The 57,671-nt window shown below is 39.4% G+C and carries 60 protein-coding genes and 1 tRNA gene (2 of these 61 cut by a window edge); 37 read left to right on the plus strand and 24 right to left on the minus strand.

The window, feature by feature from the left end; genetic code table 11:
* The 10 genes from H8796_RS15675 to H8796_RS15720 form a co-directional block, all read left to right on the plus strand.
* Positions 1–1,129, plus strand: partial view of an O-antigen ligase family protein gene (locus H8796_RS15675; RefSeq protein WP_117611003.1) — the 3' portion only. It extends 74 nt beyond the left edge of the window; only the last 1,129 of its 1,203 coding nucleotides appear in the window; the start codon falls outside the window, past its left edge; the stop codon is at positions 1,127–1,129.
* 86 nt (positions 1,130–1,215) lie between these two features.
* On the plus strand, positions 1,216–1,725 hold the full coding sequence (locus tag H8796_RS15680) for a hypothetical protein (protein ID WP_147337305.1): 510 nt from the start codon (positions 1,216–1,218) through the stop codon (positions 1,723–1,725).
* A gap of 457 nt (positions 1,726–2,182) precedes the next feature.
* The gene (locus H8796_RS15685; RefSeq protein ID WP_117611001.1) at positions 2,183–2,749 is read left to right on the plus strand and encodes a glycosyltransferase; all 567 of its coding nucleotides are present in this window, start codon (positions 2,183–2,185) and stop codon (positions 2,747–2,749) included.
* 21 nt (positions 2,750–2,770) lie between these two features.
* Entirely contained in the window at positions 2,771–3,865 is a 1,095-nt protein-coding gene (locus H8796_RS15690; protein WP_117611000.1) for a glycosyltransferase, read from the plus strand.
* A gap of 16 nt (positions 3,866–3,881) precedes the next feature.
* The gene (locus H8796_RS15695; protein WP_117611021.1) at positions 3,882–4,859 is read left to right on the plus strand and encodes an acyltransferase; all 978 of its coding nucleotides are present in this window, start codon (positions 3,882–3,884) and stop codon (positions 4,857–4,859) included.
* 7 nt (positions 4,860–4,866) lie between these two features.
* Positions 4,867–5,430, plus strand: a complete 564-nt coding sequence (locus tag H8796_RS15700; RefSeq protein ID WP_117610999.1) for a WcaF family extracellular polysaccharide biosynthesis acetyltransferase — start codon at positions 4,867–4,869, stop codon at positions 5,428–5,430.
* 246 nt (positions 5,431–5,676) lie between these two features.
* Positions 5,677–6,432 carry a glycosyltransferase family 2 protein gene (locus H8796_RS15705; RefSeq protein ID WP_117610998.1) on the plus strand — a complete coding sequence of 252 codons (756 nt, stop codon included), beginning with the start codon at positions 5,677–5,679 and terminating at the stop codon, positions 6,430–6,432.
* Positions 6,433–6,575: 143 nt separating this feature from the next.
* Entirely contained in the window at positions 6,576–7,694 is a 1,119-nt protein-coding gene (gene rfbB / locus H8796_RS15710; RefSeq protein WP_117610997.1) for a dTDP-glucose 4,6-dehydratase, read from the plus strand.
* 394 nt (positions 7,695–8,088) lie between these two features.
* A complete protein-coding gene (locus tag H8796_RS15715; protein ID WP_117610996.1) occupies positions 8,089–9,642 on the plus strand; it encodes an ATP-binding protein in 1,554 nt (517 codons plus the stop codon).
* 117 nt (positions 9,643–9,759) lie between these two features.
* The gene (locus H8796_RS15720) at positions 9,760–11,313 is read left to right on the plus strand and encodes an ATP-binding protein (protein WP_117971830.1); all 1,554 of its coding nucleotides are present in this window, start codon (positions 9,760–9,762) and stop codon (positions 11,311–11,313) included.
* 6 nt (positions 11,314–11,319) lie between these two features.
* Here H8796_RS15720 and H8796_RS15725 read toward each other — a convergent pair whose 3' ends face one another.
* Genes H8796_RS15725 through H8796_RS15735 form a run of 3 tightly spaced genes read right to left on the minus strand, consistent with a single transcriptional unit; the run spans position 11,320 to position 12,185 of the window.
* Positions 11,320–11,577, minus strand: coding sequence for a hypothetical protein (locus H8796_RS15725; protein ID WP_004297510.1), 258 nt, complete (start codon positions 11,575–11,577; stop codon positions 11,320–11,322).
* Between the two features lie 3 nt (positions 11,578–11,580).
* Positions 11,581–11,943: a phage holin family protein gene (locus H8796_RS15730; protein WP_004297511.1), complete on the minus strand. Its 363-nt coding sequence runs from the start codon at positions 11,941–11,943 to the stop codon at positions 11,581–11,583.
* Between the two features lie 32 nt (positions 11,944–11,975).
* The gene (locus H8796_RS15735; protein ID WP_004297513.1) at positions 11,976–12,185 is read right to left on the minus strand and encodes a YtxH domain-containing protein; all 210 of its coding nucleotides are present in this window, start codon (positions 12,183–12,185) and stop codon (positions 11,976–11,978) included.
* Between the two features lie 201 nt (positions 12,186–12,386).
* Here H8796_RS15735 and H8796_RS15740 point away from each other — a divergent pair, with 201 nt between their 5' ends.
* The 18 genes from H8796_RS15740 to H8796_RS15825 all read left to right on the plus strand — a co-directional run bounded on the left by H8796_RS15740 (position 12,387) and on the right by H8796_RS15825 (position 30,896).
* Positions 12,387–13,157 carry an SDR family oxidoreductase gene (locus tag H8796_RS15740; protein WP_004307255.1) on the plus strand — a complete coding sequence of 257 codons (771 nt, stop codon included), beginning with the start codon at positions 12,387–12,389 and terminating at the stop codon, positions 13,155–13,157.
* Between the two features lie 115 nt (positions 13,158–13,272).
* The gene (locus H8796_RS15745) at positions 13,273–13,767 is read left to right on the plus strand and encodes an SPOR domain-containing protein (RefSeq protein ID WP_004311445.1); all 495 of its coding nucleotides are present in this window, start codon (positions 13,273–13,275) and stop codon (positions 13,765–13,767) included.
* 251 nt (positions 13,768–14,018) lie between these two features.
* Positions 14,019–14,843, plus strand: a complete 825-nt coding sequence (gene cysQ / locus H8796_RS15750) for a 3'(2'),5'-bisphosphate nucleotidase CysQ (protein WP_008999217.1) — start codon at positions 14,019–14,021, stop codon at positions 14,841–14,843.
* A gap of 11 nt (positions 14,844–14,854) precedes the next feature.
* Positions 14,855–16,408 carry an SLC13 family permease gene (locus H8796_RS15755; protein WP_008999218.1) on the plus strand — a complete coding sequence of 518 codons (1,554 nt, stop codon included), beginning with the start codon at positions 14,855–14,857 and terminating at the stop codon, positions 16,406–16,408.
* A gap of 12 nt (positions 16,409–16,420) precedes the next feature.
* On the plus strand, positions 16,421–17,029 hold the full coding sequence (cysC, locus tag H8796_RS15760; protein ID WP_117610993.1) for an adenylyl-sulfate kinase: 609 nt from the start codon (positions 16,421–16,423) through the stop codon (positions 17,027–17,029).
* Between the two features lie 7 nt (positions 17,030–17,036).
* Positions 17,037–17,945, plus strand: a complete 909-nt coding sequence (cysD, locus tag H8796_RS15765; protein WP_004297523.1) for a sulfate adenylyltransferase subunit CysD — start codon at positions 17,037–17,039, stop codon at positions 17,943–17,945.
* A gap of 92 nt (positions 17,946–18,037) precedes the next feature.
* The gene (gene cysN, locus H8796_RS15770; protein ID WP_117610992.1) at positions 18,038–19,498 is read left to right on the plus strand and encodes a sulfate adenylyltransferase subunit CysN; all 1,461 of its coding nucleotides are present in this window, start codon (positions 18,038–18,040) and stop codon (positions 19,496–19,498) included.
* Positions 19,499–19,580: 82 nt separating this feature from the next.
* Positions 19,581–20,687: a sulfotransferase gene (locus H8796_RS15775; protein ID WP_055235431.1), complete on the plus strand. Its 1,107-nt coding sequence runs from the start codon at positions 19,581–19,583 to the stop codon at positions 20,685–20,687.
* A gap of 25 nt (positions 20,688–20,712) precedes the next feature.
* Positions 20,713–21,681, plus strand: coding sequence for a PCMD domain-containing protein (locus H8796_RS15780; RefSeq protein WP_004319111.1), 969 nt, complete (start codon positions 20,713–20,715; stop codon positions 21,679–21,681).
* Between the two features lie 318 nt (positions 21,682–21,999).
* The gene (locus H8796_RS15785) at positions 22,000–23,139 is read left to right on the plus strand and encodes an OmpA family protein (protein WP_008644083.1); all 1,140 of its coding nucleotides are present in this window, start codon (positions 22,000–22,002) and stop codon (positions 23,137–23,139) included.
* 74 nt (positions 23,140–23,213) lie between these two features.
* Positions 23,214–23,630, plus strand: a complete 417-nt coding sequence (gene ruvX / locus H8796_RS15790; protein ID WP_004307247.1) for a Holliday junction resolvase RuvX — start codon at positions 23,214–23,216, stop codon at positions 23,628–23,630.
* Between the two features lie 45 nt (positions 23,631–23,675).
* The gene (gene def, locus H8796_RS15795; protein ID WP_004297529.1) at positions 23,676–24,230 is read left to right on the plus strand and encodes a peptide deformylase; all 555 of its coding nucleotides are present in this window, start codon (positions 23,676–23,678) and stop codon (positions 24,228–24,230) included.
* A 76-nt stretch (positions 24,231–24,306) separates the two neighbouring features.
* Positions 24,307–26,337 carry a tetratricopeptide repeat protein gene (locus H8796_RS15800; protein ID WP_117515642.1) on the plus strand — a complete coding sequence of 677 codons (2,031 nt, stop codon included), beginning with the start codon at positions 24,307–24,309 and terminating at the stop codon, positions 26,335–26,337.
* An 82-nt stretch (positions 26,338–26,419) separates the two neighbouring features.
* Positions 26,420–28,360 carry a threonine--tRNA ligase gene (gene thrS / locus H8796_RS15805; protein ID WP_004297531.1) on the plus strand — a complete coding sequence of 647 codons (1,941 nt, stop codon included), beginning with the start codon at positions 26,420–26,422 and terminating at the stop codon, positions 28,358–28,360.
* Between the two features lie 72 nt (positions 28,361–28,432).
* Complete coding sequence (gene infC, locus H8796_RS15810) at positions 28,433–29,044, plus strand: translation initiation factor IF-3 (protein ID WP_004307244.1); 612 nt, start codon at positions 28,433–28,435, stop codon at positions 29,042–29,044.
* Positions 29,045–29,113: 69 nt separating this feature from the next.
* Entirely contained in the window at positions 29,114–29,311 is a 198-nt protein-coding gene (gene rpmI, locus H8796_RS15815) for a 50S ribosomal protein L35 (RefSeq protein ID WP_004297539.1), read from the plus strand.
* 98 nt (positions 29,312–29,409) lie between these two features.
* On the plus strand, positions 29,410–29,760 hold the full coding sequence (gene rplT / locus H8796_RS15820) for a 50S ribosomal protein L20 (protein ID WP_004297540.1): 351 nt from the start codon (positions 29,410–29,412) through the stop codon (positions 29,758–29,760).
* A gap of 359 nt (positions 29,761–30,119) precedes the next feature.
* Positions 30,120–30,896 (plus strand): EFR1 family ferrodoxin, encoded by a 777-nt coding sequence (locus H8796_RS15825; protein WP_117936938.1) that lies wholly within the window; start codon positions 30,120–30,122, stop codon positions 30,894–30,896.
* Here the strand turns inward: H8796_RS15825 and xpt are convergent.
* The 7 genes from xpt to H8796_RS15860 all read right to left on the minus strand — a co-directional run bounded on the left by xpt (position 30,883) and on the right by H8796_RS15860 (position 37,954).
* Positions 30,883–31,455 (minus strand): xanthine phosphoribosyltransferase, encoded by a 573-nt coding sequence (gene xpt / locus H8796_RS15830; RefSeq protein ID WP_117936900.1) that lies wholly within the window; start codon positions 31,453–31,455, stop codon positions 30,883–30,885. The genes H8796_RS15825 and xpt overlap by 14 nt on opposite strands.
* An 89-nt stretch (positions 31,456–31,544) precedes the next feature.
* The gene (locus tag H8796_RS15835) at positions 31,545–32,852 is read right to left on the minus strand and encodes a phenylacetate--CoA ligase (RefSeq protein ID WP_004297543.1); all 1,308 of its coding nucleotides are present in this window, start codon (positions 32,850–32,852) and stop codon (positions 31,545–31,547) included.
* Between the two features lie 14 nt (positions 32,853–32,866).
* Positions 32,867–33,448 (minus strand): indolepyruvate oxidoreductase subunit beta, encoded by a 582-nt coding sequence (locus H8796_RS15840; RefSeq protein ID WP_004307241.1) that lies wholly within the window; start codon positions 33,446–33,448, stop codon positions 32,867–32,869.
* Positions 33,449–33,451: 3 nt separating this feature from the next.
* Positions 33,452–35,044, minus strand: a complete 1,593-nt coding sequence (locus H8796_RS15845; protein ID WP_004319097.1) for a thiamine pyrophosphate-dependent enzyme — start codon at positions 35,042–35,044, stop codon at positions 33,452–33,454.
* Between the two features lie 83 nt (positions 35,045–35,127).
* Positions 35,128–36,165, minus strand: a complete 1,038-nt coding sequence (mltG, locus tag H8796_RS15850; RefSeq protein ID WP_004319095.1) for an endolytic transglycosylase MltG — start codon at positions 36,163–36,165, stop codon at positions 35,128–35,130.
* A 301-nt stretch (positions 36,166–36,466) separates the two neighbouring features.
* A complete protein-coding gene (locus H8796_RS15855) occupies positions 36,467–37,345 on the minus strand; it encodes a DNA/RNA non-specific endonuclease (protein WP_008999227.1) in 879 nt (292 codons plus the stop codon).
* Between the two features lie 27 nt (positions 37,346–37,372).
* Positions 37,373–37,954, minus strand: coding sequence for an epoxyqueuosine reductase QueH (locus H8796_RS15860; RefSeq protein ID WP_004297549.1), 582 nt, complete (start codon positions 37,952–37,954; stop codon positions 37,373–37,375).
* A gap of 212 nt (positions 37,955–38,166) precedes the next feature.
* Between H8796_RS15860 and H8796_RS15865 the strand changes: the two genes are divergently transcribed.
* From H8796_RS15865 to H8796_RS15895, 7 genes are all read left to right on the plus strand, one after another.
* Positions 38,167–40,209, plus strand: a complete 2,043-nt coding sequence (locus H8796_RS15865; protein ID WP_117936898.1) for a toxin-antitoxin system YwqK family antitoxin — start codon at positions 38,167–38,169, stop codon at positions 40,207–40,209.
* Between the two features lie 108 nt (positions 40,210–40,317).
* A tRNA-Thr gene (locus H8796_RS15870) sits at positions 40,318–40,390 on the plus strand.
* A gap of 138 nt (positions 40,391–40,528) precedes the next feature.
* Positions 40,529–41,761, plus strand: coding sequence for a phage integrase SAM-like domain-containing protein (locus tag H8796_RS15875; RefSeq protein ID WP_118299811.1), 1,233 nt, complete (start codon positions 40,529–40,531; stop codon positions 41,759–41,761).
* 38 nt (positions 41,762–41,799) lie between these two features.
* On the plus strand, positions 41,800–42,087 hold the full coding sequence (locus H8796_RS15880) for a hypothetical protein (RefSeq protein WP_118299812.1): 288 nt from the start codon (positions 41,800–41,802) through the stop codon (positions 42,085–42,087).
* Between the two features lie 63 nt (positions 42,088–42,150).
* Positions 42,151–42,591 carry a LexA family transcriptional regulator gene (locus H8796_RS15885; RefSeq protein ID WP_182423832.1) on the plus strand — a complete coding sequence of 147 codons (441 nt, stop codon included), beginning with the start codon at positions 42,151–42,153 and terminating at the stop codon, positions 42,589–42,591.
* An 11-nt stretch (positions 42,592–42,602) separates the two neighbouring features.
* A complete protein-coding gene (locus H8796_RS15890; RefSeq protein WP_182423833.1) occupies positions 42,603–43,841 on the plus strand; it encodes a Y-family DNA polymerase in 1,239 nt (412 codons plus the stop codon).
* A 1-nt stretch (position 43,842) separates the two neighbouring features.
* On the plus strand, positions 43,843–44,541 hold the full coding sequence (locus tag H8796_RS15895) for an SOS response-associated peptidase (protein WP_118299815.1): 699 nt from the start codon (positions 43,843–43,845) through the stop codon (positions 44,539–44,541).
* Between the two features lie 19 nt (positions 44,542–44,560).
* Here H8796_RS15895 and H8796_RS15900 read toward each other — a convergent pair whose 3' ends face one another.
* The 12 genes from H8796_RS15900 to H8796_RS15955 all read right to left on the minus strand — a co-directional run bounded on the left by H8796_RS15900 (position 44,561) and on the right by H8796_RS15955 (position 55,537).
* Positions 44,561–45,391 carry a restriction endonuclease gene (locus H8796_RS15900; RefSeq protein ID WP_118299816.1) on the minus strand — a complete coding sequence of 277 codons (831 nt, stop codon included), beginning with the start codon at positions 45,389–45,391 and terminating at the stop codon, positions 44,561–44,563.
* A gap of 29 nt (positions 45,392–45,420) precedes the next feature.
* A complete protein-coding gene (locus tag H8796_RS15905; RefSeq protein WP_182423834.1) occupies positions 45,421–46,335 on the minus strand; it encodes a bacteriophage abortive infection AbiH family protein in 915 nt (304 codons plus the stop codon).
* Between the two features lie 390 nt (positions 46,336–46,725).
* Positions 46,726–47,055, minus strand: a complete 330-nt coding sequence (locus tag H8796_RS15910) for a hypothetical protein (RefSeq protein ID WP_118299818.1) — start codon at positions 47,053–47,055, stop codon at positions 46,726–46,728.
* A gap of 229 nt (positions 47,056–47,284) precedes the next feature.
* The gene (locus H8796_RS15915; RefSeq protein WP_055268847.1) at positions 47,285–47,548 is read right to left on the minus strand and encodes a hypothetical protein; all 264 of its coding nucleotides are present in this window, start codon (positions 47,546–47,548) and stop codon (positions 47,285–47,287) included.
* A 29-nt stretch (positions 47,549–47,577) separates the two neighbouring features.
* The gene (locus H8796_RS15920) at positions 47,578–48,639 is read right to left on the minus strand and encodes an ImmA/IrrE family metallo-endopeptidase (RefSeq protein WP_118299819.1); all 1,062 of its coding nucleotides are present in this window, start codon (positions 48,637–48,639) and stop codon (positions 47,578–47,580) included.
* 54 nt (positions 48,640–48,693) lie between these two features.
* Complete coding sequence (locus H8796_RS15925; RefSeq protein WP_118299820.1) at positions 48,694–49,308, minus strand: hypothetical protein; 615 nt, start codon at positions 49,306–49,308, stop codon at positions 48,694–48,696.
* Positions 49,309–49,464: 156 nt separating this feature from the next.
* The gene (locus H8796_RS15930) at positions 49,465–49,971 is read right to left on the minus strand and encodes a histidine kinase (RefSeq protein WP_118299821.1); all 507 of its coding nucleotides are present in this window, start codon (positions 49,969–49,971) and stop codon (positions 49,465–49,467) included.
* Positions 49,968–50,462: an N-acetylmuramoyl-L-alanine amidase gene (locus H8796_RS15935; protein ID WP_118299822.1), complete on the minus strand. Its 495-nt coding sequence runs from the start codon at positions 50,460–50,462 to the stop codon at positions 49,968–49,970. The genes H8796_RS15930 and H8796_RS15935 overlap by 4 nt, the downstream gene beginning before the upstream one ends.
* Positions 50,459–50,917: a phage holin family protein gene (locus tag H8796_RS15940; protein ID WP_049702776.1), complete on the minus strand. Its 459-nt coding sequence runs from the start codon at positions 50,915–50,917 to the stop codon at positions 50,459–50,461. The genes H8796_RS15935 and H8796_RS15940 overlap by 4 nt, the downstream gene beginning before the upstream one ends.
* Positions 50,918–50,944: 27 nt before the next feature.
* Entirely contained in the window at positions 50,945–51,142 is a 198-nt protein-coding gene (locus H8796_RS15945; protein WP_229120485.1) for a hypothetical protein, read from the minus strand.
* Positions 51,143–51,207: 65 nt separating this feature from the next.
* A complete protein-coding gene (locus tag H8796_RS15950) occupies positions 51,208–51,531 on the minus strand; it encodes a hypothetical protein (protein ID WP_118299824.1) in 324 nt (107 codons plus the stop codon).
* Positions 51,532–51,538: 7 nt separating this feature from the next.
* Positions 51,539–55,537 (minus strand): hypothetical protein, encoded by a 3,999-nt coding sequence (locus tag H8796_RS15955; RefSeq protein WP_187343828.1) that lies wholly within the window; start codon positions 55,535–55,537, stop codon positions 51,539–51,541.
* Between the two features lie 569 nt (positions 55,538–56,106).
* On the opposite strand from H8796_RS15955, the gene H8796_RS15960 reads away from it, so the two are divergent.
* Both H8796_RS15960 and H8796_RS15965 read left to right on the plus strand, forming a co-directional pair.
* Positions 56,107–56,499 (plus strand): hypothetical protein, encoded by a 393-nt coding sequence (locus H8796_RS15960; RefSeq protein ID WP_049702779.1) that lies wholly within the window; start codon positions 56,107–56,109, stop codon positions 56,497–56,499.
* Between the two features lie 16 nt (positions 56,500–56,515).
* Positions 56,516–57,046 (plus strand): DUF4376 domain-containing protein, encoded by a 531-nt coding sequence (locus tag H8796_RS15965; RefSeq protein WP_049702780.1) that lies wholly within the window; start codon positions 56,516–56,518, stop codon positions 57,044–57,046.
* Here the strand turns inward: H8796_RS15965 and H8796_RS15970 are convergent.
* The gene (locus H8796_RS15970; RefSeq protein ID WP_049702781.1) at positions 57,016–57,546 is read right to left on the minus strand and encodes a DUF4376 domain-containing protein; all 531 of its coding nucleotides are present in this window, start codon (positions 57,544–57,546) and stop codon (positions 57,016–57,018) included. The two genes, H8796_RS15965 and H8796_RS15970, sit on opposite strands and share 31 nt — an antisense overlap.
* Before the next feature lie 16 nt (positions 57,547–57,562).
* On the minus strand, positions 57,563–57,671 hold the end of the coding sequence (locus H8796_RS15975) for a hypothetical protein (protein ID WP_187343829.1). It continues 2,573 nt past the right edge of the window; the window shows 109 of its 2,682 coding nt (coding positions 2,574–2,682); its start codon lies off the right edge, out of view — the gene reads right to left on this strand; the stop codon is at positions 57,563–57,565.

A 57,671-nucleotide genomic window follows, 5' to 3' on the forward strand; every position in this document is an offset into this window, starting at 1 on the left:
TTTTTTGGCAGTGTTACTCACCGGAAATATATTCAAAATATTCCGAGGATTCAACAGAAAACATTTCCTATATTTATTATTGTTTGTGGGGATAGAGATGTTTATTATGGCTCTACTTGATTATGATATGCGTAAGTTTTTTGAGCAAGTAGGACTCGTGGTAACTACTGCTATCGGCTATCGTGCTTATTTCATCTATGTGCTCAAAAAGGATATTTCGTTCTTTGTGAAATGCTATCTGAATATGAGTGTGGTGATAGTAGTATATGCTTTGGTTGCTTATGCTTTAAACATAACCATTAGTGGAAGACTTGAAGGATGGGGCGGTGAACCTGGAGATATTGCTTTATTGATTCTTCCAGCATTGGTCTACTATTTTTATCATAAAGAAATTTCTATCCGTTGCGCCCTGACAGTACTTGCTTTTGTATTAGCTTCATCTACCGCCAGTTTTGCAGCTCTTTTCATCATTTTAGCTCTGTTTCTATTTGTATACAATAGAAAAAACTTTTTCAAGCTGATAGTGGCAGCATTGGTAGTGTTTGTGGTGAGCAGTGCTGTTTCCTCCTATCTTTCGGATAATAAATCTGATAACAATGATGCAGCTCTTAAGTTTAAAGAGACATGGGAGATGCTGCAAAGTAATCGTTTTAGCTTCTATGATCTTGAGACGTTGAATGCTAGCACCTATGCATTCTTGACAAACCTGTGTGTGGCAGAACAGGCACCTTCTCGTCTGTTGGGTACAGGGCTAGGCACACACCCCATCAATTATGAAAAGATTTACCCTAGTAGGAGTACGACCTATCGACTATATGGATTGAATGCTAATGACGCTTATTCTTTATCTATCCGTGTATTTTCGGAATTAGGTATTCTAGGATTGTTCTTGCTGTTTGTCTTTATGTATAAGAACTTCAATTCGTTATCTTTATTTAGCTTTATGGCAATGAGTTATCTGATAAATGCCTGTATTACTGGGGGACATTATACGGCAAATGGAGGAATGCTTTTTTTTGTATTCTTCTATTTTGCTGGAAGGTATGTGCAACAAGATGCTTTTTTGGGTGAGCAAAAAGTGAAAAAAGAAGGACAATATTTTAATAAAAACAATTGTAGAGTGAGATAAATAGTAATAAAAAAATCGTGTATGAATAATAGAGATTAACGATGTATAGATTTGTATTTTGGCAAAATTGTTTAAGCCCTCATCAATTGCCTTATATTGTCCACTTGCTTGATGATGCCAGGGTAAACGAAGTAGTGATTGTGACGAACGAAGTGGTATCGGACGAACGTAAGAATATGGGATGGGATGTGACAGTCTTTCCTGGTCTTGAAAGATGCGATGTGAGGCTGTCCCCATCAAATAGTGAAATCCATGAATTATTATCTAAACGACAAGAAGAGAGCATCCATTTCTTTTCTGGTATACATGGTTATCCTTTTGTTACTAAGGCCCTTGATATGAGTTTGAAATATGATGTCAAGAGAGGTGTGATTTCCGAACGTCCTGATACGTTTAAGTTTGGGTTAGCCAATGGAAAACCTCTTTGGCTACATCGGATTCGTTTTTTTATTCAAGACCGGAAGTATGCTCGACACATACAATATGTATTTGCAATGGGTGACGATGCGGTAAGCTATTTTCGCTCTGTATGGAAGTATTGGGAGGTTTTTCCATTCGCCTATTGTACAAATAGACTGAAAAATATAGATATCTAGGAGGTAGGGATATTTTGGAGATATTATATATTGTCTTTGTAGGTTTATTGAATTGGTAAAAAAACCGTAATTTATTCCTCACTTTTTCCTTCATGCCCAAAAGTTTGGCTGGGGATGGACTGGACCGCTATATTCAATTAAAAATAGCTTGGAGCAGTTGAAATGATCGGATATATGAATAAATTAGCCATTCTTATTTGTTGATAAATTGGGCATAAGTAACGTGTTTGATAATGGAAAAGTGAATCAACTTGCATCTGCTGTTTACTATTAAATTGATAATAGGGGTCTATTCGAAATAAAAGGGAAGAGTGCATTATATTAGATTAAAAATATATTTTTTTGTAGTATTACTTGTTGTACAGTCTACTACATAATGAGGCTAAAAGTGGAAAGACCTTGGTTTAGATTACCTTCTCTTTAGTTTATATATATATATTCTCACAAAAATAATTTTATGACAAAATCAAACTTATCATTCGTATTTGTAGGTAGTCTTTCTGTTCGGAAAGCTGCTTGGGATATTATTCAAGCCATCAAGGATATGCCTGATATCGATTTAACCTTGATTGGAGATGGAGAACAAAGGGAGCTAATAGAGAAAGGTATTGCAGATTATCATCTAAGAAATGTAAAACTGTTAGGTACTCGCAACAATTCGGAAATTATGCAGCTCATAGCAGATAAGGATGTTTTTGTGATGTCAAGCCATTATGATGGATGGGGTGCTGTAGTGAATGAAGCACTTACCTGCGGACTATATGTGATTTGTACTGATAGAAGTGGAGCCAGGGATTTGTTGGAAAGTACACAGAGAGGAATGATATATCATGCAGGCGATATTTCTCAATTGCACGAATGTGTTCAATGGTGTATAGCGAATGCATATAAGATTCAGCATTCAAAAGAAGAGAGAATAAAATGGGCAGCGCGTAGTATTGATGGAAAGGTATTAGCAGCTTATTTTATAGACTGTTTGCAAGGCTTAAAACCTACGAAGCCGTGGCTAGATGCTTTGGTGTAATTATGAAAAAGGATTGCTAGTATGAGAATAATACATTATATTCCTACGATAGATAGAAACTCTGGAGGTTTGGGTGCATATATACAGTTACTTTCAAAAGAATTGGGGAAGTTGGTCGATTTGCATATCGTTACGCATGAGTCAGAGAATATGTTGGAGATAGAAAATGCTACATTACATTTGATTGATGGTAGATTGACGCATTTGTTGAAAGCAAAAAGGCAATTTGTCGTTTTATTGCAAGGGATTTCTCCTGATTTGGTTCATGTGAATTGTTGTTGGACACCTCAATGTGCTTTGGTACAATTTTGTGCACAATGTTTAGGGTACAAAGTACTTCTAATGCCTCATGGGATGCTGGAACCTTGGATTTTAAAGAAAAATCGTTGGTTGAAAAAAGAACCTGCGTTATGGTTATATCAAAAGCGGGCTGTTCAAAAGGCTGATGTATTATTAGCTACGGCAGAGAGTGAAAAGCAAAACTTATTGCGTTTAGGTTGGAACGAACAAGTATACGTCATTCCCAATGGAATTGTTGTGGATGATATCGAATGTAAACAGTCTTGGAAGCAAACAAAATGTATATTTTTCTTAGCATTGTTACGCCCTAATAAAGGAGCCCATCTGCTGATAGAGGCAGTAGCGCAATTGAAAGATGAGATGAGGGGATGGAACATAGTGATTGCTGGTAAGGATGATGATCGATATGCTGCTTATTTGAATCAATTGATTGCTGAATATCGTTTGGAAGAGATGATTTCTCTCCCTGGAGCACTTTATGGAGAAGATAAATGGAATATGTATAGAAAAGCGGATTTTTTTGTGCTACCTACACTTAATGAGAACTTTGGTATTGTAATAGCGGAAGCATTATTATGTGGAACTCCTGTAATAACTTGTAAGGGTGCTCCATGGAATGTACTTGTTGATAATCATTGTGGGTGGTGGGTAGAGCGTTCTGTGGAAGATATTGCAGATGCTTTAAGTAATGCTATTGGATTGCAGGAAAATGAAATAAGAGAAATGGGCATGCGTGGTAGGGAACTTGTACTTAATAATTACGCATCAGGTCTTGTGGCAAAGCAAATAATGGGTGTATATAAATCATTATTGTAATTTTGGGGGATGTACAATGATTCAAGCTTTAATTTTATTTCTGTCTGTTATTGCTATTTGTGCGATTTCAAGTTGTATATGCTCTTCGAATAATACACAAGTGTCTTTTTATATTTGTGATAGAAAGCTAACGGAATGCTTCAGAGGTGTTGCTATTCTTCTAATCATGATTCAGCATTTGGCAGGACATTGGACAAATGTCTTTACTCCTTTTGGGGGAATTGGTGTCGCCATGTTTCTGTTGCTTTCCGGATTCGGATTGAATGAATCATGTAAGAAAAATGGGTTGGGTGGATTTCTGACAAAGAAGTTCTATCGGATATGGTTGCCTTTCTTTTTATTCTATGTGTTCCTGTATTTATTCAAAGAAAATATGGATATCCTATCGTTTCTTAGAAACGTTTTTAGTGTGGAACAATCGGGCTATTATTGGTATATTCATTATTTGATACGCTGCTATATTGTATTTTGGATAGTAAATAAATATGTAAAAAAATATAAGTGGTGGGGCTATTTTCTTCTTGTTGTTTTTAGCTTTTTTGCAACACATTCGCTTTGTGCAGAACAATGCTTGAGTTTTCCTTTAGGTGTGTTGCTTTCAGATAAAAAGGAATATCTTTTGAACTTAAAAATAAAGAAAGCAATTGTCTATTTAGCTATTTTTTCATTTTTAGGCATAACTTGTTTGCTAATTAAACAACTACCGATGGTTAGGGAATACTTTGGTACTTACTTATATTTTTTTGTTGAATTGGGAATTAAACTTCCTTTGGGGCTATCAGTGATGTTGTTTTTGTGGATGCTTCCATCAAGGTATGTTGTCGGTCCTTTTGTTGCGTTATGCGGTCTGTTAAGTTATGAGCTATATTTGGTTCATATGCAAATGCTTGAAAATGTGGGTGCGTATGCGACTTCAGCATTAATGATTATATTACTTAGTCTTTTGATTTCTTATTCCATGCATTATGTAATGCAGATTTTACAGAAACAATGATAAAAGAATGGATAAAGTAAATTTGGGCGCATTCTCTACAGGTAATTTTGATAAGGGGGCGGGTGAACTAAAAATTATAACATGGTATTTTATTAATGCTTTGTTAGTACGTGCTTCTTGGAATCCATTTATGAGCATAAAGATTATTTTACTTCGTGCTTTTGGTGCAAAGATTGGACGAGGCTTGGTAATAAAAAATAATGTAACCATTAAGTTTCCTTGGAAACTGACAATAGGAAATAATGTATGGTTAGGAGAACAGTGCTGGATAGACAATTTGGATTATGTAACCATTGGTAGTAATGTATGTATTTCACAGGGAGCTTTACTACTTACGGGAAACCATGATTATACAAATTCTTCTATGCCTTATCGGAATGCTCCTATCACATTGGAAGATGGGGTTTGGGTTGGTGCGAGAGTGGTAGTATGTCCGGGGGTAATCATGCGTAAAAATTCTATTGCTTCCGTGGGCAGTGTGGTAACAAAAAGTACGGAGGTTAATGGTATTTATCAGGGTGTACCTGCGGTAGTGATTAGAAAAAGAAAAGTGTGTGGACAAACAATTTGAGATAGAACATATATGTGTTGTTGTGTAATTTATTTAAAAAAAATAGCACTTCTTATTTATTAACAAATTGCATAAAAAAGGTGTTATGGTGACATCTGTAGTGTTCCTTGCTCATATTGACACACTGTAATGAAAGCATTTTTTTCATATGAGAGGTTAGAGGAAAGATGCACTTTATTTCATGATGAACAAAGATATACTCAAAGTGATAATTTAGATGATTAGGAATTTTCAAAGATAAATTTTATGAAAGTATCTATAATAACGTCGTGCTTTAATCGTGTGGCGACGATTCGTGGTGCCATAGAGAGTGTCTTGGCACAGGATTATAATAACATAGAGTTTATTGTTGTAGATGGGGCGAGTACAGATGGTTCGTTAGAGATCATTAGGGAATATGAAGGTTGTATCTCAACTATTATCTCGGAGCCCGATCATGGAATGTATGAAGCCATCAATAAGGGAATTCGTGTGGCTACAGGTGATGTAATAGGGTTACTGCATTCGGATGATTTTTTCTATAATAATGGGGTGGTAAGCCGTATTGTGGAGCGTATGAAAATCACTCGAGCCGACTTTTTGTATGGAGATGGACTTTTTGTGGATCCTGATAATACTGATAAGGTAGTACGCAATTGGATTGGAGGTAGTTATCGACTTTGGAAAGTACGTCACGGTTGGTTACCACTGCATCCCACCTGTTACATCCGTCGTGAGGTGGTAAATCGTTTAGGACTTTATAACGAAAGCTATAAAATAGCAGCAGATAGCGATTTGTTGTTGCGCTATCTTATTACAGGAGGACTCACGACAACTTATTTAGGGGAGTATATTGTAAAGATGCGTATGGGAGGACTTTCTACTGATAGTGCTAAGCGTAAAAAAATGTGGGATGAGGATATACGGGTGTATGCTTCACACGGTATGGCTCCTACATTGACGAAATTGGAGAAAATGGCATGGAAAGTGCCGCAGTTTGTATTAGCATTGTTGAAAAGATAATAATCACTTTGGTAGTGTAGATAACTGATAGAAAATCAATTGTTATCATGAAATTTTATGAAGAATAATAGAGTTAAATAATAATATGAAGGTATCGTTTTGAGCAGTGTAGAGGAAGTGGACGCACAGGAAAAGAGTAACTAATGAATAGAAGAAGTATTGTTATTACTGGTGGTGCCGGATTTATTGGTAGCCATGTGGTACGTTTATTTGTGAACAAGTATCCCGATTACCATATTATTAACCTGGACAAATTGACTTATGCGGGGAATTTGACTAATCTGAAAGATATAGAGAATAAACCAAACTACACTTTTGTAAAAGCGGATATTTGTGACTTTGAAATGATGCTGAAAATTTTCAAGCAATATCATGTAGATGGAGTCATTCATTTAGCTGCCGAAAGTCACGTGGACCGTAGTATCAGAGATCCGTTTACTTTTGCTCGTACGAATGTTCTTGGCACTCTCTCTTTTTTACAAGCTGCCAGGTTAACTTGGGAGTATCTTCCGGAAGGCTATGAGGGTAAGCGTTTCTATCATATTTCAACTGACGAGGTGTATGGAGCGTTGGGATTGACATACCCGGAAGGAAAGCTCTCGGATATATCAGCACACGAAGTATATGGCGATGAGTTCTTCAAAGAGACAACAAAGTATAATCCACACTCACCCTACTCGGCTTCGAAAGCGAGTAGCGATCACTTTGTACATGCTTTTCACGATACTTATGGTGTGCCGACTATTGTGACCCACTGTTCGAACAACTATGGACCTTATCAGTTTCCTGACAAACTGACTCCGCTGTTTATTAACAATATTCGTCATCGCAAACCGTTACCGGTGTATGGTAAGGGAGAGAATGTGCATGACTGGCTCTATGTGGTAGATCATGCAAGGGCGATAGACGTAATTTTTCACAATGGTAAGGTAGCGGATACATATAATATTGGTGGCTTTAACGAATGGAAGAACATAGATATTATCCATGTGATTATTAAGACTGTAGACCGATTACTGGGTAATCCTGAAGGATACAGTGAGGAGTTGATTACTTATGTAATGGATCACGTGGGATATGGCTTGCGCTACGTCATTGACTCTACGAAACTGAAGAATGAATTAGGCTGGGAGCCTAGTCTGCAGGTTGAAGAGGGTATCGAGAAGACGGTGCAGTGGTATCTGGATAATCAGGAGTGGATGGAAAATGTCACCAGTGGTGCTTACGAGAGCTATTATGAAGGTATATACAAGTCTAAATAGCATATAATAATAACGAAATATGTAGGTCCCTAACTTCATGCTACACACATGAATCCCCTACATTCTGCAGGTTGGGAAAAAATACAGCGGTATATTCCTAATCTGTCCCCTCATATTGGCAAAATGCTGATATGTATTCTAAATATATCAACTGTCTGTGAAGATCGTTGATATATTACTTTTAGAGGGTATGATGTTTGATACTTTATTTCTATTTAAAATTTATAGAAATAAATCCTTTCACTTTTCCTTATACACAAGATAACATCTTCTGTTCCTGAATATAGCTCATCTAAAAGTTTCTTCTATCATAGAATTAAAATCACTGCTAGCTTTGTGTTATAGAATGAAAGCTGTATATTTGTATGCACCATAATTAAAAGGTTGTACATGTATGAGCAATAAAATATATCCTATTGGTATCCAGAACTTCGAGAAAATCCGTCAAGACGGTTATTTCTATGTTGATAAAACGGCCTTGATGTATCAGATGGTAAAGACGGGGAGTTATTACTTTTTGAGTCGTCCGCGCCGTTTTGGAAAGAGTCTGCTGATCTCTACCCTGGAAGCATATTTTCAAGGGAAGAAGGAACTATTTGCTGGACTGATGGTGGAGAAGCTCGAAAAAGATTGGATAGAACATCCAATTTTGCATCTCGACCTTAATATTGAGAAGTATGATGTTCCGGAGAGTCTGGATAATATTTTGGATAAATCGTTGACTGCTTGGGAAAAACTTTATGGTGCCGAACCATCGGAGCGTTCGTTCTCTCTACGCTTTGCCGGTATTATAGAACGCGCTTATGAAAAGACCGGACAACGGGTAGTTATTCTGGTGGATGAATATGACAAGCCGATGTTGCAGGCAATTGGCAATGAGGACTTACAGAAGCAATTCCGGGATACATTGAAGCCTTTCTACGGGGCTTTGAAGACGATGGACGGCTGCATCAAGTTTGCGTTGCTGACTGGGGTGACAAAATTTGGCAAGGTGAGCGTATTCAGTGACTTGAATAACTTGAAGGATATTTCAATGGATGAACGCTTTGTGGATATTTGCGGTATCACGGAGAAAGAAATACATGACAATCTGGAGGAGGAATTGCATCAGTTGGCAGAAAAGCAGAAGATGAGTTATGAGCAGGTGTGCGCAGAATTGAAAGAATGTTATGATGGTTACCACTTTGTGGAACATACTATTGGAATCTATAACCCTTTCAGTCTGTTGAACACGTTTGATAAGATGAAGTTCGGCAGCTACTGGTTTGAGACGGGTACGCCCACTTATCTGGTGAACTTGTTGAAGAAGCATCACTATGATTTGGAACGGATGGCTCATGAGGAGACAGACGAACAGGTGCTGAACAGCATCGACTCGGAATCTAGTAATCCCATTCCGGTGATTTACCAGAGCGGATATCTCACTATTAAGGGATATGACGAAGAGTTTGGCATATACCGTTTAGGTTTTCCGAATCGTGAAGTGGAAGAGGGGTTTGTCCGTTTCTTACTTCCTTATTATGCAAATGTAAATAAGGTGGAGTCTCCTTTTGAAATTCAGAAGTTTGTCCGTGAAATACGTTCCGGTGACTATGACTCTTTCTTCCGACGTTTGCAAAGTTTCTTTGCGGATACAGGCTATGACGTGATTCGCGAGCAGGAGTTGCATTACGAAAATGTGCTTTTTATCGTTTTCAAACTCGTGGGCTTTTATACTAAAGTGGAATATCATACAAGCGAAGGGCGCATCGACCTTGTTTTACAGACGGACAAATTCATATATGTCATGGAATTTAAACTGAATGGCACGGCAGAAGAAGCCTTGAGGCAGATTAATGAAAAACATTATTCACTTCCTTTTGAAGCGGATAATCGTAAGCTTTTTAAAGTGGGGGTGAACTTTAGTTCGCAAACAAGAAATATAGAAAAATGGATAGTGGAAGAGTAGCTTCTTTATAGCTCTTTTAAAAGTTTTTCTATCATAGAATTAAAATCACTACTAGTTTTGTGTTATAGAATGAAAGCAGTATATTTGTATGCACCATAATTAAAAGGTTGTACATGTATGAGCAATAAAATATATCCTATTGGTATCCAGAACTTCGAGAAAATCCGTCAAGATGGTTATTTCTATGTTGATAAAACGGCCTTGATGTATCAGATGGTAAAGACCGGGAGTTATTACTTTTTGAGTCGTCCGCGCCGTTTTGGAAAGAGTCTGCTGATCTCTACCCTGGAAGCATATTTTCAAGGGAAGAAGGAACTATTTGCTGGACTGATGGTGGAGAAGCTCGAAAAAGATTGGATAGAACATCCAATTTTGCATCTTGATCTTAATATTGAGAAGTATGATGCGTCGGAGAGTCTGGATAAGATTTTGAATGACAATTTGGAATATTGGGAAAGTAAATACGGAACTCGACCGTCTGAAACTTCATTCTCTCTGCGTTTTGCCGGTATCATTCAGCGCGCTTATGAAAAGACCGGTCAACGGGTGGTTATCTTGGTGGATGAATATGACAAGCCGATGTTGCAGGCAATTGGCAATGAGGACTTACAGAAGCAATTCCGGGATACATTGAAGCCTTTCTACGGGGCTTTGAAAACGAAAGACGGCTGCATCAAGTTTGCGTTGCTGACTGGGGTGACAAAATTTGGCAAGGTGAGCGTATTCAGTGACTTGAATAACTTGAAGGATATTTCAATGGATGAACGCTTTGTGGATATTTGCGGTATCACGGAGAAAGAAATACATGACAATCTGGAGGAGGAATTGCATCAGTTGGCAGAAAAGCAGAAGATGAGTTATGAACAGGTGTGCGCAGAATTGAAAGAATGTTATGATGGCTACCACTTTGTGGAGCATACCATCGGAATCTATAATCCTTTTAGTCTGTTGAACACGTTTGATAAGATGAAGTTCGGCAGCTACTGGTTTGAGACGGGGACACCCACTTATCTGGTGAACTTGTTGAAGAAGCATCACTATGATTTGGAACGGATGGCTCATGAGGAAACAGACGAACAGGTGTTGAACAGTATCGACTCGGAATCTAGTAATCCCATTCCAGTGATTTATCAGAGCGGATATCTCACCATTAAGGGGTATGACGAAGAGTTTGGCATATACCGTTTAGGTTTTCCGAATCGTGAAGTGGAAGAGGGGTTTGTCCGTTTCTTACTTCCTTATTATGCGAACGTAAATAAGGTGGAGTCTCCTTTTGAAATTCAGAAGTTTGTCCGTGAAGTACGTTCCGGTGACTATAACTCTTTCTTCCGACGTCTGCAAAGTTTCTTTGCAGATACAGGCTATGATGTGATTCGCGAGCAGGAGTTGCATTACGAAAATGTGCTTTTTATCGTTTTCAAACTCGTAGGCTTTTATACCAAAGTGGAATATCATACAAGCGAAGGGCGCATCGACCTTGTTTTGCAGACGGACAAATTCATATATGTCATGGAATTTAAACTGAATGGTACGGCAGAAGAAGCTTTGAAGCAGATTAATGAAAAACATTATTCACTTCCTTTTGAAGCGGATAATCGTAAGCTTTTTAAAGTAGGTGTGAACTTTAGTTCGCAAACAAGAAATATAGAAAAATGGATAGTGGAAGAGTAGCTCTTTTTATCTCAAATTCCTAAAATACGCCCGTATCTTCCGCATAATCTTGATTCCCATCACTACGCCATCAAATACAGCCATACCGGTATTGAACGAACGCATGAGTGCATCCGCCTTGTTGGTTGCCGGAGCAAGTGGGGCAAATATTTCGCGTGTAGTAGCTGTCATGGCTTTTTTTTGAGCATGGATCTCATTTAAAAGCTTCTTTTTACGTTCGGCAATCTCTTCTAATGTAAATTTCTGCGGGGTCTGCGCATTCATAATTTATTTATTTGAATCAGTTAAAAATAAATTAGCTAGGAAGTTCACCATCGGAGAAATGATGAGCTGCTTGCGGAAAATAATAACCAGGGCGATGAGAACAACATTGATGCCTGCTATGATGGCGAAACTCGACATCAGACCGCCCACTAAAGGCTCCAATATATAAGCAAGAGCAAAAAGCAGATAAAACAGGGCAACCATGCCAAGGATAATAAGTACTAATATCATAATTAACGTGGAAAAAAGTATGGTTAACTTCTCCGTCAATTCTAATTTGGTATATTCTTTTTGAAGCTCCAGATATTTCTTGAACTCGAAAAACAACTGCTGAAAATTCTCAATACTTTTATCGTCTGCAAACATGGTCGCTCTGTTTTTAGTCTTTGGTTACTCACTTATTCTGCTATTTCTCCCTTCATCTCGGCAGCGATCTCGTCAACGAGAGTTTCCATTTCACTGCGATTAAGCTTGATTCCTTTTTTACGAAGAATCTCTGCGATTTTATGACGGGTATCTTCTCCCTTTTCAGGAGCAAATAAAATACCAAGGGCTGCACCTACGGCTGCACCACCCAGAAAAGCTGCTAAAACATTCAATCCTTTCATAATGTATAATGTTTAAAATGATTATGATACAACAAATATAACATTTTTATCGAAAGGTTGTTCGTGAAAACTGAAAAAAAAGTGCTTCGTTTTATAATTCTTTTTTTCTTTTATGGTTTAATCTTATTTAACTGACTTTCGTAGCTAACCTTTGAAGGTTAAGGCGTACTTTTGTTTTCGAATATTGTAAATCAAAACATAATGGAAGCTAAGATTGTTTTTATAACCGGCGCCAGTAGCGGAATTGGTGAGGGTTGTGCCCGTAAATTTGCGAGGGAGGGATGGAATCTGATTCTGAATGCCCGTACCGTATCGAAACTGGAAGAACTGAAAGCTGAACTGGAAGGGGCGTATGGTGTCCGGGTTTATATATTGCCTTTTGATGTGCGCGACCGGAAATTGGCTGCCGCCTCTTTGGAATCATTACCTGAAGAATGGAAGGCGATTGATGTGTTGGTGAACAACGCCGGACTGGTGATCGGTGTGGATAAGGAATTCGAGGGTAGCCTGGATGAATGGGATATCATGATCGATACGAATATAAGGGGACTGCTGGCTATGACGCGTTTGGTGGTGCCCGGTATGGTGGAACGTGGACGCGGACATATTATTAATATAGGATCTATTGCGGGGGATGCCGCTTATCCGGGCGGAAGTGTGTATTGCGCAACGAAAGCTGCCGTGAAGGCTCTTTCGGACGGACTCCGGATCGATCTGGTGGACACTCCATTGAGAGTGACGAATGTCAAACCGGGAATGGTGGAGACAAACTTTACAGTGGTGCGTTATCGGGGAGATAAGGAAGCTGCCGATAATTTTTATAAAGGGATTCGTCCGTTGACGGGAGATGACATTGCAGAAACGGTTTATTTTGCCGCGTCGGCTCCTGCACATATTCAGATTGCGGAGGTACTTTTGATGCCTACTTATCAGGCAACAGGCACTATTTCGTATAAGAAGAAGCCGGAATAGACGTTTTTTTGACGGATTTCTTTGCCGGATGATAAAATTTCTATTATTTTGTTGCCCGAAACTAAATATAATAGACGAGAATATTGAATTATTAATTAAAACAGAGTATAGGATTATGAAAAAATTAGTCGTATTAGGAATGGGAGTATGCTTGGTGCTAGCATTTGCATCTTGTAAATCCAGCGAAAGTGCCTATAAGAAAGCTTACGAAAAAGCAAAACAGCAAGAATTGGCAGAACCGCAGGTGGAAGCTCCGGTAGAGGTTACTCCGGTGGTTGCAGCTCCTGTGACAACTACTAAAGTGGCAGATACATCCGGCGTTCGTCAGGAAAAGGTTACAGTGGTTTCCGGTAACGAAGGATTGAAAGATTATAGCGTTGTAGCAGGTAGCTTTGGTGTGAAAGCGAATGCTGAAGGCCTGAAAGATTGGTTGGACGGACAGGGATATCACTCTACGATTGCATTTAATGCTGATAAGGCAATGTATCGTGTGATTGTGAACTCTTTTGCTGACAAGACTGCTGCTGCTGAAGCTCGCGATGCATTCAAGGCTAAATACCCGAACCGTTCGGATTTCCAGGGTGCTTGGTTGCTGTATCGTGTATATTGATTTCTTTTTGGTAATATATATTGGAAAGAACGAATGTTTTTTTCCGAATAAGAAGGCGGTAACTGGGAAGTTACTGCTTTTTTATTGAAAATGAGTGGCTTTTTCGTTTAGATATTTTTATCTTTCTACTAAAAGAAGTTATAAATGATAGTGGGGAAACTTTTATAGCAAAGAAAGTTTTTACTTTTGTCAACTCTTAATTTGGAGGATGTTTTGCCTGAATGTGAATAGGGCATTAATTTAGAGATTGAATGGAACAAAAATATGTAATGGCTGCTATCGACGCGGCTCTAAAAGCAGGTGAAAAGATTCTTTCTATTTATAATGATCCGGCATCGGACTTTGAAATAGAGAGGAAGGCTGACAACTCTCCGCTAACTATAGCAGACAGAAAAGCGCATGAAGCGATTGTGGCTATTCTGAACGATACTCCTTTTCCTGTTCTTAGTGAAGAAGGGAAGCATTTAGGGTATGAGATCCGTCGAGGATGGGATACTTTATGGATTGTAGATCCGCTGGATGGAACGAAGGAGTTTATTAAGCGCAATGGAGAATTTACGGTAAATATCGCTTTGGTGCAGAACTCTGTACCTGTGTTCGGTGTTATTTATGTGCCTGTTAAAGAAGAACTTTATTTCGGGATCGAAGGTGCAGGGGCTTATAAATGTTCCGGTATTGTCAGTTTGGAAGATGACGGCGTGGCATTGGAGCAGCTGATTGGGAAGTCGGAACAGATACCTTTGAAGGAGGTGCACGATCATCTGATCGTGGTTGCTTCCCGTTCGCACCTGTCACCTGAAACGGAATCATATATTGCAGATTTGAAGAAGAAACACGGCAGTGTGGAGTTGATTTCGAGCGGAAGTTCTATTAAAATCTGTCTGGTTGCTGAAGGTAAGGCTGATGTATATCCGCGTTTCGCTCCGACGATGGAGTGGGATACGGCTGCCGGGCATGCGATAGCCCGTGCTGCAGGGATGGAAGTATATCAGGCTGGAAAGGAAGAACCTCTACGATATAATAAGGAGGATTTATTGAATCCGTGGTTTATCGTTGAGCCAAAAAGAGAACACTAAATAATGTTTATATGACATTTGAAATTGTATTTGTACTATTATCCCTATTAGGAATGGTAGCGGCTTTGATAGCAGATAAGATGCGTCCGGGCATGATACTTTTTTCGGTAGTGGTTTTGTTTCTGTGTGCCGGCATTCTGACTCCTAAGGAGATGCTGGAAGGGTTTAGTAATAAAGGGATGATTACCGTTGCTCTGCTGTTTCTGGTGAGTGAGGGTATTCGCCAGTCGGGCACATTGGGACAAGTGATTAAGAAGTTGCTTCCGCAAGGAAAGACGACAGTATTTAAGGCACAGTTGCGTATCTTACCTTCGGTGGCATTTATTTCTGCCTTTCTGAATAATACGCCTGTTGTGGTTATTTTTGCCCCGATTATCAAGCATTGGGCTAAGTCGGTGAATCTTCCGGCTACGAAGTTTCTGATTCCTCTTTCTTATGTGACTATTTTGGGAGGTATCTGTACCTTGATCGGTACTTCTACCAATCTGGTGGTGCACGGTATGATATTGGAGGCCGGATTTGAAGGCTTTTCTATGTTTGAGCTCGGAAAGGTGGGGGTATTTATCGCTATTGCCGGAATTATTTATCTTTTTCTTTTCTCCAAACGTCTTTTGCCGGATGCACGTCCGGATACGGCTGTGCCGGATGAAGAAGTAGAGGAAGGGGAGAAGTTGCATCGGGTAGAGGCTGTTTTGGGTGCCCGTTTTCCCGGTATCAATAAAAAACTGAAGGATTTTAATTTCCAACGCCATTATGGTGCGGAGGTAAAAGAGATTAAAACACGTAACGGACAACGTTTTGTGTCGAATCTGGAGGAAGTGGTGCTTCACGAAGGGGATACATTGGTGGTGATGGCGGATGATACGTTTATTCCGACATGGGGGGAATCTTCTGTGTTTGTCTTGTTGACGAATGGGAATGAGCCGGATACTACCGGGAAGAAGAAGCGTTGGTTTGCTTTGCTGTTGCTGGTTCTGATGATTGTCGGCGCAACGGTGGGTGAGCTTCCGATAACGAAGGAGATGTTTCCGGATATCAAGCTGGATATGTTTTTCTTTGTGTCTATTACTACTATTATTATGGCATGGACGAATCTGTTCCCTGCCCGTAAATATACTAAATATATTTCGTGGGATATTCTGATTACTATTGCTTGTGCTTTTGCTATCAGTAAGGCGATGGTGAACTCCGGTGTGGCGGATAGCGTTGCGAAGTTTATTATCGGGTTGAGTGATGATTACGGTCCGCATGTGTTGCTTGCAATGGTGTTTATTATCACGAACTTGTTTACGGAATTGATTACTAATAATGCAGCAGCGGCTTTGGCGTTTCCTTTGGCACTGTCAATCTCTGCCCAATTAGGAGTGAGCCCTACGCCTTTCTTTGTGGTGATTTGTATGGCTGCATCTGCCAGCTTCTCGACACCGATTGGTTATCAGACAAATTTGATTGTGCAAGGTATCGGTAACTATAAGTTTACGGATTTTGTACGTATCGGGTTGCCGCTTAATATTATCACTTTCTTAATCTCTATTATTCTGATCCCGTTGATCTGGAACTTTTAAATAAAATTGTAAATGGAAGAAAAGAACCATATATATCCGATATTTGACCGCATGATGACGCGGCAGGACAAAGAAGAGCTTTTGGGGCAACACAGTGTGATGATCTGGTTCACCGGATTGAGCGGTTCCGGAAAGAGCACGATTGCCATCGCATTGGAACGTGAACTTCATAAGCGCGGATTGCTTTGCCGTATCCTGGATGGGGATAATATCCGTAGTGGAATTAATAATAACTTGGGATTCTCCGAAACGGACCGGGTGGAAAATATCCGTCGTATAGCGGAGGTGTCGAAGTTGTTTCTGGATAGTGGTATCATTACGATTGCTGCATTTATCAGCCCTAATAATGATATTCGCGAAATGGCTGCAAACATTATTGGTAAGGATGATTTTCTGGAGGTTTTCGTTAGTACTCCATTGGAGGAATGTGAGAAACGTGATGTGAAAGGATTATATGCGAAGGCACGGAAAGGGGAAATTCAGAATTTTACAGGAATTTCCGCACCTTTCGAGGTTCCCGAACATCCGGCTTTGTCACTGGATACTTCCAAATTGACTTTGGAGGAGTCGGTGGACCGTTTGTTGGAGCTTGTTTTGCCAAAAGTGAAGTGTATAAAATGAAATAAATATGGAAGAATATAAATTAAGCCACTTGAAGGAGCTCGAAGCCGAGTCTATTCATATCATCCGCGAGGTGGCGGCGGAATTTGAGAATCCGGTGATGCTTTACAGTATCGGAAAGGATTCCTCGGTGATGGTACGCTTGGCTGAAAAAGCGTTTTATCCGGGTAAAGTGCCATTCCCGTTGATGCATATCGATTCGAAATGGAAGTTCAAGGAGATGATTCAGTTTCGTGATGAATATGCGAAGAAGTACGGATGGAATCTGATTGTTGAAAGTAATATGGAGGCTTTTCATGCAGGGGTAGGACCTTTTACGCATGGAAGTAAGGTGCATACGGACTTGATGAAGACGCAGGCTTTGCTTCATGCGTTGGATAAGTATAAGTTTGATGCTGCATTTGGTGGTGCCCGTCGTGACGAGGAGAAGTCACGTGCGAAGGAACGTATTTTTTCTTTCCGGGATAAGTTTCACCAATGGGACCCGAAGAATCAGCGTCCTGAATTGTGGGATATTTATAATGCCCGCGTGCATAAGGGGGAAAGTATTCGTGTATTCCCGATTAGCAACTGGACTGAATTGGATATTTGGCAGTATATTCGCTTAGAGAATATTCCGATCGTTCCGTTGTATTATGCTAAGGAGCGTCCGGTCATTAATTTGGATGGCAATATTATTATGGCGGATGATGACCGTTTGCCTGAAAAGTACCGTGACCAGATTGAAATGAAGATGGTTCGTTTTCGTACGTTGGGCTGCTGGCCTCTGACAGGGGCAGTGGAAAGTGGAGCTGCTACGATTGAAGAGATTGTGGAGGAAATGATGACTACGACGAAGAGTGAACGTACTACCCGTGTGATTGACTTTGACCAGGAGGGTAGTATGGAACAAAAGAAGCGTGAGGGATACTTTTAGGAAATTGAGAATTGAGAATTAAAAATTAAAAAATAATAGTGTGTAGTTTTTAGTTCTCAATTTTCAATACTCAATTTTTAATTTAAAAAGTAATGGCAGATAATAAATTAGATATAAAAGCTTTTCTGGACAAGGATGAACAGAAAGACTTGTTGAGACTGTTGACTGCGGGTTCGGTAGATGATGGAAAATCAACGTTGATCGGACGCTTGTTGTTTGACAGTAAGAAACTGTACGAGGATCAGTTGGATGCACTGGAGCGTGATAGTAAACGTGTGGGAAATGCGGGCGAGCATATTGACTATGCGTTATTGCTCGATGGTTTGAAGGCTGAACGTGAACAGGGTATTACGATTGACGTGGCTTATCGCTATTTCTCAACGAATGGCCGTAAGTTTATCATCGCGGATACTCCGGGACACGAACAGTATACCCGTAATATGATTACCGGGGGATCTACGGCTAACTTGGCTATTATCTTGGTGGATGCTCGTACCGGAGTGATTACCCAGACTCGTCGCCATACTTTCCTGGTGTCTTTGCTGGGAATCAAGCATGTGGTGTTGGCTGTCAACAAGATGGACCTGGTGGATTTCTCGGAAGAGCGTTTTAACGAGATTGTGGCTGACTATAAGAAGTTTGTTGCTCCATTGGGTATTCCTGACGTCAACTGTATTCCACTTTCTGCATTGGATGGGGATAATGTGGTGGATAAGTCTGAACGTACTCCGTGGTACAAGGGGATTTCTTTGCTTGATTTTCTTGAAACGGTTCATATTGATAATGACCATAATTTTACGGATTTCCGTTTCCCGGTTCAGTATGTGCTTCGTCCGAATCTGGATTTCAGAGGATTCTGTGGTAAAGTTGCATCCGGTATCGTTCGCAAAGGGGATACGGTGATGGCACTTCCTTCCGGAAAAACATCTAAGGTGAAGAGTATCGTGACTTATGACGGGGAATTGGATTACGCTTTCCCACCGCAGTCTGTGACCTTGACATTGGAGGATGAGATCGATGTGTCGCGTGGCGAAATGTTGGTGCATCCTGACAATCTGCCGACGGTGGATCGTAACTTTGATGCTATGATGGTCTGGATGGATGAAGAACCGATGGATGTAAATAAGTCGTTCTTTATTAAGCAGACTACCAATTTGAGTCGTACGCGTATTGATACGATAAAGTATAAGGTGGACGTGAATACGATGGAGCATCTGTCTCTGGAGAATGGTCAGCTGACTAAAGAGACGTTGCCTTTGCAGTTGAATCAGATTGCCCGTGTGGTGCTGACTACGGCTAAGGAATTGTTCTTTGATCCTTATAAGAAGAATAAATCTTGTGGCTCATTTATCCTGATTGACCCGATCACTAATAATACTTCAGCAGTAGGTATGATTATCGACCGTGTGGAAATGAAAGATATGAGTGACACGGAGGATATTCCGGTGTTGGATATGGCAAAACTGGGAATTGCTCCGGAACATTACGAAGCGGTAGAAAAAGCTGTGAAGGAACTGGAACGCCAGGGTCTTGCAGTGCGACTAATAAAATAGATTGTTCAACAATAAATTGAAAACTGAAAATGACAGTATCCTGTCGTCTTTAATTTTTGATTTTTAATTTCTAATTAATAAAGTGGGATTACTCGAATTTAATAAACTTCCGATTAATACATTGGTAGGTGCCGACTGGAAGACATTCAAGGCTATCACCGCCGGTCGTGAAATTGACGCAGCCTACAAAGGTAAATACCGATTGACGAAGGCTGTGTGCCGATTGCTTTCTCCACTGGCGTCATTACAAGACAGGCGTTACGAGAAGTTGCTGGCTAATCAGCCGTTGGAGCATGATCCGGTGTTCATTTTGGGACACTGGCGGAGTGGAACTACATTTGTACATAATGTGTTCTCTTGTGACAAGCATTTTGGGTATAACACTACTTATCAGACTGTATTTCCTCATCTGATGATGTGGGGACAGCCTTTCTTCAAAAAGAATATGAGTTGGCTGATGCCGGATAAACGTCCGACGGATAATATGGAACTGGCAGTGGATCTTCCCCAGGAAGAGGAGTTTGCTTTGTCGAACATGATGCCTTATACATATTATAATTTCTGGTTCCTACCGAAATATCAGCAGGAGTATGCCGATAAGTATCTTTTGTTTGATGATATAACGGATGCCGAATTGAAGGTGTTTGAAGAGGTGTTCACGAAGTTGATTAAGATTTCTTTGTGGAATACCCAGGGAACTCAATTCCTTAGCAAGAATCCTCCGCATACCGGAAGGGTGAAGGAACTGGTGAAGATGTTCCCGAATGCTAAGTTTATCTACCTGATGCGTAATCCGTATACCGTATTCGAATCTACACGCAGTTTCTTTACAAATACGATTCAACCGTTGAAGTTGCAGGATGTCAGCAATGAACAATTAGAGGAAAATATCCTTTCTATCTATGCAAAACTTTATCATAAGTATGAATCGGATAAGAAATTTATTCCGGAAGGTAACTTGATGGAAGTGAAATTTGAAGATTTCGAAGCGGATGCGATGGGAATGACGGAGAATATTTATCAGTCTCTTTCTATCCCCGGATTTACCGAAGCACGTACTGATATAGAAAAATATGTGGGCGGAAAGAAGGGATATAAGAAGAATAAGTATAAATATGACGACCGTACGATTCGTTTGGTAGAAGAGAACTGGGATTTTGCTTTGAAACAATGGGATTATAATTTATAAGAAGAAAAAGAAAGGAAAAGTATTGATGATTCAGAAAAGCGTTCATCGCCTGTTGATGACAGGTTTCGTTGCATTTATTTCTTCCTTGTCTTTGATGGCGCAACATAAAGTTGAAATGCTTCCTTTTGGGGACATGGATCAATGGGTGGACCGTCAGATAAAGGAATCGAGCATTATCGGTGGGAATACAAAGAATGTATATGCGATAGGGCCGACGACGGTAATTAAGGGAGATCAGGTTTATAAGAATATGGGCGGATCGCCTTGGGCTACTTCAAATGTGATGGCGAAAGTTGCCGGTATTACGAAGACTAATACTTCGGTATTTCCGGAGAAGCGAGGAGATGGATATTGCGCCCGTTTGGATACGCGCATGGAGAGTGTGAAAGTGTTGGGACTGGTTAATATTACGGTGTTGGCGGCTGGCTCTGTCTTTACCGGTTCGGTGCATGAGCCGATTAAGGGTACTAAAAACCCACAGAAAATGTTGCAGACCGGTATTCCGTTTACCAAAAAACCGGTGGCTCTTCAGTTTGACTATAAAGTGAAGATGTCCGACCGAGAGAACCGTATTCGCGCTACCGGTTTCAGCAAGATTACGGATGTTCCCGGAAAAGATTATCCGGCAGCTATCCTGCTTCTGCAAAAACGTTGGGAAGATGCCAATGGAAATGTGTATGCAAAACGGATAGGGACTATGGTGACTTATTACTATCATTCGACGGACTGGAAAAATAATGCGACCTATGAGATTATGTACGGTGACATCACGAATCGTCCGGAATATAAGTCGCACATGATGCGTTTGCAGGTGACTGAAAGTTATACGGTGAACAGTAAGGGTGAAAGCGTGCCTATTCATGAAGTGGCCTGGGGAGATGAAAATGATGTTCCGACTCATATGTGTCTTCAGTTCACGTCCAGTCATGGAGGAGCCTATATCGGTTCTCCGGGAAATACACTGTGGATTGACAATGTAAAACTGGTATATTAACTAAAGTATATAGACAAAGAATAGAAATAGTCAGTGATCTAATTTCATCACTGACTATTTTTTTTGTTTTAATTCTTCCACAACAAACCCCTTCAGATGCCTTCTGAAGTTATATTACACTTTTATCGCTCTATAAAATTCTATGAATGAATGAAAATTTACGTGTTTTTTTGTTTGTGTTATATTAAATATCTATATTTGCACTAATTTTAGAAGAAAGGATGACGTTTATTGTCTCTTAGTCAGGTGTGGAACATTTGGGTTGTGTATCTAGCCTGTAAGACAATTGAAATATATTATTTACTAAAATAAATTGAGATGAAAAAGGGTTTATTGTTTATTTTATTGGCAGCAGTCTCAGTATGTCTGCCTGCACAAGAAAAAGAAAATGCAGCAAAGAGTTATAGAGTGGAAACAAATCGCTTTGGTGCTAACTGGTTTATTAGTGGTGGCGTTGGCGCACAAATGTATTTTGGCGACAATGATGGTAAAGCTGACTTCGGAAAACGTCTTGCTCCGGCACTTGACATTGCTGTAGGTAAGTGGTTTACTCCGGGTATCGGATTACGTGTAGCTTACAACGGGCTTCAGGCTAAAGGTGCTACTCCTAATGCTAATGGTCCGCTTGTAGACGGAGGACAGTATTCTAATGGCTACTACAAAGAAAAGTGGAATGTGATGAACTTCCATGGAGATGTAATGCTGAATCTTTCCAATATGATTTGTGGTTATAGAGAAGATCGTCTGTATTCATTCATTCCTTATGCAGGAGCTGGATTTGTACATTCAGGAAAAGGTGCAGGTTATGACGAACTGGGTATCAATGCCGGTTTGATCAACCGTTTCCGTTTGTCTTCTGCTTTGGATCTTAACGTTGAATTGCGTGGACTTTTGATGAAAGGCGCATTCGGCAATTCAGGTCCTGAAGGATTGGCTGGTCTGACTATAGGTGTTACTTACAAGTTTAAGAAACGTGGTTGGGATGCTGTTCCTACTGTACCAATGGTTCCGGAAAGCCAGTTGAACGACATGAGAGACAGAGTGAACGCTTTGAAGGGTGAAAACGAATCTTTGAAACGTGACTTGGTTGAAGCTCGTAACAAGAAACCTGAAGTGATCGTTAAGAAAGAAGCTGGATTCGTTCCACGTCTGGTTGTTGTATTCAATATCGGAAAGAGCAACATCAGCAAGAGAGAATACATGAATATTGAAGCTATGGCTAAGGGTATCAAAGCAACTGATAAAGTGTTTACTATAACAGGATATGCTGATAAGGGTACTGGTTCTGCTGAATACAACATGAAGTTGAGTAAGAAGAGAGCTGAAGCTGTTCGTGACCTGATGGTTAATGAATTTGGTGTTCCTGCTTCTCAATTGAAGGTTGATTACAAGGGTGGTGTAGGCAACATGTTCTATGATGATGCTAAGTTAAGCCGTGTAGCTATTGTTGAAGAATAATATACATTTGAAATAATAGAATAAAAGAGACGTTTCCTTTCACGGGAAGCGTCTTTTTTGTATTTTTGTACCCCATGAGCAGAATAGTAGCAATAGATTATGGAAGAAAGCGTACCGGAATAGCTGTGAGCGATACAATGCAGCTGATCGCAAACGGATTGACGACGGTGCCCACGCATGAACTTCTGAACTTTATCGGTGAATATATAGCTAAAGAACCGGTGGAGCGGATTATTATTGGATTGCCCAAGCAAATGAATAATGAGGTTTCGGAGAATATGAAGAATATAGAGCCTTTTGTTCGTTCGCTGAAAAAGCGTTATCCGGACCTTCCGGTCGAATATGTGGACGAACGTTTCACTTCTGTTCTTGCACACCGTACCATGCTGGAGGCAGGTTTGAAGAAAAAAGACCGCCAAAACAAGGCATTGGTGGACGAAATAAGTGCTACTATTATTTTGCAAACATATTTGGAGAGTAAACGTTTTTAGTATAGGACATAAGAATAACTTAATTTTTTAGTAGAGTATAAAAATATGATTTTACCTATTTATGTATATGGCCAACCTGTATTGAGAAAGGTTGCAGAGGACATAACACCGGATTATCCGAATCTGAAAGAGTTGATTGAGAACATGTTCGAAACAATGGTACATGCAGACGGTGTAGGATTGGCTGCTCCACAGATTGGTTTGCCTATTCGCGTGGTTACGATTACATTGGATCCGCTTTCGGAGGAATATCCTGAATTTAAAGACTTTAATAAGGCGTATATCAATCCCCACATTCTGGAAGTAGGGGGTGAAGAAGTGAGTATGGAAGAGGGATGCTTAAGCCTTCCCGGTATTCACGAAACAGTGAAAAGGGGTGATAAAATTCGCGTGAAATATATGGACGAGAATTTTGTGGAGCATGAAGAAGAGGTGGAAGGTTATCTGGCTCGGGTGATGCAACATGAGTTCGATCATTTGGATGGTAAGATGTTCATTGACCATATCTCACCGCTTCGTAAGCAGATGATTAAAGGAAAGCTGAATACGATGTTGAAGGGAAAAGCGCGCAGTTCATATAAGATGAAACAGGTGAAATAAAGATAAAAAACGTTTATATCCCTGTTAAGTAAGCGAAAAGCATTATTTTTGCTTCGTTTACAAGCATAAAATATCAATGGTAAAAAGAATCTTAACAGTTTTATTACTGTTCCCAACGCTGGTGTGTGCTCAAATAAATACGGATCGGGTGATGACTATTGCCCGAAACGCTCTTTATTTTGAGGACTATGTACTTTCTATTCAGTATTTTAACCAGGTTATTAACGCTAAGCCTTATCTGTATGAACCTTATTTCTTCAGGGCATTGGCTAAACTGAATCTGGAGGATTTTCAGGGTGCTGAAGCAGACTGTGATGCAGCTATCCAACGCAATCCATTTGTGGTGGGTGCTTATCAGATTCGTGGTTTGGCAAGGATTCGTCAGAGTAAATTTGATGGAGCGATTGAGGATTATAAGAAAGCATTGCATTATGATCCGGAGAATATTACTTTATGGCATAACCTGACATTATCTCATATCCAGAAGAAGGATTATAATGCTGCGAAAGAGGATTTGGAAAGCTTGTTGAAGGTGTCTCCACGCTATACCCGTGCTTATTTGATGAGGGGGGAAGTGTCTTTACAACAGAAAGATACGATTGCTGCCTTGAATGACTTCAATAAGGCGCTTGAACTGGATAAATATGATCCGGATGCTTGGGCTGCAAGAGCGATTGTTAAATTACAACAGGCTAAGTATGCGGAAGCGGAAGCGGATTTCAACCGTGCTATTCCGTTGAGTGCTAAGAATGCTGGAAATTATATAAACCGTGCATTGGCTCGTTTTCATCAGAATAATTTAAGAGGTGCCATGAGCGATTATGATCTGGCATTGGATATTGATCCGAATAACTTTATCGGTCATTATAACCGCGGTTTGTTACGTGCACAGGTAGGAGATGATAACCGGGCTATCGAAGACTTCGACTTTGTTATCAAGATGGAGCCGGATAATATGATGGCTGTCTTTAACCGTGGTTTGCTGCGTGCGCAAACGGGTGATTATCGCGGGGCTATACAAGATTACACAACTGTTATCAATCAGTATCCGAACTTCCTGGCCGGATACTATCAGCGTTCGGAAGCTCGCAGAAAGATTGGAGATAAGAAGGGTGCGGAGCAGGATGAATTTAAAGTCATGAAGGCGCAGATCGACAAGCAGAACGGTGTGACGAACAAAGATGTAGCACAGAACAAGGATAAGGAAAATGATGAGGAAGGCGGAGAGAAGACCCGTAAGAAATCGGATAAGAATATGAATAACTATCGTAAGATAGTGATTGCCGATGATTCTGAAGCTGAACAACGCTATACAAGTGATTATCGTGGACGTGTACAGGATAAGAACGTAAATATAACGATGGAACCGATGTTCGCTTTGACTTATTATGAGAAGATGAGTGACGTGAAACGTTCGGTGAACTTCCACAAATATATTGAGGATTTAAACCGTACAGGTATACTTCCGAAACGTCTTCGCATCACGAATATGGAAGCTCCGTTGACGGAAGAACAGGTGAAAGTGCATTTTGCCTTGATTGATACACATACATCGGCTATTGTGGAAGATGAAAAGAATGCCTCAAAACGTTTTGCCCGTGCAATTGATTTTTATTTGGTGCAGGACTTCTCGAGTGCAGTCTCTGATTTGACTCAGACAATCTTGCTGGATGGTGATTTCTTCCCGGCATATTTTATGCGTGCATTGATTCGTTGTAAACAGTTGGAATATCAGAAGGCTGAACAAGCTGTCGAAACAGATGTTGTTCCTGGCGATAATAAGCGTAAAGAGATTACCGCAGTAGATTATGAGGTGGTGAGAAAAGATTTGGATAAGGTGATAAATCTGGCTCCGGACTTTGTATATGCATATTATAATCGTGCTAATGTTTCTGCCATGTTGAAAGATTACCGGGCTGCAATTGTCGACTATGATAAGGCGATCGAGCTGAATCCTGATTTTGCAGACGCTTACTTCAATCGTGGACTGACTCATATTTTCTTAGGAAATAATAAGCTGGGTATTTCTGATTTGAGTAAAGCCGGTGAGTTGGGGATTGTTTCTGCTTATAATGTTATCAAACGTTTTACAGATCAATCGGAATAACATTTTTTTGATAAAAAATAGAAAACTCAAAAGATTTAGTTACTTTTGCGTTCAAATTATGAAAATATAACATCATCATATTATGATAAAGATAACATTTCCCGATGGCTCCGTTCGTGAGTATAACGAAGGAGTGAACGGTTTACAGATTGCTGAAAGTATCAGCTCGCGTCTGGCACAGGAAGTGCTGGCATGTGGCGTGAACGGCGAGACTTATGATTTAGGACGTCCTATTAATGAAGATGCTAATTTCGTTCTTTATAAATGGGATGATGAAGAAGGTAAGCATGCATTCTGGCATACAAGTGCACACTTGTTGGCGGAAGCTTTGCAGGAACTTTATCCGGGTATCCAGTTTGGTATCGGACCGGCTATTGAAAACGGATTCTACTATGATGTGGATCCGGGTGAAGCGGTAATTAAAGAAAGCGACCTTCCTGCCATTGAAGCTAAAATGTTGGAACTGGCTGCAAAGAAAGAAGACGTAGTCAGAAAAAGCATCGCAAAAACGGATGCTCTGAAAATGTTTGGTGATCGTGGCGAAACATATAAATGTGAATTGATTTCTGAACTGGAAGACGGACACATTACGACTTATACCCAGGGTGCATTTACTGACCTTTGTCGTGGTCCTCACTTGATGACGACTGCTCCGATCAAGGCTATTAAGTTGACTTCAGTGGCTGGTGCTTATTGGCGTGGTCATGAAGATCGTAAGATGCTGACTCGTATTTATGGTATCACGTTCCCGAAGAAGAAAATGCTGGATGAATATCTGGTGTTATTGGAAGAAGCGAAGAAGCGTGACCATCGTAAGATTGGTAAGGAGATGCAGTTGTTTATGTTCTCCGAAACTGTAGGTAAGGGACTTCCTATGTGGTTGCCGAAAGGTACTGCATTGCGTCTGCGTCTGCAGGAGTTCTTACGTCGTATCCAGACACGTTACGATTATCAGGAGGTGATTACTCCGCCAATCGGTAATAAGTTGCTGTATGTGACTTCGGGTCACTATGCAAAATATGGCAAGGATGCTTTCCAACCTATCCATACTCCGGAAGAGGGGGAAGAGTATTTCTTGAAACCAATGAACTGTCCTCACCACTGTGAGATTTACAAAAACTTCCCACGTTCTTATAAAGACCTTCCGTTGCGTATAGCTGAATTTGGTACGGTTTGTCGTTATGAACAAAGTGGAGAGTTACATGGTTTAACTCGTGTTCGTAGCTTTACGCAGGATGATGCGCATATCTTCTGTCGTCCGGAGCAGGTGAAAGATGAGTTCCTTCGTGTGATGGATATTATATCTATTGTGTTCCGTTCTATGGATTTCCAGAATTTTGAAGCACAGATATCTTTGCGTGATAAAGTGAACCGTGAAAAGTATATTGGTAGCGATGATAACTGGGAAAAAGCGGAACAGGCTATTATCGAGGCTTGTGCGGAGAAGGGCTTGCCTGCTAAGATTGAGTATGGAGAAGCTGCTTTTTATGGTCCTAAGCTTGACTTTATGGTGAAAGACGCTATCGGTCGTCGTTGGCAGCTGGGTACTATCCAGGTTGACTACAACTTGCCGGAACGCTTTGAACTTGAATATATGGGCTCTGATAATCAGAAGCATCGTCCGGTGATGATTCACCGTGCTCCGTTCGGATCAATGGAACGTTTTGTTGCTGTATTGATTGAGCACACTGCCGGTAAGTTCCCATTGTGGCTGACACCGGAACAGGTAGTTATTCTGCCGATCAGTGAGAAGTTCAATGAATATGCAGAACAGGTGAAGATGTATCTGAAAATACACGAAATCCGTGCGATTGTAGATGATCGTAACGAGAAGATCGGCCGCAAGATTCGTGATAATGAAATGAAGCGCATTCCTTATATGCTGATTGTCGGTGAAAAAGAGGCTGAAAATGGTGAAGTTTCTGTTCGTAGACAAGGCGAAGGTGACAAAGGAACCATGAAATTTGAAGAATTTGCTAAAATTTTGAACGAAGAAGTTCAGAATATGATAAATAAATGGTAACTTTGCAGCCGTTTCAAAATAAAATATTTAGTATAACAATAAAAAGATCAAACTAGGAAGTAAACGTTTTTAATGAAGAATGACACTCTAAAAGGGCAATACAGAATCAATGAACAGATTCGTGCCAAGGAAGTTCGCATAGTAAGCGATGATATTGAACCGAAAGTATATCCAATCTTTCAGGCTCTGAAAATGGCTGAAGAAAAAGAATTGGATTTAGTGGAAATTTCTCCTAATGCTCAACCCCCTGTTTGTCGTATTATTGATTATTCTAAATTTCTTTATCAATTAAAGAAACGTCAGAAGGAACAGAAAGCGAAGCAGGTGAAGGTTAATGTGAAGGAGATTCGTTTTGGTCCCCAGACAGATGACCATGATTACAACTTTAAGTTGAAACATGCTAAAGGATTCTTGGAAGACGGTGATAAGGTGAAGGCTTATGTATTCTTTAAAGGTCGTTCTATCCTTTTTAAGGAACAAGGTGAAGTATTGTTGCTTCGTTTTGCGAATGATTTGGAAGACTATGCAAAAGTGGATCAGATGCCGATATTGGAAGGTAAGCGTATGACTATCCAGCTTTCTCCGAAGAAGAAAGAAGCTCCTAAAAAGCCTGCAACGGCCGGAGCACCGAAACCTGCTGCTCCTGCACAAAAAGCAGAGAAGCCGGAAACGAGCGAAGAATAAGAAAAGGATGCGTAACGCGCAGGTATAGTGCGTTGCCATTATATATTTAATAATTTAAAAACAAGTAAGATGCCAAAGATGAAGACTAACTCCGGTTCTAAAAAAAGGTTTACCCTTACCGGAACAGGTAAAATCAAAAGAAAGCACGCTTTTCACAGTCACATTTTGACTAAGAAATCCAAGAAGAGAAAAAGAAATCTGTGCTACTCTACAACTGTTGATACAACAAATGTAAGCCAGGTTAAGGAACTCTTAGCAATGAAGTAATCAAAAGCGTAAAAGTATTATTAAAGTATTAACCGAATGCATTAGCCTGAAGTTCGCTGCGTGAAGTAGCGGCGCTAACATTCAAAAAAAGTAAAACTATGCCAAGATCAGTAAATCATGTTGCTTCAAAAGCAAGAAGAAAGAAAATTTTGAAATTGACCAGAGGTTACTTTGGTGCAAGAAAGAATGTATGGACCGTAGCTAAAAACACTTGGGAAAAGGGTTTGACTTACGCGTTCCGTGACCGTAGAAATAAGAAAAGAAACTTCCGCGCTCTTTGGATACAACGTATCAACGCTGCTGCACGTCTTGAAGGAATGTCTTATTCTAAATTGATGGGCGGTCTGCACAAAGCCGGTATTGAAATAAACCGTAAGGTTTTGGCTGATTTAGCTATGAATCACCCGGAAGCTTTCAAAGCTGTAGTTGCTAAAGCTAAAGCTGCTTAAGCATCAATAGTTTACGAGTTACAAAGTGTCAGTTACTAAGCTAGTAACTGACACTTTTCTTTTGTTAGGCGGATAAAAGGGAGTGAAAAAAATGTTAGTAGGTAAACAAATTCCTTTTTTTTCTTGTTAGTCTCATAGATTCTTATTACATTTGTGATACAAAAATATTAGCCGTATCGACTGGATCGGGAAACTCTTCAAATTAATCTGATGCACCGAGAAAGCTTCGTTCTTCAATGGCGGGCCACATCCTTCGGGACAGCTTTAAGCCGGTGGATTACAAAGAGGGCGAGCGCTCAAATCTTGTTCTATCAGAGTTTCATCACATCGTCGATGCGGCTTTTTTTATATACTTTTCTATGATATTTTATTTCTCCGGTACAGGTAATTCTAAGTGGATTGCAAATCAGCTTTCCAAAGAGCAAAAAGAAGAGTTGGTTTTTATTCCCGATGCGCTAAAGAATGAAGCATTGGAGTTTAGTTTGCAGGCAGATGAAAAGATCGGCTTTGTATTTCCTATCTATTCGTGGGGACCTCCTGAAATAGTATTGAACTTTGTTCGACAGCTCTCTTTAAGGGGGTATAAAAGACAATATTTGTTTTTTGTTTGTTCCTGTGGTGATGATACCGGGCTTACCCAGCAAGTACTGGCGAAGGCATTAAAGAATAAAGGTTGGGAATGTCACGCTGGTTTCTCGGTGACTATGCCTAATAATTATGTCTTGCTTCCCGGTTTCGACGTGGATAATAAAGAGTTGGAAGAGAAAAAACTAGCGGATGCTGTTTCGACTGTCAATAAAATAAATGCTTCGATAAGTAGAAGGGAAGAGCTGTTTCTCTGTCATGAAGGGAGTATGCCTTTTATCAAGACGAGGATTATAAATCCGTTGTTTAATCGTTTTCAGATGTCTCCTAAGCATTTTTATGCTACCGATGCTTGTATTGGGTGTAAGCGTTGTGAGAAGAGTTGCCCGGTGGAGAATGTTACAGTTGTGGACGGAAGGCCTGTTTGGGGAATGGATTGCACCTCATGCTTGGCATGTTATCATGTTTGTCCGCAGCATGCGGTGCAATATGGAAAAAGGACGAAAGATAAAGGGCAGTATTTCAACCCCAATCAATCTACTCGTCTTTGATTTTAATACAGCAGTTGGATAAGTCTTCAATGATGGCCAGACTTTCTACTCTGACACCTTGTTCCTCAAGCATTTTGCGGCCATTCTGGAAGGCTTTTTCAATAATGAAGCCCATTCCTACCAAATTTGCTCCGGATTGCTTGATGAGGTCGATAATGCCCAATGCAGCATTTCCGTATGCGAGAAAGTCATCCACGAAAAGAACATTGTCGTTCGGGGTGAGGAAATCTGCACTGATAACGACTTCATAATCACGGTCTTTGGTGAATGAGTGCACGGTGGTGCTTAGTGCGTTCTGGATGGTTTTAGGAGACTTTTTCTTTACAAATACAACTGGTAAATCCATCAGGTAGCCTGTCATGATAGCAGGGGCGATGCCGCTGGCTTCGATTGTCATAATCTTATTTACGTTTGTGGCTGCAAAACGGCGGACAAACTCAACTCCGATTGATTTCATCAGGACAGGGTCCATTTGATGATTAATAAAACCGTCTACTTTCAGGATACCTCCTTCGTAGCACTTTCCGTCTTGCAGAATTCTTTTTTTAAGTAATTGCATGCTGTATGATATTAATTAAATAATGTGCTAATATTCCATTCCGCATGGTGAACAGCGGTTGGTATATTAGCACATGGAAATTTGAATTGTTACTTGTTGTCTCTTAAGTCTTTTACTCGGACGGCTTTTCCTTCGCTTTGCGGGAGAGAGCCTTTTTTTACCAGTTTAACTTTGGGAGTCACCAATATTTCATCCTTTAATTGGCGGGTTATATCCTTGCGGATCTTCTCCAGTTCAATATAATTGTCAGTGGAAAGGTCGCTTAATTCTACTTCGACGATCATCTCGTCTTGGTTGTTGACTGTTTCCAGTGTAATCAGGTAATTGCTGCCTAATTCGGGAAATTGTACGAGTATCTTTTCTACTTGCATCGGGAAGATATTTACTCCCTTGATAATGAACATATCATCACTGCGTCCCTTGATACGATCAATACGGATGTGCGTGCGGCCGCAGGGGCATTTTCCCGGAAGAATACGGGTTAAGTCACGGGTGCGATAGCGGATTAACGGCATCATCTCCCGGTCGAGAGTCGTAAGTACTAATTCTCCGATTTCTCCTTCCTGAACGGGTTCTCCTGTTTCCGGATCGATAATTTCTACCAGATAACAGTCTTCCCAGAAGTGCATTCCGTTTTGTTCCTGACATTCGAAAGCAACACCGGGACCGTTCATTTCTGTCATACCGAAGCTGTTGTATGCTTTTACGCCCAGCATCTTTTCTATTTTCCGGCGTTGTTCGTCGGTGTGAGGTTCAGCACCGATAACCAGCGTTTTCAGTGTGGTTCCTTTGGGATCAAGGCCTTCTTCCTGAAAGACTTCGGCAAGGCGGATGGCATAGCTGGGGATAGCATGTAAAGCGGTAGTCTTGAAGTCGTTGATGAATTTAATCTGTCGTTTACTGTTTCCGGCTGCGGCAGGGACTGTCAGACAGCCCAGGCGTTCTGCACCGTATTGGAAGCCTAACCCTCCTGTAAACATACCGTATCCGGAGCTGTTTTGGAAGACGTCGGTCTTGCGTATTCCTACTGCGTACAGGCAGCGGGCTACCAGGTTGGCCCAGGAGTCGAGATCGTGCTGTGAATGAACAATAACTGTCGGGTTTCCGGTAGTACCACTAGAAGAGTGAATACGTACACCATCATTGCTCATATCACCTGCTACCAGCCCGAAAGGATAGTGGGCACGCATATCGGCTTTGGTAGTAAAGGGCAATTTGCGGATATCGTCTAATGATTGTATGCTATCTGCAGTGATGCCATGTTTGCTGAAAACTTCTTTGTAATATGGGGAGTTTGCAGCTATATTGATTGTTTTCTTAAGCCGTCGAAGTTGTAATTCCTGCAACTTCTCCCGGCTCATGGTTTCTAGTTCTTCTTCCCAGTATTGTGTATTCATGATAATGCCTGTTATTACATTAGCTTTTCTGCAATTTCCTTGCCGGCAGCCAATGCTTTAAGATTCATTTCTACAATTGCTTCTCCCTTGCGCAGGAAGATTTCACGGATGCTGTCTTGTACTTTTCCGTAGTCGATGCCAAGGAATGGAATGGTTGCTCCCAGTAAGACTATGTTGGCAACGCGGGCGGAGCCTACTTCTTTGGCTACTTTGTCTACGTTCAACACAATTTTGTGAGGCAGCTTATTGATTTCTGCCATTACTTTGTCTGCTTCCGGATAATTGGGGATATTGACAAACGGAGTTTCGTTAGTCACTAACCAACCGTTAGGGCTAAGATAAGGGAGGTAGCGCAATCCTTCCATGGGTTCCAATGAAATGATAAGGTCGCATTTACCTGATGGGATCAAGTCTGAAGCAATCGGCTGGTCGCTGATACGGAGGTTGGATTGAACATCTCCTCCGCGTTGGCTCATTCCGTGCACTTCTGCTTGTTTCATATATAATCCTTCTTTCAAGGCAGCTTTGCCGATCACTGTAGCAATAGACAGAATTCCCTGTCCACCGACTCCTGATAATATAATGTCTTTCTTCATGGCTTACTTACTTCTTTTTTTGCGTGCTAATGTCTGGATACACTCTCTACGTGGAATAATGACAGATACACCACGGTATTCGATCTCTTCGCGAATGATTTGCTTCATCTCCTCATAGTTTTTCTTCAACGGAGTAACGACGCGGATATGAGCCGGATCTACTCCGATACCTGCACAGATCGCTTCGATACGTCCGGTTCCGGCAGAGTCCTGTCCGCCTGTCATGGCGGTAGTTTCATTGTCGGAGATGACGATGGTTACACTGGCATTCTCGTTCACACAATCTAATAGTCCGGTCATTCCGGAATGGGTGAATGTGGAGTCTCCGATGACAGCTACAGCCGGGAAAAGACCTCCGTCAGCCGCACCTTTCGCCATCGTGATGGAGGCGCCCATGTCTACGCATGAGTTGATTGCATTGAAAGGAGCATTCGCGCCTAATGTGTAACAGCCGATGTCGCTGAATACTTTATGAGATGGGTATTCTTCTTTCAGAACTTCGGTTAGTGTGATATACATATCGCGATGTCCGCAACCTTCGCAAAGTGCAGGCGGACGCATTTCTACGACAGAAGGAATGCCGAATTCCGATTTATTCTCTTTGCCTACGGCGCGGGCTACAGAGTCCGGATTTAATTCTCCATCCTGTGACAGAGTGCCGTCCAAGCGTCCTTTTACTTTAACGCCGATGCCCAGATAACCTTTCAATTGTTTTTCTACAAATGGTTGTCCGTCTTCCAGAACGAGGATTTCGTCACAGGAGTCAATCAATTGATGTAATTGCTTTTTAGGCAATGGATACTGGCCGATTTTAAGTACCGGATATTCGCAACCTTCAGGATAGTTTTCCATCAGATAGTTGTAGCCGATGCCACAAGCGATAATTCCTAACTTTTTGTTAGGACCATCTGTATATTTATTATAAGGTGATTCTTCCGAAGCTTTGATAAACTCGTCTTGGCGCGCAAGTAATACTTTGTAGCGTTTACGGGCATTTCCAGGTAACAAGATGAACTGACGAGGATCTTCGCTGAAAGAGATGCCATTCTGTGGTTTTTGTGCTTTGCGTTCTACTCCAGAGCGGGAGTGTGCAAGGCGGGTTACCATACGCATCAAGATAGGTTCGCCCAATTTTTCAGAGAATTCGAAACCACTGTATACCATATCATACGCTTCCTGCTGATTGCTGGGTTCGTACATGGGAATCAGTGAGAAATCTCCGTAGAAACGGCTGTCTTGTTCGTTCTGCGAAGAGTGCATACTGGGGTCGTCTGCTGCTATCACGATCAATCCGCCTTTCACGCCTGTGATGGCAGAGTTGACAAAACAGTCGGCAGCTACATTCATACCTACGTGCTTCATACAAACTAATGCCCGTTTACCAACGAATGACATACCCAACGCAGCTTCCATCGCTGTTTTTTCATTGGCACACCAACGGTTGTGTATATTCTGTTCGGTCGTTATTGGGGCCATTTGAATATATTCCGTAATTTCAGTTGAAGGAGTACCAGGATAGGCATAAACACCTGAAAGTCCGGCATCCAGTGCAGCTTGTGCAATGGCTTCATCGCCAAGTAAGAGTTGCTTGCTCATATATATTTCTTTTATTTAGTGTTGATCACAGTTTGTTAATCTATCGGGCAAAGATAGGCTTTTCCGTTCGTTTTATCACAAATTTACTTGAAAATCTTTCTTTCATTCAGGGCTTTCCAGTATTTTCTTGCATTTGCCATGTGGTCGGCATAATTGGATGCAAAGTTGTGAGTTCCGGAAAAATCTTCTTTAGCACACATGTAGATATAGTTATGTTTGGTATAGTTCAATACGCTGTCTATTCCCTTTTTAGAAGGGATACGGATGGGGCCTGGAGGCAGACCGGTATTTATATAGGTGTTATAGGGGGAATTGACTTTTAAATTTTCGTTGGTGATTCGGCGCAGACCGAAATCCTGTAGTGCAAATTTGATGGTAGGATCTGCCTGCAAAGGCATATCTTGATGTAAACGATTGATATACAATCCGGCTACCATTGGCTTTTCTTCATTGTTGTTGGTTTCTTCTTCAACGATGGAAGCAAGAGTGCTGACTTCTTCCGGTGTCATGCCGATGGCGGTGGCTTGTGCCAGACGTTCTTTGTTCCAGAAGCGTTCGTGCTCATTCTTCATCCGTTTAAAGAAGTCGTCTACGCTCATGTCCCAATATACCTGATAGGTTTCAGGTATGAAAAGGCTGGGGAGTGTTATGGTTGTGTATCCCATTTGAGCCTGGAAAGTAGAGTCGAATAACTGGCTGGCGATTTCGGCAGAGTCTATCATGAGTTGTTTTCCAATGCTTCGTGCTAACCGGTCTAATGTCCGGACACTTCCTATGGTAAGGTTGATCGCTTCCTGATAGCCTCTGGAAAAGCGACTATATACGTGATAGACATTGTCATTGGGGCGAATGGCATAACGTCCGGTATGGATATTCTGATCGAAATCTTTGTATTTTGCCATCCACTGGAAACCGGTGAACTTATTGACATGCCCGATTTTTTGTATTTTATGATAGATAGAGTCGGCTGTATCATCCCGGTCTACATAAATATATACGGTTTTAGATGGATGAAATTGAGGAGCAAACAGATAGTAATAAAAGGTGCCTCCGGCAATTGCACAAAGGAGGAATGCTCCGATTAGAATTGATAGTAGAATATTTCTCTTTTTTCTCTTCATCTTTTGAGGTATATTTAAAAAGTTCGTCAAAGATAAAAAGAATTTGGATAGGTGTAATCCCTTTCTATAATGAATCGTTGAAAAGAGGATGAATTACTCCGGACTTTTCTAATATTTAAAGATTGAATGTGCTGATTGTATTAGGTTGTATTGCGATTATTAATTCGTTCTACAATTGTTTTTCTTTCGTTCCACAGCTGTAGAACTGAAAGATAACAACTGTGGAACTAAAGGATGACAGCTGTGGAACGAATAAGCATTTGTATGTAGATAAGTTAGTCTTAGTGAAGCGAGTTGTTAATTAGTTCGGCCAGAGGGAATAATTTGCATTTGCTTCTATTTTGTTTTCTATCTCATCGGGTAAAGGTGCGAAGAAATCCATATTAGTCAGGCTCTCGATGCTATCCACTGTGACTACATATGAAGATAGAGGTTCTACTGCCTGCTCATTGTTGAATAAGAAGCCGATAGCCCGTATCGGTTTGGCAAAAGGAGATAGGACTACTTTGAAAAACCGTTGAGGTACTACGACCTTATTTTTCCCAATCGTTTTAGGCTGTTTTTCAATAATAGGTCCACATATAATAATAATGGCACTATCTGCTATAGCCCAATTCCGGATTTTTTCTTCCAGATTTTTCCATCCTCTTCTATTTAACTGGGGGTGTTGGGGGCACATATTGCTGAAATAGAATGATTCTTTCATGGCTTCAGGACTCCATTTCATATCTGCTGCAGGAGCCATGTGCCCTTTATCATATCCTGAACGGGTGTAGTCGGCGTTAGTTGCAATCGGGCCTGTCACTAATGGGTCGGCGATAAAACGATTGCCTCTTTTTTCTTTTCCTTTGGTTTCTTCCCGGGTTAGTTCGTAAGAGACCCAGTTGGGTATTTTTAAATCTTTGTTATATGATACGGTATATCCGCTATGCCGGATGATTTGTTCTTGCCGGGGAACTAATGATATGGGTGTCTCCAGATCTTTGCCAAGTGGAATTTGAAGGGATGCATCGGTTTGCAGTTCATTATTTTTCTGGATATTAATCTGTTGGCAATATAAGTAGACGCCAAAAAGGATAGGAATGAGCACAATGATGGCGATGATACATCCTAATCTGTTATTGGAATGTGATTTCTTTTTAAATAGCTTTCTGTTCTTATCTTTTTTATTTCGATTCATTGGTTAGCTGGTGATGGCGGGTTTGTTTTATTCTTCTTTTCTCATGCTGAATTCACAACCGCAATATTGTTGGTTGTAGAAGTTATACTCTTTAATGATGGCGATGCGCCGTTCGCTAAGTCCGCCTTTCCGCCAATTCTGTTCCCAGTATGTGACATCCGGATATGAAGCGGTGGCATATTGCCCAGCTTCATTAATCTGCTCCAGACTTTTCCAGCGGCTGGAAGCAAGCGTTGTGGTTATTACGGAAAGGCCATGTTCGTGTGCATAACGGGCGGTCTCCAATAAGCGTAGTTTAAAGCAACGTAGGCAGCGTCCTCCTCTTTCGGGTTCCTGTTCCATTCCTGCTATATGGCATCGCCAGTTTTCATGATCGTAATCAGCATCTATTATCTCCAATCCCAATGATTGGGCATAGCGTGTACATTCGTCTTTTCTTATCATATACTCTTCCAGCGGATAGATATTAGGATTGCAATAATAGATAACAGGGGTGATGTGATGTTGCATCATACATTCAATAATGGCTGATGAACAAGGAGCACAACAGGTATGAAGTAAGACTTTATCGGCTCCTCCCGGAACTTCGAGTTGGAATTTCTTTTTCATGCTGTAAAGTTAGCACATATTTACGATACGAGTCAATGGTTTATGCTTTATTCAGAATAGTTTTTTATAAAAATAGGAGGGAGGATATCTCCTTTATACTGTTTTTTATAAAATCTTGTTTATTGAACTAATTCACTAAATGAGTATGAATTAACTAATTAATCTCATCTTTTTTACTATTTTTGTCCATTCAAGTTTATAACAATTCAATAATGGATGAATTAAATTGCGGGCAAGGAGAGCAAAATGCAGGCCCGGAGAAGAAAAAAAGTACCTCGAAAATAGTGAAGAGAACTTTAGTTGTGACTGCATTGGCTTTGACGGTATATGTTGTATATTCCGTAGTTTATTTATTTGTCTCGCCTGATCGTAATATTCAGCAGATCTATTTGGTTCCGGAAGATGCGGCATTTATTATTCAGTCATCGGCTCCGATTGAAGATTGGGAGAAGTTTAGTGGAAGCGAGACGTGGCAATGTCTGAAGAAAGCGAAATCTTTTGAGGAGGTGACGCAAAGTGTGGAGAAGCTGGATTCCGTTGTCAAAAGCAATAAGGTATTATTGTCGCTTGTTGGTGAGCGGGATATGCTTATTTCGCTCCATAAGACTCGTCCCGCTAATTGGGATTTTCTACTTATCCTGGATATGCAGAAGACATCAAAGATGGACTTATTGAAAGACCAGGTTGAAACCGTATTGGTTATGAGTGGTTTTACTGTGACTAATCGGATGCATAATAGCATTAATATCCTTGAAATGCGCGATCCCGAGACGAGGGATATTTTCTATATTGCTTTTGTTGATAATCATTTGGTAGGTTCTTATACATCTGGACTTGTCGAGTCGGCTATTGATTCTCGTAATAAACCTAAAATCGGGCTTGATCAGTCTTTTATTGAAACGGAGAAGTTGGTTTCCGGTAAGGGACTTGTCAGGGTTTTCGTCAATTATGCGCGTGTACCTCAATTTATGTCTATTTATTTAGGTACAAGAAATGAGTACATTGATCTGTTTAGCAATTCCATGAATTTTGCCGGACTTTATTTAAATACGAATAAGGAGCGGATGGAGGTGAAAGGATATACGTTGAAAAAAGATTCTGCCGATCCTTATGTCACTGCTTTGTTGAATTCGGGAAAACATAAAATGAAAGCACATGAGATTCTGTCCGGGCGGACAGCTCTTTATACGAATATAGGTTTCAATAGTCCGGTGACCTTTGTAAAGGAACTGGAGAATGCGCTGTCGGTTCATAATAAACAGCTGTATGATTCTTATCAAAGTTCCCGGAAAAAGATAGAAGGGTTATTCGGTATATCTTTAGAAGAAAACTTTTTGAGTTGGATGTCAGGAGAGTTTGCTATTACCCAATCCGAACCTGGTTTGTTAGGGCATGATCCCGAACTGATTCTGGCTATCAGGGCTAAAAGTATTAAAGATGCCCGTAAGAACATGGAATTCATTGAAAAGAAGATAAAGCGACGTACTCCGGTTAAGATTAAGACTGCTAATTATAAGGATTTCGAGATTAATTATGTCGAGATGAAAGGCTTTTTCCGCTTGTTCTTTGGAAAGCTATTTGATAAATTTGAGAAGCCATACTATACTTATGTTGACGATTATGTCGTTTTTAGTAATAAAGCAGCTTCTTTACTTTCTTTTGTAGAAGATTACGAGCAGAAGAATTTATTGAAAAATAATCCGGGTTTTGAAAATGCACTGTCATATTTAAAATCAAGTTCTACTATTTTCTTATATACAGATGTGCGCAAGTTTTATTCCCAGTTGAAACCGATGATGAATCCTGCCACATGGAATGAAATACAATCAAACAAAGACGTTTTGTATTCATTCCCTTACTGGACTATGCAGATTATAGGAGAGGATCAGTCGGCTTCTTTGCAGTATGTGATGGATTATAGCCCATATCAACCGGAAGAGGTTACCGTTGCTATTGCTACTGATGAAGATGATAAGGAAATGAATGAAGATGCTGAAACCGAAAAAGAGCAGATGAGCGAATTGAAACGCTTCTATGTCGAAAAGTTTGAAGGGAATGTTTTGCGGGAGTTTTACCCGGAAGGAGCGTTGAAGAGTGAAGCGGAAGTAAAAGAAGGGAAACGTCATGGTCGTTACCGTGAATATTATGAAGATGGTACATTGAAACTTCGTGGAAAGTATGCAAATAATAAACCGAAAGGTACATGGAAATATTATACCGAGGACGGGAAATTTGAGCACAAAGAAAAGTTTTAGATTACGTCAACAAAAGTTGATTTAAAAATTAAGCTCAAAAAATAATCGGATTCTTTTTGTTTTCTCAAATAAAGCTGTAATTTTGCACGCCGTAAACGAGAGACAAACGCCGCTATAGCTCAGTTGGTAGAGCAACGCATTCGTAACGCGTAGGTCGCCAGTTCAAGTCTGGCTAGCGGCTCTCAAATAAAACGCTGATTATTAGTTCTTTAATCAGCGTTTCTCTTTTCTAAAAATTCAATTCCGAATAAAAAAACATAAATCTGCGTATATATTTGCACAAAATTGTATAGTAGAATTGTGTTTTGATTATTCGACTATGGCAACAATCAGATTAACAATTTTAAGTTCTATTAAGGAACATGATGGCAGGCTTCCCATCTTAGTCTGCATCTCCCAAAAGAAAGAACGCGCCTACATCAAAACAGAGTTTCTGTTAGATGATATTGCAGAATTCGATAACGGTAAAGTCGCTTACCGGAAGGATGCGAACGTCATGAATAAAAGGCTTGAATTTGTGTTTTCACAATACAAAGAGAAATTTAATTCTATTGAATGTATAGACTATTTTTCTGCAATTCAGATAAAGCGGATTATAATGTCCAAGGAACGCCCTTCACATATTTCGTTTCTGGAGTTCTGGAAACAGCGCATAAATGAAATTAGGGAAGAGGGGAGGGAAAGCTATGCAAAAATGAATGAGGAGACTGTACGGGTGTTTACTAATGCGGAAGGAGATGTACCTATTCCTGCAATTAATACTTTATTGGTAGAGCATTTTAAAAAGTGGATGATAAAGAAAGGCTATGCTAATGGAAACATCGGATTGAGATTAACCCATCTGAAAGCCCGGATAAACGAGTTGATAAAATCAGGTGTTCTGAAAACGGATGTACATCCATTTGCGTACACGAAAATACCAACAGCAGAACCTAAAGAGTGCGATCTTTCAATAGAAGAATTTCAGAAAATACAAAGAACGGAAGTCGAAGGAAAACGATTGAATTTAGGTAGGGATATGTTTCTACTCTCTTTCTATTTGTGCGGTATCAATCTGAAAGATTTATTATCAGTCGATTTGTCGGTGGATATACTTTCTTTTGAAAGAATCAAGACTGTTCATGCTAAGACTGGAAAATCAGTCATAACGATACCTATACATAGTGAAGCGAAAGCAATTATCAGTAAGTACATAAATAAAAGGGGATTTTTGGATTTGGGGTATTCTTATACCTATTCTAATTTGCAAAAATATATCAATCTTTGCATGAGGGAACTAAAAGAGCACTTAGGGATTAAACAGACATTGTGCTTTTATTCTGCCCGTAAGACTTTTGCGCAATTCGCCTCTGAACTTGGCATACCAGACGGAGTGATAGATTATTGTCTCGGTCATTCGGACAAGAATCGAGGAATCATCCGATATTATACGAAGGTAAAGCAAAAGCAAGCAGAAATAGCCATAAACAGAGTAATTGACTATGTGAACAACCCGGACAAATATAAGGACTATATAGAGATGAGAGCGGATATCATGATGATGAAAGGATAACCGAACCTTTTTCTTATATTTGCTGGAAAATAATCTATATGACATTTGAAGAAGCAATTGCTCTCATTGAGCGAATAAAAGACCAGGTTGTCGGGGCTCCAGTTAAAGGTCGGTTCATTGAATCTTTGTTTATTGGGCCAACCAACTGGGATGAAATGCATATCTTTATGAATATCTGTCTTCAAAAAGGAGAAGATGAAGCTATTAGTGAGTTTCTCGGGAAGAGTTTCTCTGTGTATGGCAGGTCAGTAACCTATATTAATCCGGATCTTCCTCGGTGGGATGTAACTGTGCTGGATGACTGGGAAAAAACTATTTATAATTAAAAACGAGTATCTTTAGTGAGCAAACCCTGACCTCTTTTGTTCTTAATGAAAAGAAGCAGAGTTATGAAAAAACAAATAGAAATACATAAAATAGATATATCCAGCAATCTGCCGCTTAAATTTGCAGATGAAGGTATAAAGGCCGGTTTTCCTTCACCAGCACAAGACTATTTGGAACAGGCTATAGACTTGAATAAAGAACTTATTCGACATCCGGCTAGCACATTTTACGGACGCGTAGTCGGAGATTCAATGAAGGATGAGGGAATAGAAGAAGGTGATATACTTGTAATTGACAAGTCACTTGAATTACTGGATGATGATCTTGCCGTGTGCTTTATAGACGGGGAATTTACTGTCAAAAGAGTAAGATTAGAACCTGATGCAGCTTGGTTGGTTCCCTCCAATCCTGATTATCCCTTGATTAAGGTAACAAGAGATAATGAGTTTATGGTGTGGGGAATAGTAACTTATACAATTAAAAAGAATCGGAGGAAAAGATAATGTTCGGATTGATGGACTGCAATAACTTCTACGCTTCCTGTGAGCGGGTATTTAACCCGTTGCTTAATGGGAAGCCTGTCGTCGTACTTAGTAACAATGATGGGTGTGTTATTGCACGAAGTAATGAATCTAAATTACTAGGTATCAAAATGGGAGTACCTGTTTATCAGATTAAGGATTTAGTAAGCAGTCACGGAGTTGCCGTATTCAGTAGCAATTATACGCTGTATGGTGATATGTCCGGACGAGTGATGTCTATTTTAGCAGGATTAGTACCCGAACTGGAAGTTTATTCTATCGACGAAGCGTTTATCAACCTTGACGGCATTCAATATATTCAATCACTTGGAACAAAAATAGTAAACCAGGTAACACGTGGGACAGGCATTCCTGTTAGTTTAGGTATTGCCCCTACCAAGACGCTTGCAAAGGTAGCTAATAAGTTCGCAAAGAAATATCCCGCATATAATCGGCTATGCATTATAGACACTGAAGATAAACGAATCAAAGCCCTACAACTGACGAATATCGGTGATGTGTGGGGAATCGGACGTAGACAAGCAGCAAAGCTCGAAAAGCAAGGAGTGAAAACAGCATACGACTTTACGCTGCTTTCCGGTGCATGGGTACGCAAGAATATGACTGTTGTAGGAGAACGTACATGGAAAGAACTTCGCGGTATATCATGTATTGATATGGAATCAGCTCCACCGGCCAAGAAGCAAATTTGCACTAGTCGCTCATTTGGCAAAATGCTCACTGATATAGACACGATGGTTGAAGCTATTGCTACTCATGCCTCTACTTGTGCAAGAAAACTCCGGAAACAAAAATCTTATGCAATGTCTCTGATGGTATTCATTCATACGAATAACTTCCGAGAAGATTTACCACAATACTGGAAGAATACAGTAATACAGCTTCCGGTACCAACAAATGACACTCAAGAGATAGTACATTATGCGCTAGCTGGATTAAAGACAATATTCATGCAAGGTTATCAGTATAAGAAAGCCGGGGTTATCATCACTGAAATAACCGAAGGTGCCCAGCTTGGACTTTTTGATTCAGTGGATCGTGAAAAGCGGGAAAGACTTCAACAGGCAATAGATAAGATTAACGGTGAACACAGTCAACTCGTTAAATTAGCAATCCAAGGAACGGGGAGAGACTGGAAACTTAAACAAGAACAACTCTCCGGGCGTTATACTACTGACATCAGTCAGATTATAAACATTAATTGCCTATAATATGTGTTTTCACAATAGTATGAGTGCTAAGGCTATCAAATTAGCAGCCCGGTACGGTCGTAAATCAGATATCGTTGAAATATATCAAGATATGCTAAACGAACAGTACCATGTGAATGCTTTCAATTTTCCGAAATATCCTATAATTACAAAGAGTGACGAGATTCAGGTGTTCAATTGGGGATTAATACCATTTTGGACGAAAGATGAAGCCAATGCAGATGATATCCGCCGAATGACTCTAAATGCACGTGCGGATACCATATTTGAGAAACCTTCATTCCGGGAACCAATTATGAAGAAACGGTGCATTGTGCCATCAACCGGATACTTTGAATGGAGACATGGAGGAAACAATAAGATTCCTTATTACATCTATCTGAAAGATGAACCAATCTTTTCGATGGCAGGTATTTACGATCGTTGGCTAGACAAAGAGACAGGAGAAGAATATGATACATTCTCTATTATTACCACTGACGCCAACCCTTTGACCGATTATATCCATAATACGAAACATCGGATGCCGGCTATCCTATCTAAAGAGGACGAAGAAAAATGGCTGGATTCTGACTTACAGAAAGCGGATGTTACTTCTTTACTTAAACCGTTTGATGCTAATAAAATGGACGCTTATATAATAGAGAGAGATTTTATTAAGAAGATTTCAACTGACCCAACCATTTTACAAAAAGCATAAAGAGGTAGTAATCCCCCTTTTATTTTTTAGCTTCCTTAGAAAAAAACATTATTTCACCACTTAATGCATCCTTGAGTATTGCTTTTGTTATACTCCTCGCATCAAGAGTTATTAATGTCTGTTTATGTGTCTTGCTATTAATAAATTTGACCGTTTTTATTTTTACTTTTCCCCAATTACAGGTAATAACATAAGCGTTCTTAAAATCAAATACCTGTGCTGTTTTTTGAGGAAGTTCACTTTCTAATTTATCAAAAGTCGTAATAATATTACCTTTTTCATCAAGAATGTCATCTTCAGCGGTATCTAAAGGAAGATAATCTTCTCCCCAATCATCACCTCGTTGCGAAAAATGGGCAATGAAATTTCTATATGATAGCCAATTTATATTATTTGCTTTTGCCCAATCATTATCAAGTGAAAAAAGACGTTGGGTAAGAGATATGCCGAAACTAAGATTTATTTCTGCTACTATGCAATCATCTTCTTCACTAGGAGTTCTTAATTCTTTTAGATTAATTCCGCATGAATCTGCTATTTTTTTTGCTCCAGCTTGGTAGCCTTTTGGGGTTATCATAATTCCTTTAACATCAATAAGGTCAGCCAATACACCACGAAATGCATTTACTTTATCAACAGAGAGCTTACGGTTATAATTTTTACATTCGATGGCTACTTTGTACTGAACACCAGCTATTTTATATTCCCAGTATACATCTATTTGATGTTTTTGTCCTGATTTACCAGTGAGCTTGACATTGTGTTCAACGTTGGTTGTAATACCACGAGCATTGCTTAACTCCTGATATATTTCTTGTGTAAACTTCTCGTATTCGATATTTTGATTCATAAAACTATAATTTATTGATTCTATATTCGTTAAAACAAGCCTTTCTCATATTCTTCCCAAGACAACAACTTACGTGAGTCTGCAGCAACTCCTATATTTCCCATTACTGTTTTTGCACGCTGTCTATCATCGTCAGTATAACAGACTATTATCCAACTAGAACTATCTGAAATAGAATCTCTAATTTTACAAATATATGGCATATCTATTTCATTAAGAGAATGTCCTAGCACAACTACCTTTTCTATATATTTTAAAGAATCAAAAAAACTTTGGTTTTCGTCAATAATATTCTTCACTGGCTTTTGAAATTTATAAAAAAGAGCATGAGAAGCTGCTTCTGCATCATAACTGGGAGTTCTATTGTTTTCTCCATTTTCATCTAGTTCAGATGTTTCACCTTCTGAAACTTCCACTCCATGACCAAAAACAAGATTTTCCTCATTGTCATCGCCTATATATCCATGTATATGAAAAACTTTTGGAATATTGTAAAATTTTTCAAGTGTAGGGGTATAGTTAAAAGACAAAAAGAGAGCATTTTTTTCAAAATGCATATTTTTTCGTTCTATTTCGGTTTCAGATATTTCATTAATCCAGTCCCTAAATGATTGTTTTATTCCAAGACGCATTTTCTCAGACTCTTCATTAATTTCGTCTAATACTCCAAAATAATCGCTCCACTGTGGATGTTCCTGTTCCATAAATCTTTCAGAAACGTTATCATGGTTATCATAAAATTGCCTCGCATCAAAATTCTCAAAATTTTCTTCAAAATGAGACCACCAATCGTCTTTGTTTTTTGGGGGAAAGTATACTTCCAAAAACTCTTCAACATTCGGCGTATTTATCTTTGCAAATTCAGAATAATCTTTGTAGGAGGATTTTAAACCGTGAAATAGGTCGAAGCCATTCCCGATTATATATAATGTACTATCTTTCATAATTATGTATTTTAGATTATGACACAAAGATAATATATCGTTAGTCATTAGCATTTCGTTAGCACATCAAATTCATAAAACTTATAAAAAAAAGCCCCGACTACACTTAGTCGAGGCTCATTCCTTTTGGAGTAAATAACGCATTGTCTCTCTCCTCTGAAATCTAGCAACTTTTCTATAGAGAGATGATACAACAGACATCCACGTCTGTACGCAAATATATTAATTATTTTTTAATTTGAATACTATTCCGCCAATTATTTATGAAAATGAAGATTTACGATTCTAGTATTCTGCAGAGAGCATAAAAATAGGTGACTATTCAGCTACCGATTATTTATAGCAAATTTAGCAAGCGCTTCGTTTTTTCTTAACTTCCTGAACCGTATCTTACTCAATGATGCCGACGGACTTTAGTAAGCCTACAAATGGACTTTGCTTTCTATCAATATATGGCTTGACATTTTTTGTATTGATACATTCCATGTCACGGATTTGCCTAAATGCGGAAATAAATTGATTCTTACTGATAGACTCTCCTTCAGTGGCTCTAACACTTCCTTCCCTTCCACCTTTGTATTCTATAGAATCAATTATGACCTTGGCGTTATATTTAATACCAGTAGAGGACAAAAACTGCTTGTTCTTATTAATATAAGCTACTACTACATTCCAAACTTCATTGGCCGGCATTCTTTCATATTCATGTTTGACTTTCATTATGGATCTTTTTTTTGCAAAGATACGAGAAGTTTGATTATGAATAAGAAAAAAGCCCCGAATCTTTCGTACCGAGCCGATCACATGACTATCACATAAAATAATCTTTTATAGCATAAAGATAGCGATACTTTGGAGGTGGATAAAGAAAAACCCCGAATCAAAGAGACGGGGCAATATAAAAAGGATTTATCATTAATAGAACACAACTTATCTCTAAAATAATAAATCAATAATGATTGTTTGGTACAATTACTTTAGAATCTTTCATCATACTAATATATGCTTTCAAAAATGCTTCAGCAGTATCAAGATTAGACTCAACATTAGAAGGATTATATATTCCTATTCCATCTGCATCTTGCGGTTTTGTCAAATGACTTGTATACCAGTAATACAAACCACCTTCCTTTTCAATTCTTGCATACACAGTTACCATATTATCATATTTATCTTTCACCGCATAAGTGAATTTTTTTATTGTTTTAGCCATATGATGATTATATTTATAAGATATACAGATTATATACTCAATCTTAATTTCAAATTGGTTTTTGTAGGACAGCAAAATCTAGTAAGAACATCAATAGGCAAACTAAATGCAGTTGCCATTTCCTCATTTGAGTATTCCAATTCATTCTTATGAAGTTTATAAGCTTCATTGTACATATTCGGCATATCAATATATACATTCACAGGTTCGCTTTTTCTATATCCTCTTCTACTTAGTTCAATACTAAAATATTTATATTTTTCGTTAGTAATACATTTCAAATCTTTTGCCCTACGTACAATAGATGCCATGGAGGTTAACCAATATCTTTTTAATTCCACCAAATACTGCAGTTTTAGTCCACGTAAGGAATTTGATATAGCATCAGAAGGCATAAGGAATTCTGAAGCAAATCTATTTGCTTCATCTTCTTTATCCCTATATTCAGAGATTAGAAACTCATTTGAAGTATGCATGATCAAATGTCCCAGTTCATGTGCTAAAGTGAATCTTTTATGGTCATTACTAAAATTCTTATTAATAATAATCACATAATATCCACCATCTGTCAAAAAAGAAACCCCGTCAAATAGATCCACATCATAATCCAATTCTATGATTATAATCCCATTTCTTTCCAGCAAAGAGAATATATTCCGAACCGGTTCATCTTTCAAGCCTAAATACTTCCTGGTGTACTGAGCCACGGTTTCGGGTGTATATCCATCTTCAAGGTCAATCATTCGAAATGACATATCTGGAAATTCCACAGACTCCCCCATTTGGTCTACAATATAACCTAATAACTTGTTTGAAAGGTCTATTTGGGAACGTTCATTTTTAGTCATTCCTTTCTTCCTTCGGTAATGCGCATTTTCTGCAATATTTGAGATTTTCTTCTCATAAAAGTCAGTTGGAAATCCCAGAAAATCAATTATGCGATTAAGCACATCGGTAGATAAAGGACCAATACCCTTCTCATACTTAGATAAATTGGATTGTGACAATCCAACAATCTTAGAAGCAAGCTCGGTTTGTGAGTAACCTCGATATTCACGAGCAAATATTATCTGCTTATAGTTGATTTCCATTTTTGCTATCAGTATTGTTGTTTTCTAAAATAAATTCGGTGATGTATTATATTATTAATTATTTGTTCCTTCTTTCTTTTTGATATTTTGGCGTACAGAGAGAGACGCAGCGGCTGGCTGAACATCCATTGTTCTATTAACTGTAGAAATATCATTTTCAGAAATAGTCCATCTCACTTTGTTTTCATCGATATAAACCAATTTTGGATTTATAATCTCCCCAAAACGACTTTTATTATATCCAAAAAATAAAATAGGTTCTATCCCGTTATCATACATATCAAACAAATAACCTTGCTCTTGGTTCTGAATAGATGATGAAAAACGAGTTGGAACATTCATTGGCATATTTTTACTATTTAATTTCTTAAAAAGCATAATATATCCATTAACTCTAAGCATAAATCTTTTGTACTTTCCAAATGTCCAGTCATCTTTAAAAACAGACTGAACACTTTGAATTATTTTTGAGTTTAAGAGGGAGGCTTCAAATCCTCGACAACGAGCTGTAAACGGGGTTTGTATTACCTCTTTTTCATAATTACGTACAGCATTCCAAAAAGCATCAAATAGCTTTTCTAACGACTCACGAAGTTCGTATTCACATTCTTTAGCGTTTATTATACGCTTCCTTTTGGCTGTTTCAGCCACATTCTTTATTTTTGCCATAAATACAATTTTATATTTTTACATCACCGAATTTAAAGTTTATCTCTGCGCCAACAGAGATATTCTTTTGCTGCAAAGATATATATTATTTCCACAATATTGTATTTTCTCACATATAATTTCGCCAAAAAATTGTATTTTCAATAGAAGAAAGCCTTATTTCTTAAATTTACACACCAACCATCCCGCAAGAATCAAGCCAATGACATAGCAATAAACTTTATCTTTATGCAAATCCCACCAAGATAATTCGACTACCTTCTCTCTTTGATTTAGTAAAGCATTCACCTTGTTACTTATAGTATCAAGGCGATTCGAGAACTGCTGCAAAGTAATGGATAATGTTTCATCAACTTCTGTTCGTTCCTGATCCTGCTTGGATGCAGTAGTAGTACTTTCTTTAATCGGATATTGCTTTCCTGTTGAATCGGGAGGAGAAAGATAAACAGTTGTATTTTCAATCTTTAGATCACTCAACTTGTCGGTAGTAATCTTCGTCTGCTTATTCACGTTCATCTGTAGAGACTCAATCATGTTTCGCAGGTATTGGAACTCTCCGTAATAGTCCACCTGCTTTTGCATCTCGATGTTACGGGAAGCCTTGCAGGAACTTAACCATATTGCTGACGTTAACAATATGGTAATGTATATTATTCGATTCATGGCCGGATCACTGTATTGCGTAAGAAATTGGAAAATTCACTTCGGACATCGAAGCAGGGACACGCTTTGATATATTCTGCCGGCTCTACTTCACCGCTGCCATCCAAATCGGGCGAAGTATCACGATGTCCAAGAACCTCGATAATAGGATACTCTTTACAGAGCTTCGCAACCAATTCACGCAAAGTTACCTTTTGAGCGATCGTTCTTGTGTCTGCGGGCTTTCCGTTTGCATCCAAACCACCTATGTAGCAGATGCCAACACTATGCTTATTATACGAAGATTCGCTAAAACCTTTCGTATTGCAATGTGCCCCGTCAATGGATAGCGGGCGACCGTTCTCTATCATTCCGTCCAGGTCAATGACGAAGTTATAACCGATCTGATTGAATCCCCGAGCCCGGTGCATCCGGTCAATATCTTTGGCTCGTAGAGCCTGTCCGGCACGCGTGGCCGAACAATGGATGATAATTGCATCAATAGTTTTCATTTTGCGTCTCCTTTTTGTAAGTAGTTCGTTAAATAGGGGATGTTCTTTATAAACTCAACACTTAATACATAGTGCAAGAAAGCTACTACCTTATGGCCATTGCTAGAGTTGGGTAGAATTTCTTTGATGTTCCTTAGAATGTTCACCCCGTAGAAATAGAAAACGCTATACGTAATAAATGAAACACATTGTAGCGCACCTTCCGGATTTCCTTTGTGTTCACCAATAAAGTAGATGCAGCTAACCAAGGCAAAGAAAATAGTTGCTTCTACGATACACCTCCAAGCCTTTTTAAAAGAAAAACTCTCATGATTGATAAGGAGTGCAGTAAGCAGTCCACAAATGAAATTGAGGGCAAATACAGCAATAAGGCTTTTGATTTCCCCAGAGATAGGATTGAGATAAGCAGCTATGCCGGTAACCAATCCAATAAGTAAGTTTTTAAAATAATCCATATCATTTTTATCTAAAATATTAATACTTTATTTTAATACCTCGCTACAATCATCAATAGCTGTCTGAAATACTTGTTTCACTTCGCCAGAGGTTAGCCCATGATCCTCATGTAGCGAGAATCCAGTTACTCCATTTCGAGAAATATTGAAGAAGCCGACAGTCGTTTCATCTTTGACAATCTCGGCAGTAATATCTTTCACCGCTTCGGTACCACGGGTTGACATTCTGTACTTAATCCTGATAGCGTCCGTAACCTTAGTTGTTGCAGTACTGTTAGTTGCTGTGATGTTCATTCCTTGTTTCCTCCTTCTATTAAATCATAAATTTGTCCGTACGTACCTGCAGTAAGATACTCTCCACAAATTTCTTTTAATAGAGCAGCATCTTCCGTTTCAATATCAAGTACTCCACGATTGTTAATAATCTGTTGTAGCATTTTATATGCTCGTAATTTCTTGGAAGTTTCCATATTCTTCTGTGGATTAGAGCCTGCTGCAAATAATGCCTCTGCCACCAAATCACGAAGAGATTTCTTACTTTCCTTACCATTCACCAATTCGATAAACTCCCGACCTCTAAAGTCAAGTAAGTTTCTGTTTAGATTTACTTTCATTTCTATTTTATGTGTTAGTCATTTCTATCACCATACCTTTTACTATATGTATCTTTTGCTTATAAACCTTTCCTGGAGAATCCAGATTAGTAATCCATACATCGGACAATACGGATAATGAATTACCATTACCATCACGAGGGTAAAATCCATTCGCAGAAACATCACCCAATACTTCTACATTCCCATCAAAATAACCAGCATAAATGTAATTACTCGGATATGTAGGATTTGATCGCGAAGAACCATAGATGGCCGCACTTCCTCCTGCTGTTGCTCCTACTGCACAAACACCAAATTTGCCATCAGTTGCAGCATTAAAAGTCACATTAACAACACCTTCTTTCGCAGTTCCAGAGCCGAGCTTTAAACTTCTTGATGTTCCTCCGAAATAATCTGAACGCGTCCAAACGAGACGTCCATTTTCGATAGTAAAACCACCTATGAACCCGGAGTCAGCATCTATCCTGCGAACCTTTATCAAATCAGTATTCAAATACCCGCCTACAACAATTGTAGTACCAAGTTTTGCATATTCGACTGCATCCTCAAATGCTAATTTGCCCAATCCGTCTCTATCAATTTTGGAGTTAATCATTGTCTGCAGATCACTATGCAGTGCGGTGATTGTAACAGCACCTTCCAAATTAATTTTAGATGAGTGAATCGTCGTTTCACCTGCTGCCTGGTTAATATAAGATATAAGCGTATTGCCGTTTTCCAGTTCTTTAGAAGCATATATCTTATTACCGTCAGCTGTAGTAATCCAACCTGCAGTATCTATCCGCTGCGTCAGGCTGTCAACTCGAGTTACTTGTGCGGAGATTTGAGTATTGAGTACTTTCAAATCGGCTGTACACTCATCGGAATAGCTTTTCAGTTTGTCGTGAATAGCTTTGTTTGCTTCTTCAACAGCTGTATTAAAACTAGCTAAAGCAGAGTTGAATAGAGTAAACTTATCATCTACATTCTTTTTTTCCTCAATAGTCGTTTGTCCATCTGCAATAGCCGTATTTATTGCAGCAATAAGATTATCAATAGCACCAAATAAGTAAACCTTGGCATTAAGTAAGGCTGTTTTTGCAGAACCTTCCAAATAGGTGTTTACATATAGTTTGCTATATGTCGCTTCAACGGCAGATTTCGTATTTTTGACTGTATTCAAATACTTCTCTATCGCTTTCGCTTCCGCCCCGTCAATGATACCGTCCGCAAATGCGCCATCCACATAATCATGTAAGCCATCGACTGAATCGGCAGCGTCCTGCGCAGCTTTAGCAGCGTTCGCTGCATCCTCTAAAGCTTGTATTGCTTGTTGCAGTGCCTCGTCAGAATATTCCTTTAGTTTATCCTGTATTGCCTTATTTGCTTCTTCAACAGCTGTATTGAAAGTTGCTAAGGCTGAATTAAACAGAGTAAACTTATTATCTACATCTCTTTTTTCCTCTACAGTGGTCTGTCCGTCAGCGATGGCTGTATTGATCGCATTTATAAGGTTCTCAATACTTCCCATCAATGTAACCTTAGCATTGAGCAAACCAACCTTTGCAGAGCCGGATAAATAAACATTCGTGTAGAGTTTATTGTAAGTTGCTTCGATAGCTTGTTTAGTGTTGTTGATCGTATTGATATACTTTTCAATAGCTTTTGCCTCTGCTTCGTCTATAAGACCGTCAGCGAAGGCTCCATCTACATAGTTATGAAGTCCTTCCACTGAATCGGCAGCATCTTTGGCCGCTTTAGCTGCATCCTTTATTTCCTGATGAGCAGCTTCCCATTCAGACAGATTTTCCAATCCGGAAGAACCTGCTTTTATTTGAATGTTACCGCCTATCTCACTTTTTACCAGATCGAAATATGTATCACCGTCCGGCGAAAGGATTCTTTCTGTTGTTACGCGACCCGGCAGAATTTCAGTAAATCCGTATAGCTGAACAAAACTTCTACTACCTTCATACTCGCTGTTAAGCACTCCGGTGAGTAAATGATAATATCCAGTTATCTGTTCCATTTTAATAGCTGTTTCACTCAAGAGGAATGTTCCGGTTTGATTCTCCTTGCCAACTTTAGCATATAGATAATATTTCTTTTCCGGGTCAATGAGTGCCGGAGAATTGTATTCAGCCATATCCCAGTACTTATATTCGTCTGCCTTATGTGAAGAAGAAAGAGAACTAATGCCGAGTGTTAAATGCTGAAGGATTCCTGCCGGAGCGTTCAGTATTCTTGTGCTGGCATTATAAGTAATATTGTGAGATACCTGAACTGGATTCGTTTTTGAATTGACAAAACGGAATTGCAGGCTTTCATCACCTACAAGCAGTTGCATGGTTGAAACGGTTATTGGATTGACAGAGCCGGAGAAGTTCAGCAGTGCATCTTCAAGCATGGACATCGTTTCCTTTGCATCCCGGAACCGACGCTTAGTAAATTGCAGGGCGTCCTTATGCTTGATATCTACCTCTACTTTGTTCGTCTCAATCTTATTCAGATCACTTGAAACAGATGTACTGATTGGTTCGTTTGACAACTCTATTTCCGGAGAATATGGATTATTAATATAGCGCTTGATTCCGATCATGCGAATAAGAGAACCTTCCGGATGAAATTGCGTATCATAGAAATCAACATACCCTCCGAGTACTATTTTACCGCCTATCTCCAACCAGCGTTTTTTAGCCCAAATACCGTCCAATGTCCCGGTAAATATGAATGCTTTATCTTCATGTTCATACAGGTATTTTGCTGCTTCCTTGAAAGCTTCCCAGCTCGCACCTGTTTGTGTGCTGTCATTACAGATATAAGCCTTCGGCAATTGCATTCCGAACACTGCGTATGTATCACCAACCTTCGGGCGCCAGACTTCCGGTTCCGGCATTGTTATCCCATCGATTTCTTGCGGAACAATTTCAAATCGACGTGCCTCTTTCTTGTCTTTCGCTTCATGGATATACTTTACTTCGAACTCCTTGCCTGTAAGCATGCCGGTTTGGAAAATGACAGTCATACTTTCTCCAGCTATGAGACAATCTTCGAAATTCAACTCTTCTGGGATGTCTTTATCTACAAAGTCAAAGAAGTTATTCTTCTTGTTCACTTCAATAACAGCACTGACAGTACCGACACGGGAAGGATAAATAGCTGTACAATCCAGACTATCTTCCTTTGCTGTTGTAAGTTCTTTATCGGCACGCATGACACAAGTTCCATCCGCATCGGTCTTATAGATACGCGCCTTAGTAGAATCGAAGCCCTCTTCATTCTCAAATTTGATTCCATCAAATCGGATAGTCTTATTCTTTGGAAGTAACAGGTACTTAGATCCGTATGTAGAATAATCAATATTGCGATCTGTAGTTTCTACCAAAATTATTTCGGGTGGTATCTCCCCGGATTCGCGACCAACACCGACCTTAAAACCGTGGCCTTTACCATACGACAGTTTCAAAGGGTTCTCCTTGTTATACTCAACTTTACGCAGATGGATAGTCTTAATTTGGTTTCCTTCAACCGTTTCTTCAATGATCTGCCATTCTGTTTCATATAGTTCTGCAAGTTGATTGAAAGCATCAAGAATATAGGTGTGATTGTAGTTGATTACTTTTTCCGTTCCTTCAATGCAATCACCGACTTTCCAACCGGTACTCCGACGGTTCAGGTTTTCAACGAGTAGACGTAGGTGTTCATGTGGCTTGGCTGTATATGAGAATTTAATACTTCTGTCAACGGTATGACGTACTTTCCACAGCATAGCATCAGCCTCCCCAGTTTCCAGAATCAGAGTATATTCGAAGTTACGTTCACCGTTCTTCTTGAAATTGCTATCCCTCTTCAAAGAATAACGCTTCCCGTAGAAGTCACACCAGGAGCCAACCGGAATTTCAATATATCCGGGATAATCGAAATATAAAGTTAATGAGCACTCCTCCATGATAGCTTCATAAGAGTAGCTTTCATCCTTTACTTCGATTTTTATTTCCTTATCATCATTATATAAAGTTACCATATCCTTAGAATTATATCCTAAAATATAAATGTCAAATAGAAATGTATTGAATAATAGGCATAAAAGTAAGGAAATGATAGACGAATCATTGATAAAATAATATATTACACACAACATCAACTGCATTGTCACGAAATAAATCAAAATGAAAAATATTTAAAAGAAATCACTCAAAATGTAGTTTAATTCACCTAAGTTCTCTCGGGACAAATTGTGCGTTAAAAGATTTTTCCAATGTTACGACAAAGGACCTTGGACAAAATGGATATTATAAGCTACCAGATGGTCTATTGATTCAGTGGGGATATGGTGGTGGGTATTCAGGGGCTACTAATTATTTTTTTTCTACGTCTTTTTTAAACACTTACTATTCAATATCAATGTGTGCAGAATATGCCGTTACTGCTGAATCCGTCGTTTTATGCCCTTATATTAACACTAAAGCTACTACTTATTTCAAAGGTGGTATGACATATACAAGTGGTAATGTAGTATATCCTACTTCTTGGAAATTCTTTTGGATAGCTATAGGCCGTTGGAAATAGAAATATTATAACATAAATTTGATTATGGATAGATTTAGTAGAAAATTGGTATTACTTTTATTGCTTGTAATTTGGCAAAGTTCTCTCGGAACTAATGCAATTCAATCATCTGGTCAAAGTTTCGGACAAAATTCATATATTAAGTTCAATAATGGTCTATTAATCCAGTGGGGAGTAAAGGCTGGAGCTGTAGGATTCTCCTCATTATATCTACCTACAAGTTTCTATGATACGAATTATATCGTACAACTAACGGGAGTATCAGCTAATACAACAGAGATTATAGTGTATGCTCCAACAATATATACTAAAACAGTTTCTTCATTTAAAGTAGGTACAAGGTATATAGCAAGCGGAGGAGAAATAGCTTGGACAGGTTGGCAGTTTACTTGGTTTGCAATAGGTAAATGGAAATAATTTAAAAACAAATATCATGAAATATTGGAAAAATGGATTCTATGACGAACCGGTAGACGGTTCGGTAGAAATTACGGATGAATATTATCAAGAGTTACTGGCTGGTCAATCTACCGGCTTGATAATAACTGAAAGCAAAAAAGGATATCCTATTTTAGTTGTGCACGAGGCTACTATCGAAGAAACCAGAGCGCAAAAACTTGATGAATTACGATTGTTCGATTCATCTGAAGCAGTGAATCAATTCAGTATAAACGGAGTATTTGGATGGCTGAATAAGAATACTCGTGTAGGGCTTATGAACTCAATTAGTATTGAAAGAGAAACTGGACGATCTGAAACAAGTATTTGGCTAGGTGATACGCAGTTTATTCTCTCTATCGAGAAGGCCGTTAATATGCTGCAACAACTAGAATTATATGCCCTTGCGTGCTATGACACAACACAAAGGCATATCAACGCTATCAATCAATTAGAAACAAAAGAAGAAATTGAAGCATACAACTTCAAAACTGGTTATCCCGGAAAGCTCAACTTTGCCGGATAACCTATCGTATAATCGTAGTTTTCGATTTCCTCAATAGTCTGCAATGATCTGACTGCTGCGATGTGCGATTGTGTCACATTGTAGCAGTTTAATGCATACATTTCAATCTCATTCAGCATTGATAAAGCGTCAGGTATAGGGATAACATACTTCACTGCATCATACCACAGGATTGTATGCGTTTTCCCTGCATTTTTCTCAATCGAAATTGAGTTAAATAATCCAACACGTGTGGATTTGTCTAACCACATACTTTCCCCTTTAATTTTAAAAGAATTGACATCGGCCGATTTGTCAAATATCTGTATTTTAGATATTTTCATTTTTCGCACTTCTTCGATGTCGTACTCATATTCTACCAAAATCGGGTATCCATTCTTACTTTCAACTATCAGTAAACCGTTAGACTGCCCATCTAATAGCTGATTGTAATGCTCATCCGTTATTTCTACTGAACCGTCTACCGGTTCATCGTAGAATCCATTTTTCCAATACTTCATAATATTTGTTTTTTAGTTATTTCCAACGCCCGATCGCAAACCAGTCCCATGATTCTTGTGATAATCCAGTAGTACCCCCACTTGCATAATTTCTATTCAAATAAAATCTACTAACTGTTTTATTT

This window comes from Bacteroides sp. M10, from assembly GCF_014334015.1.
GTDB classification, from domain to species: Bacteria; Bacteroidota; Bacteroidia; order Bacteroidales; family Bacteroidaceae; genus Bacteroides; species Bacteroides intestinigallinarum.

Coding starts and splice junctions, on each gene's coding strand:
- H8796_RS15685 (WP_117611001.1), top strand. CDS start 2,183: ATGACAAAATCAAACTTATCATTCGTATTTGTAGGTAGTCTTTCTGTT.
- H8796_RS15690 (WP_117611000.1), top strand. CDS start 2,771: ATGAGAATAATACATTATATTCCTACGATAGATAGAAACTCTGGAGGT.
- H8796_RS15695 (WP_117611021.1), top strand. CDS start 3,882: ATGATTCAAGCTTTAATTTTATTTCTGTCTGTTATTGCTATTTGTGCG.
- H8796_RS15700 (WP_117610999.1), top strand. CDS start 4,867: ATGGATAAAGTAAATTTGGGCGCATTCTCTACAGGTAATTTTGATAAG.
- H8796_RS15705 (WP_117610998.1), top strand. CDS start 5,677: ATGAAAGTATCTATAATAACGTCGTGCTTTAATCGTGTGGCGACGATT.
- rfbB (WP_117610997.1), top strand. CDS start 6,576: ATGAATAGAAGAAGTATTGTTATTACTGGTGGTGCCGGATTTATTGGT.
- H8796_RS15715 (WP_117610996.1), top strand. CDS start 8,089: ATGAGCAATAAAATATATCCTATTGGTATCCAGAACTTCGAGAAAATC.
- H8796_RS15720 (WP_117971830.1), top strand. CDS start 9,760: ATGAGCAATAAAATATATCCTATTGGTATCCAGAACTTCGAGAAAATC.
- H8796_RS15725 (WP_004297510.1), bottom strand. CDS start 11,577: ATGAATGCGCAGACCCCGCAGAAATTTACATTAGAAGAGATTGCCGAA.
- H8796_RS15730 (WP_004297511.1), bottom strand. CDS start 11,943: ATGTTTGCAGACGATAAAAGTATTGAGAATTTTCAGCAGTTGTTTTTC.
- H8796_RS15735 (WP_004297513.1), bottom strand. CDS start 12,185: ATGAAAGGATTGAATGTTTTAGCAGCTTTTCTGGGTGGTGCAGCCGTA.
- H8796_RS15740 (WP_004307255.1), top strand. CDS start 12,387: ATGGAAGCTAAGATTGTTTTTATAACCGGCGCCAGTAGCGGAATTGGT.
- H8796_RS15745 (WP_004311445.1), top strand. CDS start 13,273: ATGAAAAAATTAGTCGTATTAGGAATGGGAGTATGCTTGGTGCTAGCA.
- cysQ (WP_008999217.1), top strand. CDS start 14,019: ATGGAACAAAAATATGTAATGGCTGCTATCGACGCGGCTCTAAAAGCA.
- H8796_RS15755 (WP_008999218.1), top strand. CDS start 14,855: ATGACATTTGAAATTGTATTTGTACTATTATCCCTATTAGGAATGGTA.
- cysC (WP_117610993.1), top strand. CDS start 16,421: ATGGAAGAAAAGAACCATATATATCCGATATTTGACCGCATGATGACG.
- cysD (WP_004297523.1), top strand. CDS start 17,037: ATGGAAGAATATAAATTAAGCCACTTGAAGGAGCTCGAAGCCGAGTCT.
- cysN (WP_117610992.1), top strand. CDS start 18,038: ATGGCAGATAATAAATTAGATATAAAAGCTTTTCTGGACAAGGATGAA.
- H8796_RS15780 (WP_004319111.1), top strand. CDS start 20,713: ATGATTCAGAAAAGCGTTCATCGCCTGTTGATGACAGGTTTCGTTGCA.
- H8796_RS15785 (WP_008644083.1), top strand. CDS start 22,000: ATGAAAAAGGGTTTATTGTTTATTTTATTGGCAGCAGTCTCAGTATGT.
- ruvX (WP_004307247.1), top strand. CDS start 23,214: ATGAGCAGAATAGTAGCAATAGATTATGGAAGAAAGCGTACCGGAATA.
- def (WP_004297529.1), top strand. CDS start 23,676: ATGATTTTACCTATTTATGTATATGGCCAACCTGTATTGAGAAAGGTT.
- H8796_RS15800 (WP_117515642.1), top strand. CDS start 24,307: ATGGTAAAAAGAATCTTAACAGTTTTATTACTGTTCCCAACGCTGGTG.
- thrS (WP_004297531.1), top strand. CDS start 26,420: ATGATAAAGATAACATTTCCCGATGGCTCCGTTCGTGAGTATAACGAA.
- infC (WP_004307244.1), top strand. CDS start 28,433: ATGAAGAATGACACTCTAAAAGGGCAATACAGAATCAATGAACAGATT.
- rpmI (WP_004297539.1), top strand. CDS start 29,114: ATGCCAAAGATGAAGACTAACTCCGGTTCTAAAAAAAGGTTTACCCTT.
- rplT (WP_004297540.1), top strand. CDS start 29,410: ATGCCAAGATCAGTAAATCATGTTGCTTCAAAAGCAAGAAGAAAGAAA.
- H8796_RS15825 (WP_117936938.1), top strand. CDS start 30,120: ATGATATTTTATTTCTCCGGTACAGGTAATTCTAAGTGGATTGCAAAT.
- xpt (WP_117936900.1), bottom strand. CDS start 31,455: ATGCAATTACTTAAAAAAAGAATTCTGCAAGACGGAAAGTGCTACGAA.
- H8796_RS15835 (WP_004297543.1), bottom strand. CDS start 32,852: ATGAATACACAATACTGGGAAGAAGAACTAGAAACCATGAGCCGGGAG.
- H8796_RS15840 (WP_004307241.1), bottom strand. CDS start 33,448: ATGAAGAAAGACATTATATTATCAGGAGTCGGTGGACAGGGAATTCTG.
- H8796_RS15845 (WP_004319097.1), bottom strand. CDS start 35,044: ATGAGCAAGCAACTCTTACTTGGCGATGAAGCCATTGCACAAGCTGCA.
- mltG (WP_004319095.1), bottom strand. CDS start 36,165: ATGAAGAGAAAAAAGAGAAATATTCTACTATCAATTCTAATCGGAGCA.
- H8796_RS15855 (WP_008999227.1), bottom strand. CDS start 37,345: ATGAATCGAAATAAAAAAGATAAGAACAGAAAGCTATTTAAAAAGAAA.
- H8796_RS15860 (WP_004297549.1), bottom strand. CDS start 37,954: ATGAAAAAGAAATTCCAACTCGAAGTTCCGGGAGGAGCCGATAAAGTC.
- H8796_RS15865 (WP_117936898.1), top strand. CDS start 38,167: ATGGATGAATTAAATTGCGGGCAAGGAGAGCAAAATGCAGGCCCGGAG.
- H8796_RS15875 (WP_118299811.1), top strand. CDS start 40,529: ATGGCAACAATCAGATTAACAATTTTAAGTTCTATTAAGGAACATGAT.
- H8796_RS15880 (WP_118299812.1), top strand. CDS start 41,800: ATGACATTTGAAGAAGCAATTGCTCTCATTGAGCGAATAAAAGACCAG.
- H8796_RS15885 (WP_182423832.1), top strand. CDS start 42,151: ATGAAAAAACAAATAGAAATACATAAAATAGATATATCCAGCAATCTG.
- H8796_RS15890 (WP_182423833.1), top strand. CDS start 42,603: ATGGACTGCAATAACTTCTACGCTTCCTGTGAGCGGGTATTTAACCCG.
- H8796_RS15895 (WP_118299815.1), top strand. CDS start 43,843: ATGTGTTTTCACAATAGTATGAGTGCTAAGGCTATCAAATTAGCAGCC.
- H8796_RS15900 (WP_118299816.1), bottom strand. CDS start 45,391: ATGAATCAAAATATCGAATACGAGAAGTTTACACAAGAAATATATCAG.
- H8796_RS15905 (WP_182423834.1), bottom strand. CDS start 46,335: ATGAAAGATAGTACATTATATATAATCGGGAATGGCTTCGACCTATTT.
- H8796_RS15910 (WP_118299818.1), bottom strand. CDS start 47,055: ATGAAAGTCAAACATGAATATGAAAGAATGCCGGCCAATGAAGTTTGG.
- H8796_RS15915 (WP_055268847.1), bottom strand. CDS start 47,548: ATGGCTAAAACAATAAAAAAATTCACTTATGCGGTGAAAGATAAATAT.
- H8796_RS15920 (WP_118299819.1), bottom strand. CDS start 48,639: ATGGAAATCAACTATAAGCAGATAATATTTGCTCGTGAATATCGAGGT.
- H8796_RS15925 (WP_118299820.1), bottom strand. CDS start 49,308: ATGGCAAAAATAAAGAATGTGGCTGAAACAGCCAAAAGGAAGCGTATA.
- H8796_RS15930 (WP_118299821.1), bottom strand. CDS start 49,971: ATGAATCGAATAATATACATTACCATATTGTTAACGTCAGCAATATGG.
- H8796_RS15935 (WP_118299822.1), bottom strand. CDS start 50,462: ATGAAAACTATTGATGCAATTATCATCCATTGTTCGGCCACGCGTGCC.
- H8796_RS15940 (WP_049702776.1), bottom strand. CDS start 50,917: ATGGATTATTTTAAAAACTTACTTATTGGATTGGTTACCGGCATAGCT.
- H8796_RS15945 (WP_229120485.1), bottom strand. CDS start 51,142: ATGTCAACCCGTGGTACCGAAGCGGTGAAAGATATTACTGCCGAGATT.
- H8796_RS15950 (WP_118299824.1), bottom strand. CDS start 51,531: ATGAAAGTAAATCTAAACAGAAACTTACTTGACTTTAGAGGTCGGGAG.
- H8796_RS15955 (WP_187343828.1), bottom strand. CDS start 55,537: ATGGTAACTTTATATAATGATGATAAGGAAATAAAAATCGAAGTAAAG.
- H8796_RS15960 (WP_049702779.1), top strand. CDS start 56,107: ATGGATAGATTTAGTAGAAAATTGGTATTACTTTTATTGCTTGTAATT.
- H8796_RS15965 (WP_049702780.1), top strand. CDS start 56,516: ATGAAATATTGGAAAAATGGATTCTATGACGAACCGGTAGACGGTTCG.
- H8796_RS15970 (WP_049702781.1), bottom strand. CDS start 57,546: ATGAAGTATTGGAAAAATGGATTCTACGATGAACCGGTAGACGGTTCA.